The sequence below is a fragment of the Pseudomonas sp. Z8(2022) genome (genome assembly GCF_025837155.1).
Taxonomy (GTDB): Bacteria; Pseudomonadota; Gammaproteobacteria; order Pseudomonadales; family Pseudomonadaceae; genus Aquipseudomonas.
Map to the genome: position 1 here is coordinate 2,420,028 of NZ_CP107549.1, position 56,237 is coordinate 2,476,264.

General features: G+C 62.1%; 56 protein-coding genes (2 of these 56 cut by a window edge). 19 read left to right on the top strand and 37 right to left on the bottom strand.

The genetic code is table 11. The annotated features are described in order from the left end of the window. The 5 genes from OEG79_RS11490 to OEG79_RS11510 form a co-directional block, all read right to left on the bottom strand. Positions 1-3,506, bottom strand: partial view of a PAS domain S-box protein gene (locus OEG79_RS11490; RefSeq protein WP_264145155.1) — the 5' portion only. The gene continues 187 nt to the left of window position 1, outside the view; only the first 3,506 of its 3,693 coding nucleotides appear in the window; it begins with the start codon at positions 3,504-3,506; its stop codon lies off the left edge, out of view. A 134-nt stretch (positions 3,507-3,640) separates the two neighbouring features. Continuing rightward, a complete protein-coding gene (gene htpG / locus OEG79_RS11495) occupies positions 3,641-5,545 on the bottom strand; it encodes a molecular chaperone HtpG (RefSeq protein ID WP_264145156.1) in 1,905 nt (634 codons plus the stop codon). 229 nt (positions 5,546-5,774) lie between these two features. Continuing rightward, positions 5,775-7,022 (bottom strand): MFS transporter, encoded by a 1,248-nt coding sequence (locus tag OEG79_RS11500; protein WP_264145157.1) that lies wholly within the window; start codon positions 7,020-7,022, stop codon positions 5,775-5,777. 61 nt (positions 7,023-7,083) lie between these two features. Next, the gene (locus OEG79_RS11505) at positions 7,084-7,530 is read right to left on the bottom strand and encodes a PaaI family thioesterase (protein WP_264145158.1); all 447 of its coding nucleotides are present in this window, start codon (positions 7,528-7,530) and stop codon (positions 7,084-7,086) included. Continuing rightward, positions 7,527-7,979, bottom strand: a complete 453-nt coding sequence (locus OEG79_RS11510; protein WP_264145159.1) for a PaaI family thioesterase — start codon at positions 7,977-7,979, stop codon at positions 7,527-7,529. The genes OEG79_RS11505 and OEG79_RS11510 overlap by 4 nt, the downstream gene beginning before the upstream one ends. Positions 7,980-8,126: 147 nt before the next feature. Here OEG79_RS11510 and OEG79_RS11515 point away from each other — a divergent pair, with 147 nt between their 5' ends. Next, positions 8,127-8,402 (top strand): hypothetical protein, encoded by a 276-nt coding sequence (locus OEG79_RS11515; RefSeq protein ID WP_264145160.1) that lies wholly within the window; start codon positions 8,127-8,129, stop codon positions 8,400-8,402. 93 nt (positions 8,403-8,495) lie between these two features. Further along, complete coding sequence (locus OEG79_RS11520) at positions 8,496-8,831, top strand: hypothetical protein (protein ID WP_264145161.1); 336 nt, start codon at positions 8,496-8,498, stop codon at positions 8,829-8,831. A 64-nt stretch (positions 8,832-8,895) separates the two neighbouring features. Here the strand turns inward: OEG79_RS11520 and OEG79_RS11525 are convergent, their stop codons facing one another. The 12 genes from OEG79_RS11525 to sdhC all read right to left on the bottom strand — a co-directional run bounded on the left by OEG79_RS11525 (position 8,896) and on the right by sdhC (position 23,203). Continuing rightward, entirely contained in the window at positions 8,896-9,288 is a 393-nt protein-coding gene (locus OEG79_RS11525; protein ID WP_264145162.1) for an MAPEG family protein, read from the bottom strand. After that, positions 9,285-10,019, bottom strand: a complete 735-nt coding sequence (locus tag OEG79_RS11530) for a DUF599 domain-containing protein (RefSeq protein WP_264145163.1) — start codon at positions 10,017-10,019, stop codon at positions 9,285-9,287. The genes OEG79_RS11525 and OEG79_RS11530 overlap by 4 nt, the downstream gene beginning before the upstream one ends. Positions 10,020-10,125: 106 nt before the next feature. Continuing rightward, on the bottom strand, positions 10,126-11,439 hold the full coding sequence (brnQ, locus tag OEG79_RS11535; protein ID WP_264145164.1) for a branched-chain amino acid transport system II carrier protein: 1,314 nt from the start codon (positions 11,437-11,439) through the stop codon (positions 10,126-10,128). Between the two features lie 350 nt (positions 11,440-11,789). Beyond that, positions 11,790-12,677 (bottom strand): succinate--CoA ligase subunit alpha, encoded by an 888-nt coding sequence (gene sucD, locus OEG79_RS11540; protein WP_264145165.1) that lies wholly within the window; start codon positions 12,675-12,677, stop codon positions 11,790-11,792. Next, positions 12,677-13,843 carry an ADP-forming succinate--CoA ligase subunit beta gene (gene sucC / locus OEG79_RS11545; protein WP_264145166.1) on the bottom strand — a complete coding sequence of 389 codons (1,167 nt, stop codon included), beginning with the start codon at positions 13,841-13,843 and terminating at the stop codon, positions 12,677-12,679. The genes sucD and sucC overlap by 1 nt, the downstream gene beginning before the upstream one ends. 249 nt (positions 13,844-14,092) lie before the next feature. Further along, positions 14,093-15,529 carry a dihydrolipoyl dehydrogenase gene (lpdA, locus tag OEG79_RS11550; RefSeq protein ID WP_264145167.1) on the bottom strand — a complete coding sequence of 479 codons (1,437 nt, stop codon included), beginning with the start codon at positions 15,527-15,529 and terminating at the stop codon, positions 14,093-14,095. A gap of 66 nt (positions 15,530-15,595) precedes the next feature. Beyond that, positions 15,596-16,816 carry a 2-oxoglutarate dehydrogenase complex dihydrolipoyllysine-residue succinyltransferase gene (gene odhB, locus OEG79_RS11555; RefSeq protein WP_264145168.1) on the bottom strand — a complete coding sequence of 407 codons (1,221 nt, stop codon included), beginning with the start codon at positions 16,814-16,816 and terminating at the stop codon, positions 15,596-15,598. Positions 16,817-16,880: 64 nt separating this feature from the next. Further along, a complete protein-coding gene (locus OEG79_RS11560) occupies positions 16,881-19,712 on the bottom strand; it encodes a 2-oxoglutarate dehydrogenase E1 component (protein WP_264145169.1) in 2,832 nt (943 codons plus the stop codon). A 247-nt stretch (positions 19,713-19,959) separates the two neighbouring features. Further along, on the bottom strand, positions 19,960-20,667 hold the full coding sequence (locus tag OEG79_RS11565; RefSeq protein WP_013715382.1) for a succinate dehydrogenase iron-sulfur subunit: 708 nt from the start codon (positions 20,665-20,667) through the stop codon (positions 19,960-19,962). Between the two features lie 11 nt (positions 20,668-20,678). After that, a complete protein-coding gene (gene sdhA / locus OEG79_RS11570; RefSeq protein ID WP_264145170.1) occupies positions 20,679-22,451 on the bottom strand; it encodes a succinate dehydrogenase flavoprotein subunit in 1,773 nt (590 codons plus the stop codon). Positions 22,452-22,454: 3 nt separating this feature from the next. After that, on the bottom strand, positions 22,455-22,823 hold the full coding sequence (gene sdhD / locus OEG79_RS11575) for a succinate dehydrogenase, hydrophobic membrane anchor protein (RefSeq protein ID WP_003240851.1): 369 nt from the start codon (positions 22,821-22,823) through the stop codon (positions 22,455-22,457). Continuing rightward, positions 22,817-23,203, bottom strand: a complete 387-nt coding sequence (gene sdhC / locus OEG79_RS11580) for a succinate dehydrogenase, cytochrome b556 subunit (protein WP_264145171.1) — start codon at positions 23,201-23,203, stop codon at positions 22,817-22,819. The genes sdhD and sdhC overlap by 7 nt, the downstream gene beginning before the upstream one ends. A gap of 349 nt (positions 23,204-23,552) precedes the next feature. Here sdhC and gltA point away from each other — a divergent pair, with 349 nt between their 5' ends. Continuing rightward, the gene (gltA, locus tag OEG79_RS11585; protein ID WP_264145172.1) at positions 23,553-24,833 is read left to right on the top strand and encodes a citrate synthase; all 1,281 of its coding nucleotides are present in this window, start codon (positions 23,553-23,555) and stop codon (positions 24,831-24,833) included. Between the two features lie 66 nt (positions 24,834-24,899). Here the strand turns inward: gltA and OEG79_RS11590 are convergent, their stop codons facing one another. The 3 genes from OEG79_RS11590 to OEG79_RS11600 form a co-directional block, all read right to left on the bottom strand. Then, on the bottom strand, positions 24,900-25,499 hold the full coding sequence (locus tag OEG79_RS11590; protein ID WP_264145173.1) for an START domain-containing protein: 600 nt from the start codon (positions 25,497-25,499) through the stop codon (positions 24,900-24,902). Between the two features lie 65 nt (positions 25,500-25,564). Next, entirely contained in the window at positions 25,565-25,816 is a 252-nt protein-coding gene (locus OEG79_RS11595; RefSeq protein WP_264145174.1) for a YkgJ family cysteine cluster protein, read from the bottom strand. Between the two features lie 73 nt (positions 25,817-25,889). Next, a complete protein-coding gene (locus OEG79_RS11600; protein WP_264145175.1) occupies positions 25,890-26,762 on the bottom strand; it encodes an NAD(P)-dependent oxidoreductase in 873 nt (290 codons plus the stop codon). 121 nt (positions 26,763-26,883) lie between these two features. On the opposite strand from OEG79_RS11600, the gene OEG79_RS11605 reads away from it, so the two are divergent. The 3 genes from OEG79_RS11605 (at position 26,884) to rhtA (ending at position 28,716) form a co-directional block, all read left to right on the top strand. Continuing rightward, positions 26,884-27,432, top strand: a complete 549-nt coding sequence (locus OEG79_RS11605; RefSeq protein WP_264145176.1) for an exonuclease domain-containing protein — start codon at positions 26,884-26,886, stop codon at positions 27,430-27,432. A gap of 81 nt (positions 27,433-27,513) precedes the next feature. Next, positions 27,514-27,795 (top strand): pyrimidine/purine nucleoside phosphorylase, encoded by a 282-nt coding sequence (locus tag OEG79_RS11610; RefSeq protein WP_041979485.1) that lies wholly within the window; start codon positions 27,514-27,516, stop codon positions 27,793-27,795. 69 nt (positions 27,796-27,864) lie between these two features. After that, the gene (gene rhtA / locus OEG79_RS11615) at positions 27,865-28,716 is read left to right on the top strand and encodes a threonine/homoserine exporter RhtA (RefSeq protein WP_264145177.1); all 852 of its coding nucleotides are present in this window, start codon (positions 27,865-27,867) and stop codon (positions 28,714-28,716) included. Here rhtA and OEG79_RS11620 read toward each other — a convergent pair. Genes OEG79_RS11620 through OEG79_RS11640 form a run of 5 tightly spaced genes read right to left on the bottom strand, consistent with a single transcriptional unit; the run spans position 28,713 to position 33,018 of the window. After that, positions 28,713-30,470 carry an ABC transporter transmembrane domain-containing protein gene (locus OEG79_RS11620; RefSeq protein ID WP_264145178.1) on the bottom strand — a complete coding sequence of 586 codons (1,758 nt, stop codon included), beginning with the start codon at positions 30,468-30,470 and terminating at the stop codon, positions 28,713-28,715. The genes rhtA and OEG79_RS11620 overlap by 4 nt on opposite strands. Before the next feature lie 7 nt (positions 30,471-30,477). Beyond that, positions 30,478-30,885: a DoxX-like family protein gene (locus OEG79_RS11625; protein ID WP_264145179.1), complete on the bottom strand. Its 408-nt coding sequence runs from the start codon at positions 30,883-30,885 to the stop codon at positions 30,478-30,480. Next, complete coding sequence (locus tag OEG79_RS11630; protein ID WP_264145180.1) at positions 30,878-31,306, bottom strand: thiol-disulfide oxidoreductase DCC family protein; 429 nt, start codon at positions 31,304-31,306, stop codon at positions 30,878-30,880. The genes OEG79_RS11625 and OEG79_RS11630 overlap by 8 nt, the downstream gene beginning before the upstream one ends. Beyond that, entirely contained in the window at positions 31,303-31,893 is a 591-nt protein-coding gene (locus OEG79_RS11635; protein WP_264145181.1) for a DUF1287 domain-containing protein, read from the bottom strand. The genes OEG79_RS11630 and OEG79_RS11635 overlap by 4 nt, the downstream gene beginning before the upstream one ends. Positions 31,894-31,902: 9 nt before the next feature. Next, positions 31,903-33,018 carry an ATP-NAD kinase family protein gene (locus OEG79_RS11640; protein WP_413247504.1) on the bottom strand — a complete coding sequence of 372 codons (1,116 nt, stop codon included), beginning with the start codon at positions 33,016-33,018 and terminating at the stop codon, positions 31,903-31,905. A 145-nt stretch (positions 33,019-33,163) separates the two neighbouring features. Here OEG79_RS11640 and OEG79_RS11645 point away from each other — a divergent pair, with 145 nt between their 5' ends. Further along, the gene (locus OEG79_RS11645) at positions 33,164-33,334 is read left to right on the top strand and encodes a PA1571 family protein (RefSeq protein ID WP_264145182.1); all 171 of its coding nucleotides are present in this window, start codon (positions 33,164-33,166) and stop codon (positions 33,332-33,334) included. A gap of 43 nt (positions 33,335-33,377) precedes the next feature. Here the strand turns inward: OEG79_RS11645 and msrB are convergent, their stop codons facing one another. Beyond that, positions 33,378-33,773, bottom strand: a complete 396-nt coding sequence (gene msrB, locus OEG79_RS11650; protein WP_264145183.1) for a peptide-methionine (R)-S-oxide reductase MsrB — start codon at positions 33,771-33,773, stop codon at positions 33,378-33,380. A 273-nt stretch (positions 33,774-34,046) separates the two neighbouring features. Between msrB and OEG79_RS11655 the strand changes: the two genes are divergently transcribed. From OEG79_RS11655 to htpX, 3 genes are all read left to right on the top strand, one after another. Further along, positions 34,047-35,258: a pyridoxal phosphate-dependent aminotransferase gene (locus OEG79_RS11655; protein ID WP_264145184.1), complete on the top strand. Its 1,212-nt coding sequence runs from the start codon at positions 34,047-34,049 to the stop codon at positions 35,256-35,258. Between the two features lie 6 nt (positions 35,259-35,264). Beyond that, positions 35,265-35,717, top strand: coding sequence for a hypothetical protein (locus tag OEG79_RS11660; RefSeq protein WP_264145185.1), 453 nt, complete (start codon positions 35,265-35,267; stop codon positions 35,715-35,717). 88 nt (positions 35,718-35,805) lie between these two features. Next, positions 35,806-36,678, top strand: a complete 873-nt coding sequence (gene htpX, locus OEG79_RS11665; protein WP_264145186.1) for a protease HtpX — start codon at positions 35,806-35,808, stop codon at positions 36,676-36,678. 58 nt (positions 36,679-36,736) lie between these two features. On the opposite strand, the gene OEG79_RS11670 is transcribed toward htpX, so the two are convergent. Next, a complete protein-coding gene (locus tag OEG79_RS11670) occupies positions 36,737-37,393 on the bottom strand; it encodes a thiopurine S-methyltransferase (protein WP_264145187.1) in 657 nt (218 codons plus the stop codon). Positions 37,394-37,447: 54 nt separating this feature from the next. Here OEG79_RS11670 and OEG79_RS11675 point away from each other — a divergent pair, with 54 nt between their 5' ends. Together OEG79_RS11675 and OEG79_RS11680 are read left to right on the top strand one after the other, a co-directional pair. Further along, the gene (locus OEG79_RS11675) at positions 37,448-38,683 is read left to right on the top strand and encodes a PDC sensor domain-containing protein (protein WP_264145188.1); all 1,236 of its coding nucleotides are present in this window, start codon (positions 37,448-37,450) and stop codon (positions 38,681-38,683) included. 157 nt (positions 38,684-38,840) lie between these two features. Beyond that, positions 38,841-39,608 (top strand): DODA-type extradiol aromatic ring-opening family dioxygenase, encoded by a 768-nt coding sequence (locus OEG79_RS11680; protein ID WP_264145189.1) that lies wholly within the window; start codon positions 38,841-38,843, stop codon positions 39,606-39,608. A 69-nt stretch (positions 39,609-39,677) separates the two neighbouring features. On the opposite strand, the gene OEG79_RS11685 is transcribed toward OEG79_RS11680, so the two are convergent. Further along, the gene (locus OEG79_RS11685) at positions 39,678-40,667 is read right to left on the bottom strand and encodes a YhdH/YhfP family quinone oxidoreductase (RefSeq protein WP_264145190.1); all 990 of its coding nucleotides are present in this window, start codon (positions 40,665-40,667) and stop codon (positions 39,678-39,680) included. A gap of 68 nt (positions 40,668-40,735) precedes the next feature. Then, positions 40,736-41,755, bottom strand: coding sequence for a protease SohB (sohB, locus tag OEG79_RS11690; RefSeq protein WP_264145191.1), 1,020 nt, complete (start codon positions 41,753-41,755; stop codon positions 40,736-40,738). Between the two features lie 199 nt (positions 41,756-41,954). Between sohB and OEG79_RS11695 the strand changes: the two genes are divergently transcribed. The 4 genes from OEG79_RS11695 (at position 41,955) to OEG79_RS11710 (ending at position 45,164) form a co-directional block, all read left to right on the top strand. Beyond that, positions 41,955-42,653, top strand: coding sequence for a histidine phosphatase family protein (locus OEG79_RS11695; protein ID WP_264145192.1), 699 nt, complete (start codon positions 41,955-41,957; stop codon positions 42,651-42,653). Positions 42,654-42,711: 58 nt separating this feature from the next. Further along, complete coding sequence (locus tag OEG79_RS11700) at positions 42,712-43,023, top strand: SCP2 sterol-binding domain-containing protein (RefSeq protein WP_003459932.1); 312 nt, start codon at positions 42,712-42,714, stop codon at positions 43,021-43,023. Between the two features lie 289 nt (positions 43,024-43,312). Further along, a complete protein-coding gene (locus OEG79_RS11705; protein ID WP_264145193.1) occupies positions 43,313-44,380 on the top strand; it encodes a phosphotransferase family protein in 1,068 nt (355 codons plus the stop codon). A 16-nt stretch (positions 44,381-44,396) separates the two neighbouring features. Then, on the top strand, positions 44,397-45,164 hold the full coding sequence (locus OEG79_RS11710) for an SDR family oxidoreductase (protein WP_264145194.1): 768 nt from the start codon (positions 44,397-44,399) through the stop codon (positions 45,162-45,164). 130 nt (positions 45,165-45,294) lie between these two features. Here OEG79_RS11710 and OEG79_RS11715 read toward each other — a convergent pair whose 3' ends face one another. Beyond that, positions 45,295-45,942 (bottom strand): hypothetical protein, encoded by a 648-nt coding sequence (locus tag OEG79_RS11715; protein ID WP_264145195.1) that lies wholly within the window; start codon positions 45,940-45,942, stop codon positions 45,295-45,297. 103 nt (positions 45,943-46,045) lie between these two features. Here OEG79_RS11715 and OEG79_RS11720 point away from each other — a divergent pair, with 103 nt between their 5' ends. Then, positions 46,046-46,825: a TSUP family transporter gene (locus OEG79_RS11720; RefSeq protein ID WP_264145196.1), complete on the top strand. Its 780-nt coding sequence runs from the start codon at positions 46,046-46,048 to the stop codon at positions 46,823-46,825. A gap of 93 nt (positions 46,826-46,918) precedes the next feature. Here OEG79_RS11720 and nudC read toward each other — a convergent pair whose 3' ends face one another. From nudC to OEG79_RS11755, 7 genes are all read right to left on the bottom strand, one after another. Continuing rightward, entirely contained in the window at positions 46,919-47,743 is an 825-nt protein-coding gene (nudC, locus tag OEG79_RS11725; RefSeq protein ID WP_264145197.1) for an NAD(+) diphosphatase, read from the bottom strand. Next, a complete protein-coding gene (locus OEG79_RS11730; RefSeq protein WP_264145198.1) occupies positions 47,743-49,422 on the bottom strand; it encodes a ferrous iron transporter B in 1,680 nt (559 codons plus the stop codon). Before OEG79_RS11730 ends, nudC begins: the two co-directional genes overlap by 1 nt. A gap of 37 nt (positions 49,423-49,459) precedes the next feature. Next, entirely contained in the window at positions 49,460-50,272 is an 813-nt protein-coding gene (locus OEG79_RS11735) for a crotonase/enoyl-CoA hydratase family protein (RefSeq protein WP_264145199.1), read from the bottom strand. 202 nt (positions 50,273-50,474) lie between these two features. Further along, positions 50,475-52,718 (bottom strand): Orn/Lys/Arg decarboxylase N-terminal domain-containing protein, encoded by a 2,244-nt coding sequence (locus tag OEG79_RS11740; protein ID WP_264145200.1) that lies wholly within the window; start codon positions 52,716-52,718, stop codon positions 50,475-50,477. A gap of 121 nt (positions 52,719-52,839) precedes the next feature. Then, positions 52,840-53,541: a DNA polymerase III subunit epsilon gene (gene dnaQ, locus OEG79_RS11745; protein WP_264148714.1), complete on the bottom strand. Its 702-nt coding sequence runs from the start codon at positions 53,539-53,541 to the stop codon at positions 52,840-52,842. A 125-nt stretch (positions 53,542-53,666) separates the two neighbouring features. Then, positions 53,667-54,119 carry a ribonuclease HI gene (gene rnhA / locus OEG79_RS11750; protein ID WP_264145201.1) on the bottom strand — a complete coding sequence of 151 codons (453 nt, stop codon included), beginning with the start codon at positions 54,117-54,119 and terminating at the stop codon, positions 53,667-53,669. Positions 54,120-54,159: 40 nt separating this feature from the next. Then, positions 54,160-54,918 (bottom strand): class I SAM-dependent methyltransferase, encoded by a 759-nt coding sequence (locus tag OEG79_RS11755; protein ID WP_264145202.1) that lies wholly within the window; start codon positions 54,916-54,918, stop codon positions 54,160-54,162. A gap of 72 nt (positions 54,919-54,990) precedes the next feature. Between OEG79_RS11755 and gloB the strand changes: the two genes are divergently transcribed. Both gloB and OEG79_RS11765 read left to right on the top strand, forming a co-directional pair. Further along, positions 54,991-55,764, top strand: a complete 774-nt coding sequence (gene gloB / locus OEG79_RS11760; RefSeq protein WP_264145203.1) for a hydroxyacylglutathione hydrolase — start codon at positions 54,991-54,993, stop codon at positions 55,762-55,764. Positions 55,765-55,923: 159 nt separating this feature from the next. Continuing rightward, positions 55,924-56,237: the 5' end (the start) of a LysM peptidoglycan-binding domain-containing protein gene (locus OEG79_RS11765; protein WP_264145204.1), read on the top strand. The gene runs 1,261 nt beyond the window's last position; only the first 314 of its 1,575 coding nucleotides appear in the window; it begins with the start codon at positions 55,924-55,926; its stop codon lies beyond the right edge, outside the window.

Consider the following 56,237-nt stretch of genomic DNA (forward strand, 5'->3'; position numbering starts at 1 on the left):
GCGGTACGCAGCCGACCGACGTGCTCGTCCAGAAGGCCCGGCTCAACCTTCGCGGATGGCTCTCCGGGCGTATCCCCGGGAACCTGCGGCACACGCTCGGCAACGGTTTTCAAGGCGCGTTCGAGGTCACCGAGCAGTCTACGCAAGCCTTGCTCGTCGCGGGCTTCGAACGCCTGCTCGATGGCCTGGCCGAGACTGCCCAGATGGGTTAATGCGAGATTGCCGGCCGCTCCGTGCAGGCGATGCGCAAGCGCCCGCCCTTCGTCCCACTGGCGGCTTTCCACGAGCCGACTCATGCGCTCGACCAGATCGTTCTGCTCGGTGATGAAAGCACCTATCGCCTGCGCCATGCGCAATGGCCCGCCCCACAAGCGGCTGCCACGAACCCAGTCGAACAGGCTCGTATCGGCGACACGGGAGGCGCTCACCACGGCGCTCGGCACCTCGGTCAAACCGAGCAGACGCGCGATTTCCCACAGCAATGCGTCGAGATCCAGGGGCTTGGAGGCGAAGGCATTCATCCCCGAATCCAGCGCAGCCTGACGGTCCTGATCGAGCACGCTGGCGGTCAGAGCAATGATCGGCACGGGATCACGGGCCTCGCGGGCCTCCAGCTGGCGAATGCGCCGTGATGCCTCCAGGCCATCGACACCCGGCATCTGTACATCCATCAGAATCAGGTCGAAGCGCTTCTCGGCGAAGGCCTGCAGCGCGCCCTCACCATCGGCTACGCAATGCACGCGGTGCCCAAGGCTCTCCAGCATCAGCCGCAGCAACTCGAGGTTCTGCGGTACGTCATCGGCAGCGAGAATGTCCAGCTCGCCGAGCTCCGGCAGCACTGCGCGCTGCTGCGAAGGCAGGCGTTTGCCAGCACGCAGCGGCAGCTCGACGCTGAAACAGCTGCCCTGCCCCTCGGTGCTTTCCACCTTCAGCCGGCCCCCCATCAGCTCGACCAGTTGCCGCGAAATGGTGGTACCCAGGCCGGTGCCACCGAAGCGTCGACTCATCGAGGCATCGGCCTGCGCAAAAGGCTCGAAGATCTTCTCCAGCCGGTCCGCGGCGATGCCGATGCCGGTGTCCCTCACGGCCAGACGCATCGCACCCGACTCGCCGGACACCTGCAGACGCACCTCGCCCTGCTGGGTGAACTTGACCGCGTTGCCCAGCAGGTTGGTCAGCACCTGCTGCAATCGCAACGGGTCGCCACAGAAGAAATCGCCGACCGTGCCCGGGTAGTCCAGATGCAGCTGCAGCCCTTTGCTTTCCGCCGCCAGGCGCTGGGTTGCCACCACCTGCTCGCACAGTTCGCGCAGGGAGAAATCCAGTTGCTCCAGCTCGATGGCGCCCCGGTCGAGCTTGGCCGTGTCGAGAATGTCATTGAGCAGCCCCAGCAGCGAACGCGAAGAATGCTGCACCGTGCTCAAATGGCGACGCTGATCGGGAGACAGCGGCGTTTCCAACAGCAGATCGGTGAAGCCGATGATGGCATTCATCGGCGTACGGATTTCGTGACTCATATTGGCCAGGAAGCTGCTACGCGCGGCAGCGGCTGCTTCGGCTCGATCACGGGCAGCACGCAGATCCTGCTCCATCACCCGGCGGGGAGTCAGGTCAGTGGCCAGCTTGACGACCTTGAACGGCCTGCCGTCGGTATCGAGGATCGGGTTGTAGCTGGCCTGGATCCACACTTCCCGGCCGCCCTTGGCGAGGCGCTGGTACTCGCCCGTATGCAGGAGCCCTGCACGCAGCTCCGTCCAGATCTGGCGATAGGCGTCGCTATCCACCAGTTCGGGCGTGCAGAACAAGGCGTGGTGCCGGCCGATCACTTCTTCCCGCGTATAACCAAACAGCGCCAGCGCGTTGTCGTTGATATCCAGGATATTGCCGTCAAGATCGTATTCGATCAGCGCCATGGCCTTGCTTATCGCCGTGACCTTACCTTCGTACTCGGCGTTGCGCCGCTTGGTTTCGGTCTGATCGATCAGCACGCCGTCGATCCAGCGCGGCACGCCCTGTTCGTCACAAACCGCGCTTCCGCTCTCCCAGACCCAGTGCTCGCGGCCCTCACGGTCGAACAGGCGATACTCGACCGAATAGTTGCGCCCCTGCTCGATGGCCTCAGCGACCTGATCGGCGATTGGCTGGTAGTCGTCCGGGTGATACATGTCGGCAATCGAGCAGCGACCACTGATGAAGTCGTCGGCGCTGTAGCCCGTCAGGGTCTGCACTGCGTCGCTGATGAACAGCATGCTCCAGTTGCGATCCAGCAGGCAGCGGAACGAGACGCCCGGGATATTGCCGATCAGCGAGCGGTACTGCTGTTCACTGCTGCGCAGGGCCTTCTCCATTCGCTGGCGTTCGCTGATGTCGGCGACGAACACCACGAACAGTGGACGACTGCCGGCATGAGTGATGCCAATGCCGATGCGCACCGGTTTCTCTTCGCCATCGCGGGTGACGCAGACCAGTTCCTGCTCACCCGACGGTAGCGTCAGCCGCCCGGTTCTCAGATAGTCGGCCATCAGCGTTTGCATCTGGCCGAGATGACGCGCGGGCACCAGCATGCTCATGTGCCGACCGATCAGTTCCTGCGGGGTCCAGCCGAACAGGCGCGACACCGCGCGATTGGCCGAGCGCAGCGTGCCGGTGTGGTCGACGGTAATGATGGCGTCCAGCGCCGTATCGAAGATCGAACGCAGATGCTGCTCGCTGGCCTTGAGCTGAAGACTCATGCGCCGGTAACGCAACAGTGTGTTGGCGGCCACGACGAAAACCGTCAGCAGAACGGTCAGCAGCGTGATGGTAATGGCGATGTAGCCGCTGTCGGCCATGGCCATTGGCGTTTGCGACTCGGGTACACCAACGAAGCGCGCCGATGCCATACCGGTGTAGTGCATGCCGCTGATCGCCAGCCCCATCACCAGGGCGCTCAGCAACAACGCCCAGCGTGCCGGCAGGCGCCCTTCGAGACCGAAACGCACCCACAGCGCAAGAATGGCTAGAGCGATGGCGACGACGATCGACAGCGCGAACATCCGGGGGTCGTAGCGCAGCATCGGCGCTATCTGCATCGCCGCCATGCCACTGTAATGCATGGTGCCGATTCCGGCACCGACCAGCACACCCCCGACGCACAGCTGCCGCACGCTCGGTTCCCGCCGCGCCAGCAGGTTCAGCGCGACCCAGGAAGCAGCCAGGCTCGGGAGCATGGACAGCAGCGTCATGCCCAGCTCGAAACGCACCGCCGCGCACAACTCGAAGGCGAGCATGCCGAGAAAGTGCATGGCCCAGATACCGCCGCCAAGCGCCAGCGAGCCGGTGAAGATGGTGATCTGCCGGGCAAGCGGCTGCGAACTGTCGCGCGCTTCGCCAGCCAGCTGCAGCGCCATGCCCGCGGCAAACACCGCAATGGCCAGCGACAACAGCACCAGCTTTGGATCGTAGCGACTGAGGACGAGGACACTGGGGTCCGCGCCCATGATGAAGAACAACTCGAAAATCGACATACAGCCTCAGGCCGCGCAGAGGCGTCGGCAAATTGCCAGCATCTGAAACGACGGGACCGCGCTTGTCAATTAAAGCCGATCAATCACACCTATAGAAAAGCCCGCCGAGGCGGGCTTTTCTGCTACCGGACCAATCAGGCGGAGAGTTCCACCAACAGCTTGTTCAGGCGCTGCACATAGGCGGCCGGGTCCTTCAGGCTGTCGCCCGCGGCCAGCGCTGCCTGATCGAACAGGATGTGCGAAAGGTCGGCGAAGCGATCCTCGTCGGCCTCGCCATCCAGTTTCTCGATCAGCGGGTGACCCGGGTTGATCTCGAAGATCGGCTTGGACTCCGGCACCTTCTGCCCGCTGGCCTCGAGGATCTGGCGCATCTGCAGCCCTAGGTCCTGTTCGCCGATGGCCAGAATTGCTGGCGAATCGGTCAGGCGGTGGGAAACACGCACCTCGGCGACCTGCTCACCCAGCGCACCTTTCAGGCGCTCGATCAGTCCCTCCTTGGCCTTGGCGACCTCTTCCTGAGCCTTCTTGTCCTCTTCCGAGTCCAGCTTGCCCAGATCCAGATCGCCGCGGGCGACGTCGACGAACTGCTTGCCGTCGAATTCGGTCAGGTAGCTCATCAGCCATTCGTCGATGCGGTCGGTGAGCAGCAGCACCTCGATACCCTTCTTGCGGAAGACTTCCAGGTGCGGGCTGTTCTTGATCTGCGCGTAGGATTCGCCGGTGAGGTAGTAGATCTTGTCCTGGCCTTCCTTGAGGCGACCGAGGTAATCGGCCAGCGACACGGACTGCTCGTCGCCCTCGCCAGCGGTGGAGGCAAAACGCAGCAGGCTGGCGATCTTCTCCTTGTTGGCGAAATCTTCCGCCGGGCCTTCCTTGAGTACCTGGCCGAAGGCCTTCCAGAAAGTCTTGTAGTCGTCCGGCTTGTCCTTGGCCAGCTTCTCCAGCATGTCCAGCACGCGCTTGGTCAGCGCCGACTTCATGGAGTCGATGACCGGACCGGACTGCAGGATTTCGCGGGAAACGTTCAGCGACAGGTCGTTGGAATCGACCACACCCTTGATGAAGCGCAGGTACAGCGGCAGGAACTGATCGGCCTGATCCATGATGAATACGCGCTGCACATAGAGCTTGAGGCCCTTGGGCGCTTCGCGGTGGTACAGGTCGAACGGTGCACGAGCCGGTACGTACAGCAGCGAGGTGTACTCCAGTTTGCCTTCGACCTTGTTGTGGCTCCAGCTCAGCGGGTTCTCGAAGTCATGCCCGACATGTTTGTAGAACTCCTGATATTCCTCGTCCTTGACCTCGGTGCGCGGACGGGTCCACAGGGCGCTGGCGCGGTTGACGGTTTCCCACTCGACCTCGGCCGGTTTGTCCTTCTCCTCGCCGTAATGCTCCTTGGGCAGTTCGATGGGCAGCGCGATATGGTCGGAGTATTTCTTGACGATGTTGCGCAGGCGCCAGCCATCGGCGAACTCTTCCTCGCCGCTCTTGAGGTGCAGGACGATGCGCGTACCACGCTCGGCCTTGTCGATGGTGGCCACCTCGAACTCGCCCTCGCCCTTGCTCGACCAGTGCACGCCTTCGCTGGCCGGAGTACCGGCACGGCGGCTGAACACGTCGACCTTGTCGGCGACGATGAACGCCGAATAGAAGCCCACACCGAACTGACCGATCAGGTGCGAGTCCTTCTTCTGGTCACCGGAGAGATTCTTCAGGAAGTCCGCGGTACCGGACTTGGCGATGGTGCCCAGATGCGCGATGACTTCCTCGCGGTTCATGCCAATGCCGTTGTCTTCGATCGTGACGGTCTTGGCGTCCTTGTCGAAGGACAGGCGGATCTTCAGGTCGGCACCGCCCTCGAGCAGCTCGGGCTTGGCCAGCGCCTCGAAACGCAGCTTGTCGGCGGCGTCGGAGGCGTTGGAGATCAACTCGCGCAGGAAGATTTCCTTGTTCGAGTACAGCGAATGGATCATCAGGTGCAGCAGTTGCTTCACCTCGGTCTGGAAGCCCAGGGTCTCTTTTTGAGTTTCCACACTCATGGTCGTCTAACTCCACATGCAGGACTATGCCGCGCGAGCGGCGGATGTCCTGCAGATGGGGGCAGTATGATCAATTTCAAGGGCTTAACAGGCTGTTGAAAAACTATCTGCGTTGCCATTGCTGCGTTAAAAACAGGCTCAAAATGCTCATTTACAACTTGTAAACTCCGCTTTCTCGCCTGTTTTTGCCTTGCACTGGCTGCCTCGCCTACGTTTTTTCAACGGCCTCTTAGGGTTCGAGCAGCTCCAGACGGCCGATTTCTTCCGGCCTGAAACTGAAGCTGGCCTGCCCGCCGCCACTTCCCATTTGCTGAGCCAGACGAATGCTGCCGTCGGCATCGATGCCGACGAAACGCCCCTCCACGGTACCGCCACTGGCGCGGCTCAGGCGCATGCTGAGGTTACGGTACTGCTCGGGGTTGCGTTGCAGACGCGCCAGACTGAAGCGCTGCCGGCGGTCGACAGGGCGACTCAGCCGCTCCTCGGCTGCATCCGCCTCACGTTGCGGCGCAGACTGTGCCGTGGTCACGGCAGGCAGTGCCGGGAAATGATCGCCCTCCACGGTCCACCCCTGTTCGGCGCGTTTGTGCAGACGGACCGGCAAATGCTCGCTACGGCCGTCGACCTGTGCATCGATCTGCAGCTCCAGGGTGTCGCCTGCGAAGGTGAACACCGGCAACTCCAGCTCGCGCACCTCGCGCGTGGCGAAGCGCCGCTGCAGGTAGTCCTGCAGGATATGGGCGATGGTGTCACGGGAATCGAAATGTGCATCGACCTCGCCATCGGCGTAGCGCAAACGATCACGGTACAGCTCGACGCGACCACTGAGGCTGGTCTTGAAGCGAGGCGGCAATACCAGATGGAAGTCGCCAACCAGGCGATTCGGTGCCTGCGGCTGCAGGTCCAGATGCAGGGTGTAGCCGCGGCCGAGACGGCGTGCCTCGGGCAAATCCTGCTCGGGCAACAACCAGCTCAGCTCGACCTCGGGCAGGTCGCCGCTATCCTGCGGCAACACGTCGATACGCACCGGGCCATCGACTGGCTGCGGCAGGCGAATGCTCAGTTCACGCTGGGCGAAGAAGTCCAGCCCCTCACGCAGCACCAGTACGCCGTCGATCAGTTCCCCCTGCTGCGGTCGAAACGGCTGGCCATTGAGCTCACCATTGAGGTCGATGGCCAACTCCGCCGGCGCCTGTACTTCCGGTTTGAGCCAGTCCAGACGAGCGATCGCTGCCAGACGCTCGGCATCCTTGCTGGCCAACAGCGTCATGCCCACCACCAGCGGGATGATGCCAAGCCCGACCAGAGCAACCGCACTGCGTGCACGTCTCCAGTGGCTGATGACGTAGAACAAGGTGATCGGCGGCACCAGGCTGCCCCAGCCCCACAACAGACTGGTGGCGAACGCGCGCATCACCAGCCACACCAGACCGGCCAGCATCAGCAACAGGCCACCAATTATCAGCAACGCATCCATCTACAGAATCCTTGTCATTGTTTCGCTGCGCTGCCATGCCGCTCGGCTTTCCGGGCGGAACTCAGGGCTCATCGACCTTGAAATGGGCACGGGCGGTGGCGATGGGCTCGGTCTGGGTGGTTTGCCAGGCGGTGATCGCCACATTGGCCACCCGCCGCCCCTGGCGCCAGACCTGGCATTGCGCGTAGGTGTCACGATAATGGCCGGCGCGCAGGTAATCTATCGAGAAGTCGATGATTTTCGGCAAATGTGGAATGCCCATGAACATCAGCAGATGCAACATGGCGGCGTGCTCCATGAAGCCGGCGATCACTCCGCCGTGCAGCGCTGGCAGCATGGGATTGCCGATGCAATCCTGATTGGCCGGCAGGCGGAAGACCATGTCGTCCCCCAGGCGCAGGCACTCGATACCGAGCAGCTTGGCGTAGGGAATCAAGTTGATCAGCGGGTCGTAATCGTTTTGCTGATGGGCGCGCGCCACCAGTTGTTCCAGATTCAGTGCACTCATGCCCCAATCCCCTTGCCGGCATTCACCTTGCCCATACGCATGAAGGTCCCGACCACGTGAGCGATGGGTTGCTCGGGGTCATCCTGATAGGCGTAACCACGGGTGAAGATCACATGAGGCGTGACCCGATAGCATTCGGCAAAGCCGAACACGTCCTTGCCGGGCTCCGCCGGGTGCATGTAGTCGATGCGCAGGTCCAGCGTCGGACAGATCTCGAAGTCCGGCAGCACACATACGGTGGAGATGCCACAGGTGGTATCCATCAACGCGGTGATCGCGCCACCATGGATCACCCCGCTATCCGGGTTGCCGACGATTTGCTGGCTATAGGGCAGGCGCAGGGTCAGCCCCTCGGCATCGGCCGCCTGCACCTGCATGCCAAGCACCTGGCAATGGCGCAGGGCCGATAGGAAGCGCTGGGCGCGCTCCAGAACTGGGGAAGTGCTCATCTTTGTACCTCTTGATGGCAACGCAAGGGCGCGCATGATAGCGCCAGGCGACAGATGCGGCACGGCCTGCTGCGCATAACGACAATGAACTTATGCGGTTCTGCTCTTTCGAAAAAATGTAATGGCATTTTTTTCAAGGAGAACAATATGCAGAAAACACTCGCTTATGCCGTCATGCTGGCCGCCACGCTGGGCCTTGCCGCCTGTGACAAGCCCTCCGAGAACACCGCCGAAGAAGCCCGCGAGGCACAGTCCGAGGCGCAGGAATCGGCGAACGAAGCAGCCGAGCTGCGCAACGAAGCGGCTCAGGAGCGCGCCGAGGAGAATCGTGAAGAAGCCATTGACCAGATGCCGCCGTCCGAATCCGAGCCGGCCGAGCCGGTGATTTCGCCCGACACCCCGGCCGATGAAACCGATCAGTAACCTCTGCTGAGCCTCAAGCCCGCGCCCTCTGGCGCGGGCTTGGCTTTGGGGGCCCAGGAACTTCGCTTCGCTCGTTCGCTCCAAGTAGCACGGATGACGCCACGCGCCATCATCCGCACCACACATGGAGATGTAACCGTGCAAAAACCATTTACCTATGCCCTGCTGCTCGCGGCCATGCTAGGCCTGGCGGCCTGCGAACAAACCCCTGAAGACAAGCTGGAGTCCGCCAAAGAGTCCGTTTCCGAAGCGGCCGAGTCCATGGGTGAAGCTGCCGAACAAGCCGGTGAAGCCATCGAGCAGAAAACAGATGAAGTGATGGGTACCGAACCCACCACAGGCGAGAAGATCGAAGAAGCGGCAGATGACGCCGCGGACGCAATCGAGGACGCCGGTGACGAGATCAGTGACGCGGCCGAAGGCCGATAACCCCCTTCGCTGAAAATGACAAGGCCCGCTCGATGCGGGCCTTGTCGTTTCCGCGCGCCGCCTGCTACAGCGCGGGGCTCAGCATCAGCAAAAGGCTGCAGGCCAGGCCCACAACCCATACCAGACTGCGCTGCCAGTGCAGATCCCACCAGTAGAACAGCAGATAAAATACGCGACTGACGACGAAGGTGATCGCCAGTGCGTCGATCAGAAAACCGTAGGTCTGCGTGGTGTGCGCCATCAGCACGCCGGCTGCGAACAACGGGAATGCCTCGATGCTGTTCAGGTGAGCGGCCAGGGCACGAGCACCAAACCCGGTCAGGCGTGCCTGCTGCGCCCGGGGATGATGGTTGTCGTAGCGCCCGCCACCCTCTTCGGCCATGGCCTTGGCCAGCGGTGCCTTGGCGATGAAGATCAACAGGGCGCTGATGAACACGCACCAGAATGGAATGCTCATTCACTCTTCTCCTTGGCCACCTCGGCGGCCGGCGTTGGGGTATAGACCATCACTTCCAGCACATCCGAATGAAACTCCCGGCGATACAGCACCAGGACCACACCTGTAGTCACCAGCATGAAGAACCAGGGGTTGATGAACCACGCCAGCGTCGCCATCCCGAAATAGTATGCGCGCAAACCGAAGTTGAACTGGTTGGCTGCCATGGATATCACCCGCGCCGCACGCTCGGAAAAGGCCTTGCGCTCCTGCTCGGTCACGTGCCGTTCACCCACCATCGGCGCAGAACCCACCAGCACTGCGGCGAAGTTGTACTGACGCATGCACCAGCTGAACGTGAAGAAGGCGTAGACGAAGATCATGCCCAGGCACAACAGCTTGATCTCCGACAGGCCTCGGCTGGCCTGCTGCACGAAGGGAATGTCGGCCAACAGCGACAGCGCCCGGTCGGAGGCGCCCAACACGGTGAGGATACCGGCCAGGATGATCAGCGTGCTGGAGGCGAAGAAGGACGCGTTGCGCTCGAGATTGCCAATCACGTTGGCGTCGGCAATACGGTTGTCACGCAGCAACATGCGGCGCATCCAGTCCTCACGATACAGATGCAGGACGCTGGCCAGGCAGGGAGTGCTTCGCGCCTTCACCGAGGCGTAGCGGGTATAGCCGCCCCAGCAAACGACGAACCAGAGTGCGGCCAGAACATGCGGCAGGTACGGATAGCTGTTGAGCATGCCAACTCCTTGTAAGACTGCTGCCGATTATAGCCAGGCCGCCTGTTGTCTTGTCCCACAAAAAAAGGCCGCCTTATGGGCAGCCTTTTTTGGTTTCAAGCACAGGTCAAGCAGTGGCGCTCTGGCGCAGCCCGCGGACGCGATCCAGCAGCACGACCAGTGCCAGGGTAATCGCCACCGGTACCAGCCAGCCCAGGCTCTGACCGGCCAGCGGCAGTTTCCCGAACCAGGCTGGGACCTTGTCGGCCCAGGGGGTAGCGGCAATACCATCGGCAATGCCGAAAACCAGCGTGACGGCCATTACCGGAATGAACACCAGCGACTGGGAATGCCACAGGCGATTGGCCAGGCTCAAAGCGACCAGGACGATCGCCAGCGGATACAGGCCGACCAGCACCGGAATGGAGAAACTGATCAGTTGCGTCAGCCCCTGATTGGCCACCCCGAGGCTGAACAGGCCGAAAACGATCACCACGCCGCGGTAGGACACTGGCAGCAGCTTGCTGAAGAACTCGCCGCAAGCGGTCAGCAGGCCAACGGCGGTAGTGAGGCACGCCAGGGTAATGACCACGGCCAGCAACAGGCTGCCGGTGGTGCCGAAGGTGTGCTGCACATAGGTGGTCAGCACCTGTACGCCATTTTCCGCATCACCGGCAATGCCCTGACTGGTGGCACCGAGGTAGAACAGCGCCAGATACACCAGCGACAGACCAATGGCTGCGATGATGCCGGCGATGATCGAATAATGGGTGACCAGACCGGCATCGCTGATACCGCGATCACGGATGGCACTGGCAATCACAATGCCGAAGACCAGCGCGCCCAGGGTATCCATGGTCAGGTAGCCCTGCAGGAAGCCCTGCACCAGCGGCGCCTCGCGGTAGCTGTCGGCGACCACACCGATCTCCCCGGCCGGAGCGAACAGGGCCGCACCACCCAGCACCAGCAACGCGGCCAGCAATACCGGCGTGATGAACTTGCCGATGCGGTCGACCAATCGTCCCGGATTGAGGGAAAGGAACAACACGGCAGCGAAGTACACCAGGGTATAGATCAGCAGCGGCGTACCTTCGTTGCCGGTAAACGGCGCGATACCCATCTCGAAGGACACCACGGCCGTTCGCGGCGTAGCGAACAACGGACCAATGGCCAGGTAAACCGCTACTGCCAGGATTGCACCAGCGATCCTGCCCAGCGGTGCGGTGAGAAGATCCATGCCTCCGCCGACGCGGGCCAGGGCGACTACGGTCAGCAGCGGCAGACCGACACCGGTCAGGAGAAAACCGACTGCTGCGGGGAGCAGATTATCTCCGGCGGCCAGACCGGCACTGGGAGGGAAGATGATGTTGCCGGCGCCAAGAAACAGCGCAAAAGTCATGAAGCCGAGAGCTAGGAGGTCCGGACCTTTCAAACGAGTCATAAGGGGAAATACCACAAGCAGGAAATCGAAGAATTGCGGGGGTTTCCTTGAGGGATTCGGGAAACGTCGCCCGAGCGTTTGGCTCGAACCACTGCATGCATCGCCAGGCGCTTGTGACGCCACGGACACGGTAAGCCGCGAATACTAACGAAAAGCACCCGGCAGCAGCACAGTTGCCGGACCAGCTGTCGAACTGGCGTAACGGACTGTCGCATCGACAACAGTTGATACGGTGGCCAGTCGCACAATTCTGATCCCGGCCCGCCCTGCCCCACGAAGCCGGCTCGCCCATATGCGTCAGAAACAAAAAGGCCACCGGAAGGTGGCCTTTTTGCGAGGGTCAGAAACGCTTAGGCGTTCTTGACTTCCCAACCGGTCAGCTCGGCCAGGGCCTTGCCGATGTCGGCCAGGGAACGCACGGTTTTCACACCGGCGTCCTGCAGCGCAGCGAACTTCTCGTCTGCAGTGCCCTTGCCACCGGAAATGATGGCGCCAGCGTGGCCCATGCGCTTGCCGGGAGGAGCGGTCACACCAGCGATGTAGGAAACAACAGGCTTGGTGACGTTGGCCTTGATGAAGGCAGCCGCTTCTTCCTCGGCCGAACCGCCGATCTCACCGATCATGACGATCGCTTCGGTCTTCGGATCTTCCTGGAACAGCTTCAGGATATCGATGAAGTTGGAGCCCGGGATGGGGTCACCGCCGATGCCCACGCAGGTGGACTGGCCAAAGCCGGCGTCGGTGGTCTGCTTCACGGCTTCATAGGTCAGGGTGCCGGAACGGGACACGATGCCGACTTTGCCTGGCAGGTGGATGTGACCCGGCATGATGCCGATCTTGCACTCGCCGGGAGTGATCACGCCCGGGCAGTTCGGGCCGATCAGGCGTACGCCCAGCTCGTCGCACTTGACCTTGGCTTCCAGCATATCGATGGTCGGGATGCCTTCGGTGATGCAGACGATCAGCTTGATGCCGCCGTTGGCCGCTTCCAGGATCGAGTCCTTGCAGAACGGAGCCGGAACGTAGATGACCGACGCTTCAGCGCCAGTGGCTGCTACGGCTTCCTTGACGGTGTTGAACACCGGCAGGCCCAGGTGAGTGCTACCACCCTTGCCCGGAGTAACGCCGCCGACCATCTTGGTGCCGTAGGCGATGGCTTGTTCGCTGTGGAAGGTGCCCTGCGAGCCGGTGAAGCCCTGGCAGATGACCTTGGTGTCTTTGTTGATCAGGATGCTCATTACTTACCCTCCGCGGCCTTGACGACCTGCTGGGCAGCGTCGGTCAGGCTGGTTGCCGCGATGATGTTCAGACCGCTGTCAGCCAGGACCTTGGCGCCCAGCTCGGCATTGTTACCTTCGAGACGGACGACCACCGGGATCTTCACGCCGACTTCTTTCACGGCGCCGATGATGCCTTCGGCAATCATGTCGCAACGAACGATACCGCCGAAGATGTTCACCAGAACGGCTTTGACGTTGTCATCGGAGAGGATGATCTTGAACGCTTCGGTCACGCGCTCTTTGGTCGCGCCACCACCTACGTCGAGGAAGTTGGCCGGCTGACCGCCGTGCAGGTTGACGATGTCCATGGTGCCCATGGCCAGGCCAGCACCGTTGACCATGCAGCCGATGTTGCCTTCCAGCGCGACGTAGTTCAGCTCCCACTTCTGCGCATGGGCTTCACGCGGATCGTCCTGGGACGGATCGTGCATGGCGCGCAGCTTGGGCTGACGGTACATGGCGTTGGAGTCGATGTTGATCTTGGCATCCAGGCAGTGCAGGTTGCCGTCAGCCTTGATCACCAGCGGGTTCACTTCCAGCAGAGCCAGGTCGTAGTCCTGGAACAGCTTGGCCAGGCCAACGAAGATGTGGGTGAACTGCTTGATCTGATCGCCTTCCAGACCCAGCTGGAAAGCCAGCTCGCGGCCCTGGTAAGGCTGAGCGCCGACCAGCGGATCGATGGTGGCCTTGAGAATCTTCTCAGGGGTTTCGTGAGCCACTTTCTCGATGTCCACGCCACCTTCGGTGGAAGCCATGAACACGATGCGACGGCTGGAACGGTCCACTACAGCACCCAGGTACAGTTCCTTGGCGATGTCGGTGCAGGATTCGACCAGGATTTTGCTGACCGGCTGACCATTGGCGTCAGTCTGGTAGGTCACCAGACGCTTGCCCAGCCAGTTGGCGGCGAAGGCTTTGGCGTCTTCCTTGCTCTTGACCAGCTTTACGCCACCGGCTTTGCCGCGGCCACCAGCGTGGACCTGAGCCTTGACGACCCACTCGCTGCCGCCGATTTTTTCGCAGGCTTCTGCGGCTTCTTCCGGGGTGTCTACCGCGAAGCCCTTGGATACAGGCAGGCCGTATTCAGCGAACAGCTGCTTACCCTGATACTCGTGAAGATTCATGCTTGTCTACCGTCTTCGTTTAGGTATTGCGCATTCGGCGCTGTACTTGTGATACCGCGCCACCTGTGACTGCCGGAGCAGTCCGCCGGATCTTCCGCCGCGAGTCGAACTCGACGCGGGCCACCCGGCGTGGTTCTGCTTGCAAACACCACCGCAGCGATGGGGCGATTACACGACGCCCCGCCTACCTCGGCGGCTTACAACAAACTTGCATCGCAACAGGCCGGTAAACCGGCCTGTTGATTACGTTTAGCGCTTCTTGCGGTTGGCGATGTGAATCGCGCCACCGTTGACCGCCAGGGCGGCTTCGTGCAGCGCCTCGGACAGGGTCGGGTGGGAGAAGACCATCATGCCCAGGTCTTCGGCACTGGTGCCGAATTCCATGCCGATCGCACCCTGCTGGACCAGTTCGGCCGCGCTTGGGCCGATCACGTGAACGCCCAGTACGCGGTCAGTGTTGGCGTCAGCGATGACCTTGACCAGACCGGTAGTGTCGTTGGCAGCCATGGCTCGGCCGCTCGCGGCGAACGGGAAGGTACCGACGTTGACGGCAACGCCCTCGGCCTTCAGTTGCTGCTCGGTCTTGCCGACCCATGCGATTTCCGGGTGGGTGTAGATCACGGACGGGATCAGGTCGTAGTTCATCTGCGCCTTGTGGCCGGCGATGCGCTCGGCAACCATCACGCCCTCTTCCGAGGCCTTGTGCGCGAGCATGGCACCACGCACCACGTCACCGATGGCGTAAACGCCCGGAACGCTGGTTTCGCACTGGTCGTTGACGAAGATGTAGCCGCGCTCGTCGAGGGTGACGCCGCTGTCGGCAGCCAGCAGATCGGTGGTAACCGGGCGACGGCCCACGGCCACGATCAGCTTGTCGAACACCATCTTCTGCTCGCCATTGGCGTCAGTGAAGGTGACGGTCACTTGCTTCTTCTTGACTTCGGTGCCGGTCACACGAGCGCCCAGGCGGATGTCCAGGCCCTGCTTGGTCAGGGTCTTCTGGGCTTCCTTGGCGATCTGATCGTCGGCAGCAGCGAGGAACTTGTCCATGGCTTCCAGCACGGTGACTTCGGAACCCAGGCGAGCCCATACCGAGCCCAGCTCTAGACCGATCACACCGGCGCCGATCACGCCCAGCTTCTTCGGCACGCTCTGGAATTCCAGGGCACCGGTGGAGTCGACGATGACGTCCTGATCGACCGGGGCCGGCGGGATCTCAACCGGCTTGGAACCGGAAGCGATGATCACGTGAGCAGCTTCGACTACCTGGGTCTTGCCATCGAGACCGGTCACTTCGACCTGCTTGCCAGCCAGCAGCTTGCCGTGGCCTTCCAGCAGGGTCACGCCGTTGGCCTTGAACAGCGAACCGATACCGCCGGTCAGGTTCTTAACGATGGTGGCCTTGCGACCGATCATCGCCGGTACGTCGATGGTCACGCCCTTGGCTTCGATACCGTGAACAGCGAAGCCTTCTTTGGCTTCGTGGTACTTCCAGGAGCTGTCCAGCAGCGCCTTGGAAGGAATGCAGCCGACGTTCAGGCAGGTACCGCCGAGCGCGATCTTGCCGTCCTTGCCCTGGTATTTCTCGATGCAAGCGGTTTTCAGACCGAGTTGCGCTGCTTTGATGGCGGCTACGTAGCCACCAGGGCCGGCACCGATGACTACCACGTCGAATTTCTGGGTCATAACGTATTCCTTCTCGAATAAACCGGACGGCCCTGCGAACAGGGCCGTCGTGGAGGAGACTGGCTTTTAGATTTCCAGCAGCAGGCGAGCCGGGTCTTCAAGCAAGTTCTTGATGGTCACCAGGAAGGTCACGGCTTCCTTACCATCGATCAGGCGGTGGTCGTAAGACAGCGCCAGATACATCATCGGACGGATCACCACCTGGCCATTGATCGCCATCGGACGCTGGATGATGTTGTGCATACCCAGGATGGCAGCCTGCGGCGGGTTGACGATCGGAGTCGACATCATCGAACCGAAAGTACCACCGTTGGTGATGGTGAAGGTGCCGCCGGTCATCTCTTCGATGGACAGCTTGCCGTCACGCGCCTTCTTGCCGAAGGTGGCGATGCCGCTCTCGATTTCAGCCAGGCTCATCAGCTCGGCATTACGCAGTACCGGAACCACCAGGCCACGGTCGCTGGACACGGCAACACCGATGTCGGCGTAGCCATGGTAAACGATGTCGTTGCCGTCGATCGACGCGTTGACCGCCGGGAAGCGCTTCAGGGCTTCGGTAGCGGCCTTGACGAAGAACGACATGAAGCCCAGGCGCACGCCGTTGTGGGACTTCTCGAACAGATCCTTGTACTTCGAGCGCAGGGCCATGACTTCGGTCATGTCCACTTCGTTGAAGGTGGTCAGCATGGCCATGGAAGACTGAGCTTCGACCAGACGCTCGGCGATCTTGGCGCGCAGGCGGGTCATCGGCACACGCTTCTCGGTACGATCGCCGGTGGCGACGACCGGGGCGGCAGCAGCCGGAGCAGCGGCCGGTTTGGCAGCAGCCGGGGCGTTCTTCTTGGCTTCGACGGCAGCGACCACGTCTTCCTTGGTCACACGGCCGCCTTTGCCGGTGCCGGCGATACTGTTCGGGTCGATGCCGTTCTCTTCGGCCAGCTTGCGCGCGGCCGGGGACAGGATGGCGTCGTCGCCGGCGGCAGCAGCCGGAGCGGCGGCCTGGGCAGGTGCAGCGGCCGGAGCGGCAGCCGGCGCAGCGGCAGCAGCCCCACCTTCGGTCAGTTTGCCCAGCAGCTCGTTGGAAAGAACGGTGTCGCCTTCGTTCTTGATGATTTCAGCGAGGACGCCGTCGGCCTCGGCCAGGACTTCGATCACCACCTTGTCGGTTTCGATGTCGACGATCAGCTCATCGCGCTTGACCGCCTCGCCCGGCTTCTTGTGCCAGGTGGCCACGGTGCCGTCGGCAACCGATTCCGGGAAGGTTGGGGCTTTGATCTCGATAGCCATTGTATGCATTTCCTTAAATTCGGTTTACCGGTAGGCGGCACCTGCCACCTACCGGATGAAGGCGTTAAACAGTAAAGGCGTCCTGCAGCAATTTTTCCTGCTGCTCGGCGTGCATCGACGCATAACCACAAGCCGGGGCCGCCGACGCATCGCGACCGGCGTACTCGAGGAACAGGCCCTTCTTGTGCGCGGTGGCGACACGACGCATGTGATGCTGGCTGCAGTACCAGGCGCCCTGGTTCATCGGTTCTTCCTGACACCAGACGATATGCTTCAGGTTCTTGTACGGTGCCAGAGCCTCGGCCAGATCGTCTTCCGGGAACGGATAGAGCTGCTCGATACGCACGATGGCGATATCTTCGCGGCCTTCGGCACGACGCTTCTCCAGCAGATCGTAGTAAACCTTGCCGCTGCACAGGATCAGGCGCTCGACCTTCTTCGGATCCAGCGAGTCGATCTCGCCGATCACGGTCTGGAAGGAACCTTCGGCCAGATCTTCCAGGGTCGAGATAGCCAGCTTGTGACGCAGCAGCGACTTCGGAGTCAGCACCACCAGCGGCTTGCGCAGCGGACGGATCACCTGGCGACGCAGCATGTGGTAGACCTGCGCCGGGGTGGTCGGTACGCACACCTGCATGTTGTGCTCGGCGCACAGTTGCAGATAACGCTCCAGACGCGCCGAGCTGTGCTCAGGCCCCTGCCCTTCATAGCCATGCGGCAGCAGAACGGTCAGACCGCAGAGACGGCCCCACTTGGTCTCGCCGCTGGAAATGAACTGGTCGAATACCACCTGGGCACCGTTGGCGAAGTCGCCGAACTGGGCTTCCCAGATCACCAGCGCGTTCGGCGTGGTGGTGGCGTAGCCATATTCGAACGCCAGTACCGCTTCCTCGGAGAGGTAGGAGTCGTACAGTTCGAACTTCGGCTGACCTTCGTACAGGTTCTTCAGCGGAACGTAGGTCGAGGCGTCCTTCTGGTTGTGCAGCACCGCATGACGGTGCGAGAAGGTGCCGCGGCCGATGTCCTGGCCAGTCATGCGGATCGGATGACCTTCGACCAGCAGGGTCGCGTAGGCCATGGTTTCGGCGAAGCCCCAGTTGATTGGCAAGCCACCCGCGCCCATCTTCTGACGGTCTTCGAGGATCTTCGCCACCTGACGCTGAACCAGGAAGCCCTCGGGAATTTCCAGCAGCTTGGCGGACAGTTCCTGCAGGGTCTTGAGATCGAAACGGGTGTCGTGACGCGCGGTCCAGGCATGGCCCAGATACGGACGCCAGTCGACGAACAGTTCCTTGTTCGGTTCCTTGACCAGGCTCTTGACCACGTGCTGACCGTTGTCCAGCGCCGTACGGTAGCCATCGATCTTGGCCTGTACGTCATCACTGGTCAGTGTACCGGCTGCGACCAGAGCCTCGGCGTAGAGCTCACGGGTAGTACGCTGCTTGGCGATCTGCTGATACATCAGCGGCTGAGTGCCATTCGGCTCGTCGGCCTCGTTGTGACCACGGCGGCGGTAGCAGACCAGGTCGATGACCACGTCGCGCTTGTACTGCATGCGGTAGTCGACAGCCAGCTGAGTGACGAACAGCACTGCTTCCGGGTCATCACCGTTCACGTGGAAGATCGGCGCCTGAATCATCTTGGCGACGTCGGTGGCGTACTCGGTGGAGCGCGCATCTTCCGGACGGCTGGTGGTGAAGCCAACCTGGTTGTTGATCACGATGTGGATGGTACCGCCAGTCTTGTAGCCGCGGGTCTGCGACATCTGGAAGGTTTCCATGACCACACCCTGACCGGCGAATGCCGCATCACCGTGGATGGAGATCGGCAGCACCTTGTCACCGGTGGCGTCGTTGCGGCGATCCTGACGGGCACGCACCGAACCCTCGACCACCGGAGAAACGATTTCCAGGTGCGAGGGGTTGAACGCCAGCGCCAGGTGCACTTCGCCACCAGCAGTCATGACGTTGGAGGAGAAGCCCTGGTGGTACTTGACGTCCCCCGAGGACAGGCCTTCTGCCTTCTTGCCTTCGAACTCGTCGAACAGGTCGCGCGGGTTCTTGCCGAAGGTGTTGACCAGCACGTTCAGACGGCCACGGTGGGCCATGCCGATAACGATTTCCTTGGTGCCGTAGGAGCCCGAACGCTGAATGATTTCGTCAAGCAGCGGGATCAGGCTTTCGCCACCTTCCAGGCCGAAACGCTTGGTGCCCGGGTATTTGGTACCCAGGTATTTTTCCAGACCCTCGGCAGCGGTGACGCGCTCGAGCACGTGCGCCTGCACTTCGGCGGAAAACTGCGGACGACCACGCACGCTTTCCAGACGCTGGGCGAACCAGTTGCGCTGGCCGGAGTCGACGATATGGGTGAATTCGGCACCGATGGTGCGACAATATGTCTGCTGCAACGCATCGCGGATTTCACGTAGCGTTGCCTCCTCTTTGCCGATGTACAGCTCACCAGTGCGGAAAGTGGTATCCAGATCCGCATCGGTCAGGCCGTAGTGATTGATCGACAGGTCAGACGGCGCAGTGCGCACCCACAGACCCAACGGGTCGAGCTGGGCGGCCTGATGGCCACGCATGCGGTAAGCCTGGATCAAGCGCAGTACTTCCACCTGCTTCTTTTCGTGCTCGCTGCTGACGGCCCCGGCGGAAACCGGCTGGGCACGACGGGAATTCTTGGCGAGCAGGACGAAATGATCGCGAATGGTCGAGTGCGATACGTCCGTTGCAGCGCTGCCGTCGGTCGGCAACTTCTGGAAGTAAGTGCGCCATTCTTCTGGCACAGCGTTGGGATCGTGCAGGTAGAGCTCATAGAGCTCTTCCACGTAGGCAGCGTTGCCACCGGATAGGTGGGCACTGTCCCACATGCGCTGCATCACGCTTTCTTGCATGCTTGGTCACCCTCGGTAAGGGGACACCACCGGCGTGAATACCGCATGGTTCCAATCAAAGTCATGTTGCTGCGACTCGGATGAAGCCAATTGGGTTCCCGCAGATAGTCCGGGTACCAGCCCGGATGCCCCTGCTGGTCGTCATATTTTTCGAGTATGAGCCGCGGCTTTGTGAGCTGCGGCTCTGGCTTTACTGCGAGACCGACCAGGTCGGCCCGCAGGTGTTACAGGTACAGCAACTTGCGAATCAGGTACCGCTCTGCAGCAGCATGTTACGTACGTGACCGATGGCCTTGGTCGGGTTCAGACCTTTCGGGCAAACGTTCACGCAGTTCATGATGCCGCGGCAACGGAACACGCTGAACGGATCGTCCAGCGACGCCAGACGCTCGGCGGTCTTGGTGTCACGGCTGTCGGCCAGGAAGCGATAGGCCTGCAGCAGCGCAGCGGGACCGAGGAACTTGTCCGGATTCCACCAGAACGACGGGCAGCTGGTCGAGCAGCACGCGCACAGGATGCACTCGTACAGGCCGTCGAGCTTCTCGCGCTCTTCCGGCGACTGCAGACGCTCGATGGCCGGAGCCGGAGTATCGTTCTGCAGGAACGGCTGCACCTTCTCGTACTGCTTGTAGAAGATGCTCATATCGACGACCAGGTCACGAATGACCGGCAAACCCGGCAGCGGACGAATCACCAGCTTGCCACCCTTGAGGCCGGCAGCGGAAATCGGCGTGATGCACGCCAGACCGTTCTTGCCATTGATATTCATACCGTCGGAGCCGCAAACGCCCTCACGGCAGGAACGACGATAGGAGAAACCTTCGTCCTGCTCCTTGATCAGCGCCAGCACGTCAAGAACCATGATGTCCTTGCCGCCGGTGTCGACCTGGAAGTCCTGCATGAACGGAGCAGCGTCCTTCTCCGGGTTGTAGCGATAAACACTGACTTGCAACATCTCAGTCACCCTTAATAAGTCCGAACCTTGGGTTCAAATGCCGGAACGGTCTTCGGCGCGAAGTTCACGTCACGCTTGGCTACGCGCTTCTCACCCGGGAAGTACAGGGAGTGGCACAGCCAGTTCTGATCGTCGCGCTCTTCGAAGTCTTCGCGAGCATGCGCACCACGGGACTCTTTGCGAGCCTCGGCTGCGATAGCGGTCGCTTCGGCAACTTCGAGCAGGTTTTGCAGTTCCAGCGCCTCGATACGGGCGGTGTTGAAGGCCTGACTCTTGTCCGCGATCTTGACCTTGGCGATACGCTCGCGGAGATCGGCCAGCTGGGTGATACCTTTCTGCATGTATTCGCCGGTACGGAATACACCGAAGTAGTTCTGCATGCACTGTTGCAGCTCGCGCTTGAGCGGGGCCACGTCTTCGCCAGTGCTGCGCTCGTTGACGCCAGCCAGACGCGACAGGGACTGCTCGATGTCGGTTTCGCTGGCCCCACGCACTTCCACGCCTTCTTTCAGCGCTTTTTCCAGGTGCAGACCAGCGGCGCGACCGAACACAACCAGGTCGAGCAGCGAGTTGCCGCCCAGACGGTTGGCACCATGCACAGATACGCAGGCCACTTCACCGACAGCGAACAGACCTTCGATGATCTTGTCGTTGCCGTTGGCGTCCTGGGTGATGGCCTGACCGTGAATGTTGGTGGCAACGCCACCCATCATGTAGTGGCAGGTCGGGATAACCGGGATCGGCGCAACGACCGGGTCGACATGTGCGAAGGTCTTCGACAGTTCGCAGATGCCCGGCAGACGGCTGTGCAGCACTTCCTCGCCCAGGTGGTCGAGCTTGAGCAGTACGTGATCCTTGTTCGGACCAACACCGTTACCGGCGATAACCTCTTTGACCATCGAGCGGGCAACCACGTCGCGACCAGCCAGGTCTTTGGCGTTGGGCGCGTAACGCTCCATGAAGCGCTCGCCATGGGCGTTGATCAGGTAACCACCCTCACCGCGGCAGCCTTCGGTAACCAGTACACCAGCGCCGGCAATACCGGTCGGGTGGAACTGCCACATTTCGATGTCCTGCACCGGCACGCCGGCACGCAGGGCCATGCCCACGCCGTCACCGGTGTTGATCAGGGCGTTGGTCGTGGAGGCATAGATACGGCCGGCACCACCAGTGGCCAGAACAACGGCCTTGGAGCGGATGTAGACGGTTTCGCCGGTTTCGATGCAGATGGCGATGACGCCAACGATGGCACCGTCCTGGTTCTTCACCAGATCAACCGCGTACCACTCGTTGAGGAACGAGGTACCGGCCTTCAGGTTGGCCTGATACAGGGTGTGCAGCAGCGCGTGACCGGTACGGTCGGCGGCGGCACAGGTACGGGCAGCCTGAGTCGGATTGTCCGGACCCTTGGACTGACCACCGAACGGACGCTGATAGATGCGGCCCTGTTCGGTACGGGAGAACGGCAGCCCCATGTGTTCGAGTTCGAACACGGCTTCCGGACCAACGGAGCACATGTACTCGATAGCGTCCTGGTCACCGATGTAGTCGGAACCCTTGACGGTATCGTACATATGCCAGCGCCAGTCATCGTTCGGGTCGGCCGAAGCGATGGCGCAGGTGATGCCACCCTGAGCGGAAACGGTGTGCGAACGAGTCGGGAACACCTTGGTGACCACGGCAGTCTTGTGACCACCCTGAGCCAGTTGCAGCGCAGCACGCATGCCGGCGCCGCCGCCACCTACGATGATGGCGTCATAGGAAAGAGTACGGATGCTAGCCATGAATCAGAAACCCCACAGAATCTGCACGCCCCAGACGAACATCGCGAACATCGCAATGCCACACACGGCCTGGAACAGGAAACGCACGCCAGTCGCCCACTTGCCCAGCGCCATCGGCGTCAGGTAGTCGGTGGAAATGGTCCACATGCCAACCCAGGCGTGCACACTCAGCGCAACCAGAGCCAGCAGGCTGAAAATGCGCATTGCGGTATTCGAGAACAGACCATGCCACTCGGCGTAGCCCATGCCCGGATTGCAGATCACATAGCCCAGCAGAAACAGCGTGTAAGCCGCGAGAACAACCGCAGAAACGCGTTGCGCCATCCAGTCATAGAGGCCCGAACGCGAGAAATTCGTGACATTGGTTACCATATCCACACCCCCAGCAGCACGATCACGATCACCGCAACGGCGATGACGATCTTCGAGCCCAGCTTGCCGCCTTCCAGCGTCTCGCCGATGCCCATGTCCATGATCAAGTGGCGCACGCCGGCCACCAGGTGATACAGCAGAGCGGACAGAAGACCCCAGATCACGAACTTGGCCAGCGGACTGGTCAGGCATTCTTTCACCTGGGCGAAGCCCTCTTCGGAGGTCAGCGACTTGTCGAGGCCGAACAGCAGAATGGCGATACCGACAAAGAGGATGACACCGGAGATACGGTGAAGAATGGATGTATAAGCGGTGACTGGGAGCTTGATAGTCCTAAGGTCTAGGTTTACAGGTCGTTGGCTATTCACGGCTTTTATCACACTGAGAGCCCCTAACTATCAGGGCAAAGTTGTTGGGAAGTGCACTGGTCAGGTACCCATCACCCAAGGAGTGACGACCGCCATAATATGGCCGCAAAGCCCCTGACGGTCGGGCGCAGAGTATAGACAGTTAGCAGACTAATGACAATGCAATGCCCTACCCCAAAAAGCGCATTGCAGCCTTTAAACAAATGGCGTAAATAGCGGCCTTTTTTCGTTGAAAATCCCGTGCAAACCCTTCTACTGCCTGGGTTCTCGCAAATTGACTTTCGAATTTATCCCACTATAGTGGTGCGGGCCCTGCGTGGGGGGCTGTCTGATGATTTCAAGCATAACTAGGAGGCCACATATGGCTGACAAAAAAGCGCAGTTGATCATCGAGGGCAATGCCCCCGTCGAACTGCCCGTTCTGACCGGCACTGTTGGTCCCGAAGTAATAGATGTGCGGAGCCTGACCGCCACGGGTCGGTTCACCTTTGATCCTGGTTTCATGTCGACCGCCTCCTGCGAGTCGAAGATCACCTACATCGACGGCGACAAGGGAGTCCTGCTGCACCGCGGCTACCCCATCGAGCAACTCGCCGAGAAATCCGACTACCTGGAAACCTGCTACCTGCTGCTTAACGGCGAACTGCCGACCCAGGAAGAAAAGGCCAAGTTTGTCAGCACCATCAAGAACCACACCATGGTTCACGAGCAGCTGAAGACCTTCTTCAACGGCTTCCGCCGCGATGCCCACCCGATGGCCATCATGTGCGGCGTGGTCGGCGCCCTCTCCGCCTTCTACCACGACTCGCTGGACATCAATAACCCGCGCCATCGCGAAATTTCCGCCATGCGCCTGATCGCGAAGATGCCGACCATCGCCGCGATGACCTACAAGTACTCCATGGGCCAGCCCATGATGTACCCGCGCAACGACCTGAACTACGCGGAAAACTTCCTGCACATGATGTTCAACACCCCGGCCGAGATCAAACCGATCAGCCCGGTGCTGGCCAAGGCGATGGACAAGATCTTCATCCTCCACGCCGACCATGAGCAGAACGCCTCCACGTCCACCGTACGTCTGGCCGGCTCTTCCGGTGCCAACCCGTTCGCCTGTATCGCCGCCGGCATCGCCGCGCTGTGGGGTCCGGCTCATGGCGGTGCCAACGAAGCGGTGCTGACCATGCTCGACGAAATCGGCAGCGTGGAGAACATCGACAAGTTCGTGGCCAAGGCCAAGGACAAGAACGATCCGTTCAAGCTGATGGGCTTCGGCCATCGCGTGTACAAGAACTTCGACCCGCGCGCCAAGGTCATGAAACAGACCTGCGACGAAGTACTGGCCGAGCTGGGCATCAACGACCCGCAGCTGGAACTGGCGATGAAGCTGGAAGAGATCGCGCGCAACGATCCTTACTTCAAGGAGCGCAACCTCTACCCGAACGTGGACTTCTACTCGGGCATCATCCTCAAGGCCATCGGCATTCCGACCTCGATGTTCACCGTGATATTCGCCCTGGCCCGCACCGTCGGCTGGATCTCGCACTGGAAGGAAATGCTCTCCGGCCCGTACAAGATCGGCCGTCCGCGTCAGCTGTACACCGGTTACGAGCAGCGCGATCTGCCCAGCAACCGCGGCTGATCGCACCGCCAAACAAAAAGGCTGCCTATCCGGCAGCCTTTTTTATTTGCGTAAAAGTTTTCCGCGTCAGCGCCCTTCCACCTTTGCCCGCAAGCCCTGCAGGGTCTGCAACGGCGCATCGACGACGAAACTGTTGGCCAGCCAGGAGGGCACGCTGCCACCCGGCTCGGTATGCACCTCGTAGGTCACTTCCACCCTGCCGCCATCCAGCGGCTTCAGGCGCCACTGACCCTCGACGCGCTGCACGCGCACGAAGCCCTTTTCTTCCGGCAGACGCTCCGGCACGGCCTTGAGCAGGCGCGTGATACCGCCATCGGCATCGGTTCGCCTGGTCACCTGAATCACCGAGTCGCGCGCCTTCACCGGCCAGGGCATTTCGAATCGGGTGTACAGCTCGCTCACATCGCCCCTGGTTTCCAGCAGGCGCTGCTGCTGACAACTGAATATCCAGGAGCAGGAACCCTCGACATCCTCCTGCGCAGCCTGCACCGCAGCCAGATCGCCATTGATCGTCACCACGCCGCGATAGGCCTTGTACTTCGACCCTGGCACGTCAGCCAGATACACCCTGACGCCCTCTTCTTCTCGCTCCAGCTGCCATTGCCTTTCGGCAGCCTGAGCAGCGGTCGCACATATCAGCATGGCCAGAACGGAATAACGCATCATCTTCGAGCAACTCCCGGTGAGACTGTTAGCGTTCGACCCGCACGACCTGCAAGCGGTTCAGATCGTCAGGCGGTCGCCTGCTCCAGCCAGCCCAACATACGGATGGCACTCTCACGATCACTGCCGCACAGCTGCTCTTCCGCCTTGAACCCGGCGCACACAGGAGGCCTCTCCGGTCGCCCGAAAATGGCGCAGAGATAATCGGCATTGAGATGAATACAGCGCACTCCCGCGGGCTTGCCGTTGGGCATGCCGGGAATTGGCGAGCTGATGGAAGGCGCGATGCAGCAGGCACCGCAACCGGCACGACACTCCATGAAACGACCTCGACTGGAAGCGAACGGCGGCGATCCTAATGAGGTGCGCGCCGCTCGTCGAGGTCTTTGGCGATCAGCGGTTACGCTGCAGGCGCGCCAGCAGGCTGGAGGTATCCCAGCGACCACCGCCCATGGCCTGGACGTCAGCGTAGAACTGATCGACCAGCGCCGTCACCGGCAGTTGCGCTCCATTGCGGCGCGCCTCTTCAAGCAGGATCGACAGGTCCTTGCGCATCCAGTCGACCGCAAAGCCGAAGTCGAACTCACCGGCCAGCATGGTCTTGTAGCGATTTTCCATCTGCCACGACTGCGCGGCGCCCTTGCTGATCACGTCGACCACGGCATGACCATCGAGGCCCGCACACTGGGCGAAATTCAGCGCCTCGGCCAGCCCCTGCACCAGTCCGGCGATGCAGATCTGGTTGACCATCTTGCTCAACTGACCGCTGCCGACCGGCCCCATCAGACGCATCATTCGCGCGTAGCACTGGATCACCGGCTCGGCCGTCGCATAGGTCTCGGCCTCGCCACCAACCATGACGGTCAGCACGCCATTGACCGCTCCCGCCTGGCCACCAGACACCGGCGCATCGAGAAAGCCCAGGCCACGCTCGGCGGCGACAGCCGCCAGCTCGCGCGCCACGTCGGCGGATGCGGTGGTGTGATCGACCAGGATGGCACCCGGCGCCATGCCGGCGAAGGCCCCCTGCTCGCCCAGAATCACGCTACGCAGGTCGTCGTCATTGCCGACGCAACACATCACCAGCTCGGCACCTGCTGCGGCCTCGCGCGGGGTCGGAGCGCTACTGCCTGCGTATTCACCCATCCACTGCTCGGCCTTACCCGGCGAACGGTTATAGACCGTGACCTGATGACCTTTACGGGCAAGATGCCCGGCCATCGGATACCCCATAACGCCCAAGCCGATAAATGCGACCTTTGCCATAACAACCTCCTCCGGACATAGGCCGCAGAGCCTAACACGAGGTTTGCCCTGACCGAAAAGGCCTTCCATACTGCCTGCCAATCGGCCCTGAGCAAGGCCTTGCGAACGATTAGGAGCACCAATGGGACATTGGTTGGTCATCGACCTGGAAGCCACGACTGACGAAGGTGGCTGGCCGATGCAGGAAATGGAAATCATCGAGATCGGCGCCAGCCTGGTCGGCGCAGATGGCCATGAGCGCGATCACTTTCAGCGCATCGTCAAACCGCAGCGACGTCCGTGCCTGACCGACTTCTGCCGCGAACTCACCCACATCACCCAGGCCGATGTCGACAGTGCAGCCTCGCTGCCCCAGGTCTGGGGGCAGTTCGAGCGCTGGCTATCGCAGCACGCACCGCGTCTGGCCGGCTGGAGCAGCTGGGGTGACTACGACCGACGTCAGCTGGAACAGGAATGGCGCCAGCATCAACTGAGCAGCCTGCTCGCCAAAGTGCCCCACCTGAATCTGAAACAGGCTTTCGCCAAGGCTCGCCAACTACAGCGCCCGGTCGGCCTGCACTGCGCGCTGCAACTGGCAGGCATGCAGTTTCAGGGGCAACAGCACCGTGCGCTCGAAGACGCGCGCAACACCGCGCGCCTGCTGCCACTGGTACTTCCTCTCAAAGACTGATGACGAAAAAAAGGCGCTTGGGCATACTGGCGCCCCTTTTATTACCACCGTTTTGTCCCAACCCATTCCGAGGAATCGCAGATGTTCAAGGTCAACGAGTACTTCGACGGCACCGTCAAATCCATCGGCTTCGCCATGGCCGAAGGTCCTGCCACCATCGGCGTGATGGCCCCGGGCGAATACGAGTTCGGCACCAGCCAGCTGGAAGTCATGCATGTCGTCGCCGGCGCCCTGACCGTCAAGCTGCCTGGCAGCGACAGCTGGAACACCTTCGAAGCCGGCAGCCAGTTCACCGTCGAAGCCAACAGCAAGTTCCAGCTGAAGGTGGCCGTGGATACCGCCTACCTCTGCGAATACCGCTAAGCCGCACAGCGTTCAAAGAACCGGCCCTCAGCGGCCGGTTTTTCTTTTTCCCCAGTCAGGACCCACGCCATGCCACGCTCTGCTCTTCTCGTCCCCATTGCTTTGCTCGTGGTGGCCATGGTCTCGATTCAGAGCGGCGCATCGCTGGCCAAGAACCTGTTTCCTCTGGTTGGCGCCGAAGGCACGACGACGCTGCGCCTGGTGCTCGGGGCGATCATCCTGTCGCTGGTGATGCAGCCGTGGCGCGCCAGGCTGGACCTGCGCAAATGCCATGCCCTGCTGGCCTACGGTCTGGCGCTCGGCGGCATGAACCTGCTGTTCTACATGTCGCTGCAGAGCATCCCGCTGGGCATCGCCGTGGCGCTGGAGTTCACCGGCCCTTTGGCACTGGCGCTGTTCTCCTCGCGTCGTCTGCTGGATTTCGTCTGGGTGATCCTGGCCATCACCGGCCTGTGGATGCTGCTGCCAACCGGCGCCACGCAAAGCGCCATCGACCCGCTCGGTGCGGCTCTGGCACTCGGCGCCGGCATCTGCTGGGCGCTGTACATCATCTTTGGGCAAAAGGCAGGCGCCCAGCATGGCCGCCACACCGTCGCCCTGGGCACCTGGGTCGCCGCGCTGCTGGTATTGCCCATCGGCGTCTGGCATGCCGGCAGCGAGCTGCTGAGCCTTGACCTGCTGCCTATCGCCCTGGGCGTCGCGGTGCTGTCTTCCGCCCTGCCCTACAGCCTGGAGATGGTGGCACTGACGCGCCTGCCAGCGCGCACCTTCAGCGTGCTGATGAGCCTGGAGCCGGCGATCGCAGCGCTCTGCGGCCTGGCCTTTCTCGGCGAGAAGCTGTTCTGGGGCCAGTGGCTGGCGGTAGGCGCGATCATCATTGCCTCGGCGGGCGCCGCCGCCACCATCAAGCCCAAGAGCTAGCGACCGAACTGCAGCTCGGCCAGGCGCGCATACAGCGGACTGCTTTCGATCAGCTCGGCATGACTGCCAATGGCAGCCAGGCGCCCCTGCTCGATCACTGCGATGCGGTCCGCCTGCTTCACCGTAGCCAGACGATGTGCGATCACCAGCGTGGTACGCCCGGCCATCAGCGACGGCAGCGCCTGCTGGATCAGGTGCTCACTCTCGGCATCCAGAGCACTGGTGGCCTCATCGAGCAGCAGGATCGGCGCATCGGCCAGCAACGCGCGGGCAATCGCCAGGCGCTGACGCTGCCCACCGGAAAGCCCCAGCCCGGCTTCACCCAGGTGGGTCTGGTAGCCCTGCGGCAGGCGCTGGATGAATTCATGGGCGTGCGCCGCCCGTGCAGCGGCTTCCACCTCGGCCTGGCTGGCCTCAAGGCGACCATAGCGAATATTGTCCTCGACCGAACCGAAGAACAGCGCCGGGTTTTGCGAAACCAGGGCGAAGCAGGCGCGCAGCTCACGCGGGTCCAGCTGATCGATCGGCACGCCGTCGATGAGGATGCGCCCTGACTGGGGATCGAAGAAACGCAGCAGCAGATCGAACAGCGTCGACTTTCCGGCTCCGGACGGCCCGACCAGCGCCAGCGTTTCACCCGCCGCCACCTGCAGATCGATGCCATCTATGGCGTAACTTTCCGAACGCGACGGATAGGCAAAACGCACGCCCTGCAACTCGATACGGCCCTGGACCGGTTGCGCCAGATGCTGCGGCTGCTCAGGCGCGACGATGGCATTGCCGGCACTCAACAGCTCACCGATACGTTCGGCGGCGCCCGCTGCGCGCTGCAGCTCACCGATCACCTCGCTCAGGGTGCCGAAGGAAGAGCCGACGATCAGGCTGTAGAAGACGAAGGCTGCCAGATCGCCGCCGGAAATCCGTCCGGCGATCACATCCATGCCGCCGACCCAGAGCATCACCCCCACTGCTCCAAGCACCAGCACGATCACCACGGTGATCAGCCAGGAACGCTGGGCAATGCGCTTGCGCGCCACATCGAACGCTGCCTCGGCGGACTCGCCGAAACGTCGCTTGTCCTCGTTCTGGTGGTTGTAGGCCTGTACCGTCTTGATCTGCCCCAGCACCTCGCCGACATAGCTGCCGACATCGGCCACGCAATCCTGACTCTGCCGCGACAGCGCACGGACGCGACGGCCGAACAGCAGAATCGGCGCCACCACCAGCGGCAGGGCCAGCAGGACGATACCGCTGAGTTTCGGGTTGGTGATCACCAGCAGCACACTGCCACCAATCAGCATGATCAGGTTGCGCAGCGCCATCGACAGCGACGAACCGATCACCGACTGCAACAGCGTGGTGTCGGTGGTCAGCCGCGACTGGATTTCCGAGCTGCGATTGCTTTCGTAGAAGCCGGGATGCAGCTCGATCAGGTGATCGAACACACGCCGCCGGATGTCGGCCACCACCCGCTCGCCGATCCACGACACCAGGTAGAAACGCGTATAGGTGCCGAACGCCAGCGCCAGCACCAGCACGAAGAACAGCAGCAGCGATTGACGCAACGCGGCCGGCGACTGCGTGGCCAGGCCCTGATCCACCAGCAGCTTGATGCCCTGCCCCATGGACAGGGTGATCGCCGCCGTGAACAGCAAGGCCAGCAGCGCACCCAGCACCCGACCGCGATAAGGCGCGATGAAACGCCAGGCCAGGCGCAGCGCGCCGCGCTGGCGAGAAGACAGCATCGAGATCATACGAGCCTCAGGAGTCGCTGGCGGTGGGCGCCTCGGCCAGCCAGGCCACGGCACATAGTCCCAGCGCAGCCAGGTTGGTGGAAAGTGGATTGAACGCCTGGATCAACAGATGGGGACTGAGCAGCGCCACATCAAGCAACAGCACCAGCAATGCACCACCGGCAACCAGCAGGGGCCAGCGCCGCCGACGCACACTCAACAGCAGGATGCCCAGGAGAATTTCGGCGAAACCACCAACAGCTGCGATTAGCTGCGGCGCGAACAAAGGGTGATTCGGCAAGCCGTGGGCCTGGATCATCGCCACCTCATCCGGACTCAACCAGACAAGCTTCGGCGCCAGGCCATGCCAGATGAATACAGCCGCCAGTGCCAGCCGAGCGAGCCAGGCAATCCGCACCAGGCGCCGTTCAGTCATGCAGAAAGCGCCCGGCATGATCGGCCGTGGGCAGCATGCACACGGCGTGACGACCAAACAGGCGATAGCGATTCAGCGCGATGCGGTCGTAGCACCAGTCGCGCAGCGGTCTCGGCACCAGGCGCAACACCCTCAATGCACGCCAGGGCAGCGGCAACCGGGCAAGAATGCGCAGCCAGGCATCGGTGCGTACATGCAGGCCGGCATCATCGACCAGCGCCATGCTATCGAAGCGGTCGGTGGGCAGGCCGTACCAGGCCAGCAACGCCTGCCCCCGGGCAGACTGCACGGATGCCAGACGAAACTGCCGCGCATCATCGTGACGAATGAGAAACTTCGCCCAGCCGTTGCACAGCTTGCAGACGCCATCGAACAGTACGATGCGCTCGCCAGCGGCGCGACCAGGCGCTAGTTCCGTCATTGGCTGACACTCGCCTGCCGGGCCGCAGGCCGATAGTGGCCAGTGATGCGGTAGGCGAACAGAATGTCCTCCTCCTGCGTGCCACGGCCGATGTTGTGCAGGATCAGCGGTGCTCCATCATGAGTCTGGCGATCACTGACGATGCCGATATGGGTCAGGCCGCGTCCCAGATCCCAGGTAACGATGTCGCCGGCCCGATAGGAATCGGCGTCCTGGCTGACCGGCAGCGACCAGCCCTGGCGCTTGAACCAGGTCATCAGGTTGGGCACACGGCGGTGATCGATGTTGCTGTCCGGCCGGCTCAGGCCCCAGTTCTTCGGGTAGACGGCGAAGTTGCCGCGCATGTCGCGATGCACCGCTTCCTGCAGATCCAGCCCCTGCTGGCGCAACGCACGGATCACCACATCGGTGCACACGCCGGTGGCCATCGGCACGTCGCCGCCGGGGTAACTCAGCTGGCGGTAGGCCGGGTCGTAACCCAGGGTCACGCCGACCTGTTTGCGCGCATCCAGCACCAGCCTGTCAGCCTCGATGGCCTGCGCGGCAAGCGCCAGCAACCAGGCGAGCAGTAGAACCAGTATGCGCATTTCGATCTCCTATCGACTCAGGGGGTAGAGCAACTCTTCCTTGTAACCCGCCCAGACCCGCACGGTATCGGGGAAGGCATCGTCCAGCGTCACATCACCACTGTCGACCAGCAGCGGCCGACCTTCCAGTGTCGCCAGCTTGCGCTTGGTGGCGACCACACGCAGACGTTCCAGACCGAGGGCACGCAGCACGCGCGGGCTGACCTGCTGATTGCCGCGACCGATGATATGCCCCTGGCCACCGATGGCGGTCACCAGCAAGTATGCTGGATGCCCGTCAACCAGCGCGAACAGCTGGGCTTCGTTGACGTCGCGGGCAATCACCTGGCCATCTTCGATCACATCGACGCCGAGCAAGGTGGTTTCCAGCCCGAGGTTCTGCGCCAGGCCGTGCAGCGTCGAACCGGGGCCGAACACATAACGAGCGCCCGGCTCCCACTCGCTCTCCAGCCAGGCAGCCAGATCGGCCAGCACCAGCTCTTCGGACTCCACGCCACCCTGTTTGACCGCCTGCACATAACCGCCTTCCTGCGGCACGCACAGCTCGCCGTACCAGCGCGCAGTGACGCGCCCTTCACGAAGCGCAGCCTCGTCGATATCGCGCACTTCGCCATTGGCCAGACGCACCAGACCGCCTTCGACCAGCCGCGCGGTCAGCTCACCCGCCGCACGCGGGCTGATGGCGTAGACCCCGGACTGGATCTTGACCCCGGCCGGAATACCCAGCACTGGCTGCGAGACGTTCACCACCGCGCAGACGTCGCGCGCAGTACCGTCCCCGCCGGCAAACAGAATCAAGGCCACGCCGGCTTCCTGCAGCTGCTGCACGGCACGCCGGGTATCTTCGGCGGTGGTCGCACCTGCACTCAGCTCCCCCAGCAAACGATGATCGAAGCCCATCTGCGCCAACAGATCGCCCCCCATGGCGCCGGGATAAGTGATGAACTCGATGCGCTCGCGGAGGGTCAACAACTGTTCAAGTGCGGTGCGTGTACGTTGCGCCGCCTTTGGCTCGACCCCCAGAGCCAGCGCCTGCTCGGCCATGCCGTCGCTGCCCTTGAATGCTGCCGGGCCACCCAGCCCTGCCAGTGGATTGATGATCAGACCAATACGAAAACGCGCCATGCATCCCTCGTTACACGCGGACTGGCACACAGCCAGCCATACAACTTCACCAAGTGCCTTGTGACGGCGTTACGCCGCCGCAGTGTCACCAGGCCTTCTTGTGACAACCCCAGACTGACGAGCATTACCGATGAGGAGACAGGTCATGAGCTTGCAAGACAATGCTCATCATCCCGCCCCCCAGCAGCCGCAGGAGCCGGTGGTCGGTTTTATCATTGATGGCGAGGGCCGCGAAGTGCCCATCACCGAAGACATGATTCAGCAGACCTGCACCACCCTGGAAGAAAGCCGCCAGCCTGCCCATCAGCAGGGCTGAGCCGCAAGCGCCAGGCACACGGTGCCTGTGGCAGGCTAAGCATTCAATCGCGCGGCACCAGTTTCAGCGCCAGCGAGTTGATGCAGTAGCGCAGCCCGGTCGGGCGCGGGCCATCCGGAAATACGTGCCCGAGATGGGCATCGCACTTGGCGCATTTGACCTCGATGCGATGCATGCCGTGGCTAAAGTCATCAACGCTGGCGATCACCTCGTCATTGATCGGCTGGAAATAGCTGGGCCAGCCGCTGCCGGAATCGTACTTGGCGTCCGAATCGAACAGGGCTTCCCCGCAGCAGGCGCAATGGTAGACACCTGGGGTCTTGCTGTCGTGATAGGCGCCGGTGAACGGCCGCTCCGTGCCACCCAAACGACAGACGTGAAACTGCTCGTCGGTCAGTTCTTCACGCCAGCTTTCCAGGGGTTTGTCGACTTTATTCACGAACAGGCTCCTCCGCGGTAATGGGGCGATAGTGACGCACAGGTAGCCACAGCACTTGCGCCAGCAGCGTCACAGGCAAGAGGCGCGGCTGCCAGCTCAATGTGCGTCAGGTGGCAGGCCAGAAAAAAGCAGGGCTTATACCTTTGCCACGCTCAGGTCGCCACGTATGATTCGACCCCAGTCTGTCACCCACGTTACGGGCTGCCAAGATTCTCCGCCGGGAGAATTTTGCAGCGTGCTTCAGTGGGTTTTCCTTAGCTCGGGATTCCTTACATGCAGGTCAGCAAATCGAACAAGCTCGCCAACGTCTGCTACGACATTCGCGGGCCGGTGCTCAAGCACGCCAAGCGTCTGGAAGAGGAAGGCCACCGCATCCTCAAGCTGAACATCGGCAACCCGGCGCCGTTCGGTTTCGAAGCGCCGGAAGAGATTCTCCAGGACGTGATCCGCAACCTGCCCACCGCCCAGGGCTACAGCGACTCCAAGGGTCTGTTCAGCGCACGCAAGGCGGTGATGCAGTACTACCAGCAGAAGCAGGTCGAAGGCGTCACCATCGAGGACATCTACCTCGGCAACGGCGTATCCGAGCTGATCGTCATGGCCATGCAGGCACTGCTCAACAACGGTGACGAGGTACTCATCCCGGCCCCCGACTATCCACTGTGGACAGCTGCCGTGGCCTTGTCCGGCGGCAAGCCGGTGCACTACCTGTGCGACGAGCAGGCCGGCTGGTTCCCGGACATCGCCGACATGCGCGCCAAGATCACGCCCAACACCAAGGCGCTGGTGCTGATCAACCCGAACAACCCGACCGGCGCGGTGTATTCGAAGGAAGTCCTGCAGGACATCGTCGAACTGGCTCGCCAGCACAACCTGGTGGTCTTCTCCGACGAGATCTACGACAAGATCCTCTACGACGACGCCGTGCATATCAGCACCGCCTCGCTGGCACCCGACGTGCTGTGCCTGACCTTCAACGGCCTGTCCAAGAGCTACCGCGTGGCCGGCTTCCGCTCCGGCTGGGTGGCGATTTCCGGGCCCAAGCACAAGGCACAGAGCTACATCGAAGGCCTGGACATCCTCGCCAACATGCGCCTGTGCGCCAACGTGCCAAGCCAGCACGCGATCCAGACCGCACTCGGTGGCTACCAGAGCATCAACGACCTGGTGCTGCCGGGCGGTCGCCTGCTGGAACAGCGCAACCGCGCCTGGGAACTGCTCAATGACATCCCGGGCGTCAGCTGCGTCAAGCCAATGGGGGCGTTGTACGCCTTCCCCAGAATCGACCCGAAGGTCTGCCCGATCCACAACGACGAGAAGTTCGTCCTCGACCTGCTGCTTTCCGAAAAGCTGCTGATCGTCCAGGGCACCGCCTTCAACTGGCCGTGGCCGGATCACTTCCGTGTGGTCACCCTGCCCCGCGTCGATGACCTGGAGCAGGCCATCGGCCGTATCGGCAACTTCCTCAAGACCTACCGCCAGTAGGCCCCTATGGATCTGCAGATCGACGATTTCTACAAGGACGCGGCCAGTGGCCTGCTGATGCTCTATCAGGCCTTCCCGCGCAAGATGGCGCTGTACGTGGAAGACCTGATCGGCCGCGAGGAACCGGACGAATTCGGCCTGCCCAGCAAGCGCCACCAGGCCTGCCTGGGCGCACTGCTGTGGCTGGCCGAGGAAGGTTATCTGCGTTTCGAGTCGACCATCGCCTACGACGCCCTGGACCAGGCCGTGCTCAGTGAAAAGGGCTTCATGCGCCTGTCCCGCGGGGTGCCGCACGTGCTCCCCGAGGGCGAACCGCTGCCTCCCAGTGTGCGCCGCGTGCACGCTACCCTGGCCTTTCAGCTGCGCGAGGCCCTGGCCCGCCAGCACGGGGAGCGCCTTGCCCGACTGACCCGTCTGCTGTTCGAAAGCCAGACGGCACAACCAAGCGACATAGTTTGAAATAGTCGATGGTTGAAAGCCCCGGGGGGGCGCCCTTATATAGCCGGCATTACTCGTACGTCTTTCCCGTGAGGAGTCCGTTCACACCATGATGCGCATTATGTTGTTCCTGGCCACCAACCTGGCGGTGCTGATCATCGCCAGCATCACCCTCAAACTGCTGGGGGTCGACCGCTTCACCGGCCAGAACCATGGCAGCCTGCTGATCTTTTGCGCCGTGTTCGGTTTCGCCGGTTCGCTGGTGTCGCTCTTCCTGTCCAAGTGGATGGCGAAGATGAGCACCGGTACCCAGATCATCACCCAGCCGCGTACCCGCCATGAGCAGTGGCTGCTGCAGACCGTTGAAGAACTGTCACGCGATGCCGGCATCAAGATGCCGGAAGTGGGCATCTTCCCGGCCTACGAGTCCAACGCCTTCGCCACCGGCTGGAACAAGAACGACGCGCTGGTCGCCGTCAGTCAGGGCCTGCTCGAGCGATTCTCCCCGGATGAAGTGCGCGCCGTGCTGGCTCACGAAATCGGTCACGTGGCCAACGGCGACATGGTCACCCTGGCCCTGATCCAGGGCGTGGTGAACACCTTCGTGATGTTCTTCGCGCGGATCTTCGGCAACTTCGTCGACAAGGCAATCCTGAAGAACGAGGAAGGCCACGGCATCGGCTATTTCCTGGCGACCATCTTCGCCGAACTGGTGCTGGGCATCCTGGCCAGCATCATCGTCATGTGGTTCTCGCGCAAACGTGAGTTCAAGGCCGACGAAGCAGGTGCCCGCCTGGCCGGCACCGGTGCGATGATCGCCGCGCTGCAGCGCCTGCGTGCCGAACAGGGCGTACCGGTGCACATGCCTGACAGCCTCACCGCCTTCGGCATCAACGGCGGCCTGAAGAACGGTCTGGCCGGCCTGCTGATGACCCACCCGCCGCTGGAAGACCGTATCGAGGCGCTGCGTCGCCTGGGCTGATTCTTCGCTACACACGAAAAAGGCGACCCTGGGTCGCCTTTTTCATTGGGCGCTGCCGTTAGCGACGCGTCAGGTGGAAAACGTGCTCCTCCACCTTGGCAAGGCCGCTGTCGCTAAAGCGCGGATTGCCGGTCAGCACGTCCTTTTCCTCGACCATGTGCAACATCCAGCCGGAAGCGAAATGCCGTTCCAGCTCGGCGTTCTCGACCGAAAAGGGCGGGCCATCCATCCGCTGCTGGTCATAGACCAGAGTCACCAGCAACCCTTGACAGGCAGCCGGCAGAACAGCCTGCATATGCGCGACATAACGCTCGCGCATTTCCGGTGGCAGGGCGATCAGAGCGGCACGGTCATAGAAGGCCTGGCAGTCGGCCACATCGTCACGGCTCAATGCAAAAAAGTCGCCGCAGAGAATCCGCAGCCTGTCCGCCTCATAGACCTTGAACGCCCCCTGCTGGGAAATCTGCGGCTGCACATCACGTTCGGTAAAGAAATCCTGCACCGCGCGCTCCGCCAGCTCGACACCGATCACCCTGTGCCCCTGTTGCGCCAGCCAGGCCAGATCGAGGCTCTTGCCACATAGCGGCACCAGCACAGCGGCATCGTTCATCAGCCCGAGCGCGGACCAGTGCCGGCGCAGGTAACCGTTGACCTTCTCCTGATGAAAACCGATTTGGCTGCGCGCCCAGCGCTCCTGCCAGAATGTCGCGTGCATACCCACTCCCCTCGCCTAAACTGAAATCAACAATACTGCGCGCCAGATAACCCCATGCCAGCACGCCATCTGCTTCTTTGCCTGCCCTTGGTCGTCGGCATGCTGGCCCAGGAGGCCAGCGGCGAAGACAACCCGATCGTACGTCTCGATACCAGCCTCGAAGCCCCTTACCAGGTGGTGGTCGATGGCGAACTCAGCGGCAGATCGGTCACTGTACTCCAATGCATCTTCAGCCGACTGCAGCAGCCATACCAGATCCAGCTCACCTCACTCAGCAGAGCCCGACAGAACGTCAGCCGACGCATTGCCGATGGTTTCTTCAGCTCCGCACCAGACCCCCAGGTCGACGGCTATGCGCAGCTTTCCGCGCCTCTGCTGATGGAGAAATGGTACTGGTACGCCCTGGATCCGCATATCCTCAACAAACCCATATGGGAACGCGAACTGCGCATCGGCAGCGTTCTGGGCAGCAACAGCTTGACCTGGCTGGAAGCACGCGGCATCACGGTGGCGCAAAAGGTACCGCGCCTGGAACAACTGATCGAACTGCTCCAGCGCGAACGCATCGATCTGTTCCTCGCCGACGACAACGTCATGCGCAGCGCCCTTCATGACCAGGCCACGCAGCCGCCGCTGCAACAACGCTTCGTACGCTATTCGCCATTGGGGGTGTATTTCTCTCATGGTTTCCTGCAGCAACACCCCGACTTCTTGAGCGCCTTCAATCGTCAGGTGGAGCACTGCGCTCCCAACGGCAGCATGCTCACCGACGCGGAGGCCCATTATCTGCGCCAGTTGACCACCCAGCACCTGAAACGCTGGGCCTACCATGACGAACTGCTCGGGGCCCTGCGTCATGCCGCGCCGCGCAATACCAGTATCGAGCGCATCCACGAGCTGGACCGCCAATGGCAGCGCGAACGCCTGCTCGAGGAAAAGCCGCTGATCCGGCGTCTGCTGCAGGCTCCACCCTCTCAGTTGCTGGCCAATATCGCCCGCCAGCACCAGCCGCTGTTCAATGAGATATTCCTCAGTGACCCATCTGGCCAACTGGTCGCGATCAGCGAGATCACCAGTGACTACTGGCAGGCCGACGAAGATGACTTTCAGCAAGCCCATAGCCTGGCGCCCGGGCAGGTCCATATCGGCAGCATCGAATACGACGGATCGACCCAGAGCTTTCAGAGCAAGGTTTCAGCGCCCATTCATGACCCGGAGGACGGGCGTTTTCTCGGAGTGCTCAGCCTGGGCATCAATATCGAGGCCGCCTTTGGCGACAGCCTGCACTAAAGCGGGTTAATGGCTGGTATCTGCTTCGCCTGACCGCTGCTCGGCGACTGTTCGTGCAGCACCTAACATCTAACCAGTCGATTGATATTGCTGAAAAACCTCATTATTCATTTCCGGCCGCCTCGGAGAGAATGTATACAAATCTCTGGAGGTGCAAATGCTGCCCAGTCTGTTCATTTCCCATGGTTCCCCCATGCTGGCACTGGAACCCGGTGCCAGCGGCCCTGCGTTGGCCAGACTGGCTGCCGAACTGCCGACACCCAAGGCCATCGTGCTGGTATCGGCGCACTGGGAAAGCGAAAGTCTCCGCTTGAGCGCAGCGGAACATCCACAAACCTGGCATGACTTCGGTGGTTTCCCGGCACCGCTGTATGCCGTGCAATACCCTGCTCCCGGCGCTCCGCAGCTGGCTGGAGAGATCGCCCGGCAGTTGAGCGCTGCCGGCCTGCCAACCGAACTCGATGCGCAACGCCCCTTCGACCACGGCGCCTGGGTGCCGTTATCGCTGATGTATCCGCACGCCGACATTCCCGTGTTGCAGCTGTCGCTGCCAAGCCATGACGGCCCCGAACTGCAGACCCGGGTAGGCCGGGCACTGAGCAGCCTGCGCGAGCAGGGCATCTTGCTGATCGGCTCCGGCAGCATCACTCACAACCTGGGTGAACTGAGCTGGCGCGCAGGTCCGGATCTCGTCCTTCCCTGGGCCAGAGAGTTTCGCGACTGGATGGTGGAAAAGCTGGAGGCGGACGACCAGGAGGCGCTGCACCAGTATCGTCGCCTGGCGCCGAGCGCCGTGCGCAACCACCCGAGCGAAGAGCATCTGCTACCACTGTTCTTCGCGCGTGGCGCTGGTGGTGCCTTTTCCGTGGTGCACAGTGGTTTCACCTACGGCGCACTGGGCATGGATATCTATCGTTTCGACTAGCCGCGCGCGGATGAGATAGACATCGCTGAAAAGAACGAGGCCCATCATCGACGGGCCTCTTTCACTGTCTCAATCCAGCCGTACCAGGATACGACCGACCATTCCGCCGGCCAGTATGCGGTCGATGGCCTCGGGCAGCTCCGCCAACCCGACTTCCCGGCACAGTGCCGAAAGATCGAGCTTCCACTGCAGCGACAGCTTGTCCCACATCGATGCCTTGACCACCAGCGGCAGCTCCACCGAATCCACGCCCAGCAGGTTCACCCCACGCAGGATGAATGGCAGCACACTGGCCTGGAAGCCTACACCAGCGGTCAACCCGCAACAGGCCACGCTGCCCCCACGACGCAGCGACTTGACCACGTTGAACAGGATGTCACCACCCACCGTATCCACCGCAGCCCCCCAGCGCTCCTTGAGCATCGGCCGCTCGCAGCCCTGTTGCAGCTCTTCGCGGCCGACGATCTCGTCAGCACCCAGGCCACGCAGGAACTCGGCCTGTTCGGCCTTGCCGGTCGCGGCAGCAACGCTATAGCCAAGCTGCTTGAGCAGAACGACCGCGATGCTGCCGACGCCGCCCGTAGCGCCAGTGACCAGCACGGTGCCCGCCTCCGGGGTGACGGCCGCCTGCTCCAGCTTGTCCACGCACAATGCGGCAGTCAGGCCGGCAGTACCGAGGATCATCGACTCGCGCAACGACAGGCCTTGCGGGCGCTTGATCGCCCAGGCGGCCGGCACTCGGATGTACTGGCCGAAACCGCCGGCGGTGTTCATGCCCAGGTCGTAACCGGTGACGATGACCTCATCACCCGCAGCGAATTCAGCCGCGGTGGACGCCTCGACCACACCCGCCGCATCGATGCCGGGAGTATGCGGATAAGTCCGGGTCACCCCACGATTGCCACTGGCAGACAACGCATCCTTGTAGTTCAGCGAGGAATAGCGCACGCGAATCAGCAGCTCGCCCGGCGGCAATTGCTCGACGCTGCGCTGGACCACTTCACGCTGGAAGCCGCCATCGGCACTTTCGCTGACCAGCAAGGCCTTGAACTCGGTCATCATCCTCTCCTCTTGTCGTGGTTGGCTGCGCGACGCTCGGGACTGCACAGCCCATCCTGAACGAAGCGTTACCAGAAGCGCTGCTGGTTGAGGCGGCTCAACCAGGTCAGCACGAAACGATCCAGGGCCATGCTCGCAGCCAGGCCGACCCGCTCCTGCAGGCTCTTCTTCTGCGCGAAATGCAGATGGAACAGGTCTGCTTCGGCAGCCCGCTCTGCCAGGTACTGGTCGCTGGTCTTGAGTTCGTCTACCAGCAGGCGCTCCTGCGCCGCCATGCCCAGCCAGACCTCGCCGGTGGCAATGGCGTCAATGTCCAGCTGTGGGCGATAGCGGGCGACGAAGCCCTTGAACAGCTCGTGGGTGGTTTCCAGGTCTTCCTGGAATTTCTCCCGGCCCTTTTCGGTGTTCTCGCCGAACACGGTCAGGGTGCGCTTGTATTCACCGGCCGTGAGCACCTCGAAATCGATGTCATGCTTCTTGAGCAGGCGGTGCACGTTGGGCAGCTGCGCCACCACGCCGATGGAGCCGAGAATGGCGAATGGCGCGCTGAGAATCTTCTGGCCGATGCAGGCCATCATGTAGCCGCCGCTGGCAGCCACCTTGTCCACACACACGGTCAAGGGGATACCGGCGTCGCGGATGCGCACCAGCTGAGAGGACGCCAGGCCGTAGCTGTGCACCATGCCACCGCCACTCTCCAGGCGCAGCACCACTTCGTCCTCGGCCTTGGCCATGGACAGCAGCGCCGTCACTTCATGGCGCAGGTTGTCGGTGGCGGAAGCCTTGATGTCGCCATCGAAATCCAGCACGAATACGCGCGGTTTGCCCGGTGGCGCTTTCTTGTCCTGCTTGGCAGCCTTGGCCTCTGCCTTGCGCGTGGCCTTGAGCTGATCCTTGGACAGCACGCTCTGCTGCAGGCGCTCGCGCAGATCCTTGTAGAAATCGTTGAGCTTCTGCACCTGCAACTGGCCACTTGCGCGCCGCCCCCTGCCACGGGTGGCAGCGATGGCTACCAGTACCACGACAATGGCGACCACCAAGGTCAGGGTTTTCGCCAGAAAGCTGGCGTACTCGCTAAGAAACTCCACGGTTCCCCCTTTGGGCAATACAGCGGCGCCTGGGCGCACAAAGGCTCAAGCATACCGGCGCAGCGCCTTGCCGGCCAAGCGCAGCAACGCTGCAAAACGGCATACAAACAATTCAAACAAGCGTATGTTTTTTCGTTGACAGCCCCGAAGCTTCCCCATAACCTCGCGAAACATTCAACGTGCCGAGATTGATACGGACGTGGGCAGCATCTACCTGATTCGACATGGCCAGGCCTCATTCGGTGCAGACGACTACGACGTCCTGTCTCCCGTCGGCGTTCGCCAGGCCGAAGTGCTGGGTGAACACCTCGAACAACTCGGCATTGCCTTTGATCGCTGCATCAGTGGCAGCCTGCGGCGCCAGCAGCACACCGCCAACGCGGCGCTGCAACGCATGAGCAGCGCGCCGGCGCTGGATATCGACGAAGCCTTCAACGAATTTGACGCCGATGCAGTGATCCGCAGCCTGCTGCCGGATCTGCTGCCGGAAGAGCCCGAAGCACTGCACATCCTGCGCAATGGTGCGCAGAACCGGAGCGAGTTTCAGCGTCTGTTCGCCAAGCTGATCCGCCGCTGGATTTCCGGCGAGCATGACAAGCCCGGCGTACAAAGCTGGCAGGCCTATGTCGAACAGGTCGAAAACGGCCTGCGGCGCATAGTCGAACAGGCAGGCAGCAAACAGAACATTGCCGTGTTTACCTCCGGCGGCACCATTACCGCCCTGCTCCGCCTGATTACCGGTGTACCGGCGGAAAAGGCCTTTGAACTGAACTGGCAAATCGTCAACACCTCGCTCAGCCACCTGAAGTTTCGCGGCAGCGAGGTAAGTCTGGCTTCCTTCAACAGCCATGTGCATCTACAGCTGCTGAAGGCGCCGGAGCTCATTACCTACCGATGAGCTCCAGCCCACTGCGGCCGCGAGGCTGCGCGAAAAAACCGAGAAAAAGGATAAGACCATGAGTGTTGCTGACATCGCCCAAACCATGCAATCCAAGTTCAACGCCAGCGCCGCTGCCGGCCTGGACCTGGTGTTCCAGTTCAACATCGAAGATGGCGAGAACTACGCGCTGATCGTCAAGGACGGCACCTGCGCCCTCGAGCAAGGCGACAACCCGAACGCCAACGTGACCCTGATCATGGACAGCGAAACCCTCAAGGGCATCGTCAGCGGCGAAACCGACGGCATGCAGGCCTTCATGGCAGGCAAGCTGCGCGCAGAAGGCGACATGATGCTGGCGATGAAGCTGGGCGAACTGTTCCCGGTCTGATCGGCGAACTGATCGCAAGACACAAAAAGCCGGAGTCCTCGCACTCCGGTTTTTTATTGCCTGCCCTGCCTGGCAGCAACCCGTCGCCGTGCGATGCTGGAAGTTTTCTTGCGTGACTGTCTGTACCCACTTGCAGGCGAACGACACCTTGCCAAAGGTGACTGATCAGGCAGTTTGATCGAGGGGCAACACGCCCGCCTATAACGGCGCGTATTGCTTGTGACAGCCAGGATGCAGCATTAGATTAGCCAATTATCTAGGGCACCCATTATAAGTAGAAGGGATAGACATGGCGCTCACTGACCAATCCACCCGCATTCGCACGGGCGAAGAGCTCGACGTCGGTATCATCGATGCCTACCTCAAGGCGAACATCCCGGGCCTGAGCGGCGAAGCGAAGATCAGCCAGTTTCCCGGTGGCGCGTCCAACCTGACCTACCTGATCGAATACCCGCAGCAGGAATTCGTACTGCGCCGCCCCCCGTTCGGCCACAAGGCCAAATCCGCGCACGACATGGGCCGCGAATACCGCATTCTCAACCAGCTCAATGCCGGCTTCCCCTACTGCCCCAAGGCCTATGTGCATTGCACCGATGAGTCGGTGATCGGCGCCGAGTTCTACGTCATGGAGCGGGTCAAGGGCATCATCCTGCGCTCGGACATGCCTGCCGAGCTGAACTTCAGTGCCGAGCAGACCAATGCCCTGTGCAAGAGCTTCATCGACAAGCTGGTGGAGCTGCACAACGTCGACTACAACGCCTGCGGCCTGGGCGACCTGGGCAAGCCCGAGGGCTATGTCGAGCGTCAGATCAGGGGCTGGAGCGACCGCTACGAGAAGGCCCTGACCCCGGACGCACCGACCTGGGAACCGGTCAAGGCCTGGCTCAATGACAAGATGCCGGCCGACCACCACAAGCCGGGCATCGTGCACAACGATTACCGCTTCGACAACGTGATCCTAGACCCGAACAATCCGATGCAGATCATCGGCGTGCTCGACTGGGAGATGACCACCATCGGTGATCCGCTGATGGATCTGGGCAACACACTGGCCTACTGGATCGAAGCTGGCGACCCGGCGCCGGTGCAACTGATACGCCGCCAGCCGAGCAATGCGCCTGGCATGCTCAGCCGTCAGCAGTTCGTCGACTATTACGCCGAAAAGGCCGGCATCGAGATCAACAGCTTCGACTTCTACTACACCTACGGCCTGTTTCGTCTAGCCGGCATCGTCCAGCAGATCTACTACCGCTTCTACCATGGCCAGACCCAGGACAAGCGCTTCGCCCAGTTCATTCACATGAACAAACTGCTGGAGCAGATGTGCCTGCAGGTCATCGGCAAGTCCACTCTCTAACCCCGGGGTAATCACAATGTCCAAGACCCAACTGTTCGACCTCGACGGCAAGATCGCCTTCGTCTCCGGCGCCAGCCGCGGCATCGGCGAAGCCATCGCCAGACTGCTGGCGCAGCAAGGCGCCCATGTAATCGTTTCCAGCCGCAAGATCGAAGGCTGCCAGGCCGTGGCTGACGCCATCACCGCCGAGGGCGGCAAGGCCACCGCCATCGCCTGCCATATCGGCGAGATGGAACAGATCGGCAATGTCTTCGCGCAGATCCGAGAGCAGTTCGGCCGCCTCGACATCCTGGTCAACAACGCTGCCACCAACCCGCAGTTCTGCAACGTGCTGGACACCGACCTGAGCGCTTTCCAGAAGACCGTGGACGTGAACATCCGCGGTTACTACTTCATGTCCATCGAAGGCGGCAAGCTGATGAAGGAAAACGGCGGCGGCTCGATCATCAACGTCGCCTCGATCAATGGCGTCTCTCCCGGCGAGTTCCAGGGCATCTACTCGGTGACCAAGGCCGCGGTGATCAGCATGACCAAGGTATTCGCCAAGGAATGCGCACAGTTCGGCATCCGCTGCAACGCCCTGCTGCCGGGTCTGACCGACACCAAGTTCGCCTCGGCGCTGACCAAGAACGACGCGATCCTCAAGCACGCCCTGCAGCGCATTCCGCTCAAGCGCGTGGCCGACCCGAGCGAGATGGCCGGTGCCGTGCTGTACCTGGCCAGCGAAGCGTCCAGCTACACCACCGGCGTCGCGCTGAACGTGGACGGTGGCTTCCTCTCCTGAGGCGAAACGCCGGAAACGACAAAAGGCACCTTGTAGGTGCCTTTTTTGTTTTTGCAGGGCGGGTCGCACGGCCCAGCCAACCTTGAAGGCGCCCCTCTCCCACAAATGAGAGAGGTCAGCGGATTAGCCGCTACCAATCCTTCAGCGCGGCTTCGGCTGCCGGATTCATCGGCTCGGCCAGCAAGCCCGTCGGCGTCAGGCTGACGCTGTACACCGCATCGGCAGCAATCGGCAGATAGGTAACGCGCAGCGCCTGCGGATCGAACAGCGCCAGATCGCGCTGACTCAGACGCAGCCAGCGCCACAGGTCGACGCCGTATGGGCTTTCAGCCAGCTGCACGCGGCCATGTTGCGCCAGGGCCTGCTGCTCGATGGCAAGAAACCGTCCGGAAAGACGCTCGAGGCGGTATCCAGGTTCAAGACCGATCAGTTCAGCCAGGCCCTTCCAGCGAATCAGACGCCCATCGAGCTGCCACATGTCGCCCTCGAGCGTGACCGTACGCTCGCGTTTACCCTCAAGCAGCGTTACCTGATAACGCTGCGGACCATCGGCCTTGAAACTCAGCGTCACCACCGGCTTGCCCGCTTGTAGCGGCTCGTAGGCATACAGGTCGTAAGCCACCAGGCCGACCAGCCCGGCCAGGGCAAGAAATGCCAGGCCGCAGGTGCCGCGCAACCAACCGAGGAACCAGCCCGTATTGAGCAGAATGCGCAATGCCACCAGCAGCGCCAATACGGCCAGCAGCGCCACGGCCCAGGCCAACCCGTCGTATTGCATCGATTGCGTTCCTTCTCTGACGAAATCCCGGCATTATGCGCAGCTCTCCCCACGAGGAACAGCCGCCAGGCTGCGTACTCGCCCACAAGTCGACACTTTAGATATGCCTTTCGCTCTCGAGCTCGCCATCGATCCCGGCACTTTAGCCATTCTTGCTCTGGTCGCCTTCGCCGCCGGCTTCATCGATGCCATTGCCGGAGGTGGTGGTCTGCTGACCATTCCGGCCCTGCTCACTGCCGGCCTGCCGCCGCACCTGGTGCTGGGCACCAACAAGCTGTGCGCCACCTTCGGCTCGGGCACTGCCGCCCTCACCTTCTACCGGCGCAAACTGTTCAACCCCAGGCAATGGCGTAACGCGCTGCTGGCGACCCTGTTCGGCGCCCTGCTCGGCGCTGTCATCGCGCACTGGATGCCCGCCGCCTGGCTCAACCAGATGCTGCCGGTGATCGTCTTCGCCTGCGGACTGTATCTGCTGCTCGGGCGAACGCCCGATGCCCCCGGCGAACAGAACCTGCCAATCGCCCGCGGCCGGCAATGGCCCCAGGGACTTGGCCTCGGCTTCTACGATGGCGTGGCCGGCCCTGGCACCGGGGCATTCTGGACGGTCAGCAGCCTGCTGATGTATCCACTCGATCTGGTGCGCGCCAGTGGTGTGGCGCGCACCATGAACTTCGTCAGCAACGCGGCGGCGCTGGTGGTTTTCATCGCCTTCGGCCAGGTCGCCTGGGTGCTCGGTCTGAGCATGGGCGCAGCCCTGATGATCGGCGCCTTCCTCGGCGCGCGCACGGCAATCAGGGGCGGTTCGAAATTCATTCGCCCGGTATTCATCATGGTGGTACTGGCACTGACCGCGCGCCTGGTCTGGCAGCACTGGTTTGGCTGAATCCGGCGGGCCGTCCAGGGTGGTGTAGGAGCGGTTTCAGCCGCGAAATGGTTGGTGAGGTTCGCAGCTGAAGCCGCTCCTACATAAGGCGATCTACACCGGCAGCGTCAGCTCGGGAAGGCCCAGGCGCCTGGCAACGTAGAGATCGATCAGATGGCGGGCGATGGAACGCGGCGCCGGCAGCGGCGGCAGGTCATCCATACGGAACCAGCGCGCGTCCTCGATTTCGTCCTCCTGCATGACGATATCGCCACCGGCATATTCCGCATGGAAACCGAGCATCAGCGAATGCGGGAACGGCCATCCCTGACTGCCGATGTACTGCAGGTTCTTCACCTCTAGACCGACTTCCTCGCGCACCTCGCGCGCCACGCAATGCTCCACCGACTCGCCCGGCTCGACGAAGCCGGCCAGGGTGCTGTACATCCCGGGAACGAAGCGTGGCGACCGAGCCAGGAGGATCTCGTCGCCACGGCTGACCAGCACGATCATGCTTGGTGAAATGCGCGGATAGTGCTGCGATTCGCAACTGTCGCAGCGCATCGCCCGCTCCCCGGGAAGCTGGCGAGTGGGTGCGCCACAGCTGCCGCAGAAGCGATGTTCAGCGTACCAGGTACCGATCTGCGCGGCATAAGCGAGCATGCGGAAGGTTTCCGCCTCACCCTGCAACATGAAATGGCGCAGACTCTGCCAGGTGCAGCCTTCCAGGGAGGCAGATGGCTTGAGCTGCAGGAGGTATACGGCGTCTTCGCCGAAATGGCCGATGCCCTGCTCGCCGATGATCGGCAGATCCTGGCGCTTGATCCAGTCACGCGGGAACAGCACGCCATTGCTGTCGGCAAGAAAATGCTGCTGACTGTAGAGCACCGCCCAGCCACCAGGCTGGGCCGGGTCGAGGAAGCCGTTGCGCCAGGCCATCAGGCCTCCACCGGCATACCCAGCGCCTTGACGCTCTCTTCAGCCAGATCGAGCACACTGGGGCGCGTTTCCGGACGCATCACGGCACCGGCTTCCAGGTAGTACTCCAGACTGCTGAGGGCATCGGCCAGGGTTTCCAGCATCTGTTCCGACGGCATCTGCCCGGCATCGAGCATGCGCGTCTGAATATAGTCGGAGCATGCGCCGACCAGCATTGCCGCGCGACGTTGTTCGAGGAACCACAGACCACCGCGTACCGCCTGCAGACTGAAAGGCACGTTGGACAGGTGCATCTTGTCGCCGCCCGACTCCAGATAAGCGGTGATCGCGCGCTTGGCCAGGGCCAGGCCAGCCTGCGCCTCGTCGACCACGACGATACGGGCCTCGTTGAGCTGATGGCTGGCGAAGGAGTCGGCCTCTTTACCGGGCTCGACGACTGCCGGTCGGGAGTCGCGGCCTTCGCCACGCTCCAGGCTGGCGACCATGCCCTCGACGTAGAGCACCGCATCGGCCAGCTTGTGCAATTGCTCGGGCTGCGGCGGTGTGTCCTCGCTCCAGGCAGCGACCTGCGGCAACTGTGCACTCAGCGAATTGCCGGCGGAGTTAAGACCGACCATGCCGAGGGTCTTGGCCAGCTTGCCTATCAACGCGTGCAGGGTACCCAGGGTTTCAGCCTGCAAGGTGCCACGTTCGAGCAGATCGAGCATGTCCTTGACGCTAGCCAGTTCTTCGCGAATCGCCGTGGACAGCGAACGCATTACCGCCTGACCGGGGCCGGCCAGGCGCTGGTATTCCTGTTCCAGCAGATGGTCGGTGAACGGCAGCGGCGTGAGACCGAAGACCTCGCGCATGGCGGTAGCAAGCGGCCCGTGACTGTCGGCCAGCGCGACCAGGTACAGCAGCTCCTTGAGCAGGCTGCGTGGCGCCTCGTATTGCGGATTGGCGAGCATCAGCTTGAGCTCACGGTCGACCCGCGAGAACAGCTGCTTGCGCGACTTGCGCGTCAACAACTGACCATCGCATTGCGCCTCGATGGCAGCCGCGCCGATCCAGCACATGCGGCCGCGCGCCTCGTTGGCGAAGAGGCTATCCAGACGCGCCATGGCGCGGGTCATCAGCTTGAGGCTGGCCTGCGGATTCTGCTCACGGATGAAGCCGAGCAAACCTACCTGATACATATGGCGCAGACGCTTGCCTTCGGCCAGCTTGGCGGCGCCATCGAGCGGCAGGGTCGCACTGTGCGGCCGCGCATGATCGAGGCGCACACTGAAGAAGAAACTTTCCGGCAGGGGCTGCTGCACACCGGCCTGACGCAGATCGTTGATCGCCGGCAGCAGCAACTCGGGTATTTCCTGGCGATGGGCGTCGACGCTTTCCAGATAACGCCGCAGCACATGCAGCGCATTGCTCAGCGCCGCCAACTGTACATCACGCTCCTCACCGGCACCGGCGGGGATATCGGTGGCCTGGTCGAGCACTTCCTGCGCCAGCAACTCGGCACCGGCCAGCTCGATCAGATTGAGCGTACCGCGCACCTGATGCAGAGCTTCCACCGCCTGCTGCAACAGACTGCCGTTATGCCGCTCGGCGATGAAGTGCTCCAGGCTCTGCTCGGCCTCCTCCATGGTGACGAACAGCTCGTCGCGCACCAGGTTCAGCGATGTGGCTCCACTTACCATGCTCTAGGCCTCGCAACATACATCAGCGAATACGACATCAGTCGGCGAACTCCGGCTTCTGCTTGGTCATATGCGCCGCCATGGCCAGGCGCAGATCTTCGGATTGCAACATGGCGGCGTTCCAGGTGGCGATGTATTCCAAGCCATCGTCGACCCGGTGATCGCGCATGTAGCGAATCATTTCCTTGGTACCGCGCACGGCAATCGGCGACTTGGCGGCGATCTGCGCGGCAATTTCCATGACGCCGGCCAACAGGGCCTCCGGATCGTCGTAGGTACGATTGACCAGGCCGATACGAGCCGCTTCGTGACCGTCGATACTGCGCCCGGTGTAGGCCAGCTCGCGCATCATGCCGTCACCGATGATGTGCGGCAGACGCTGCAGGGTACCCACGTCAGCGGCCATACCCATGTCGATTTCCTTGATCGAAAACTGCGCATCCACCGTGGCATAACGCATGTCGCAAGCGCTGATCAGGTCGATGGCGCCGCCGATGCAATAGCCCTGAATGGCGGCCAGCACGGGTTTGCGGCAGTTGTCGACAGCGTTGAAGGAGGCTTGCAGTTCGAGGATCTTGCGACGCAGCGCGGTGGCATTGCGACCGACGTCCTTGCCCAGCTGGGCGCCGACCGAAGCCAGCAGCGTAAGGTCAATACCCGAGGAGAAGTGTTTGCCTGCACCGGAGAGCACCACCACGCGTACGGCATCGGTGTCGTCGATCCACTGGAAGATCTCGATGATCTCGCGCCAGAAGTCGGCATTCATCGCGTTGATCTTGTCCGGGCGATTGATCTGCACGTGGGCGATCTTGTCCGCCAGCTCGACGCGGAAGGCTTGGTAGTCGGACATGGCAGGCATCCTCAGCCGTGGGTCGGCAGCTCAGTAATTATTCTGTGATTAATAACCGCGCAACTATAACAAGCACACCATAAAAGTCGATGCTTGCCACTGTGACGCAGGGCACGCCCCGGCGCGTTAGTAACTGCTTTGAATGTCAGAGATAAGAGATTGATCTGTCGAGGTTCTTGAGCCTCGACAGATTTGCCACGCTTTATTCGACCAGGCAGTCCACGCAGTACTCGCCTGCGTCGGTCTGCAAGCCGTGCACGTCGATATCGAAGCCCGGGAATGCCTGATCGAAGGTTCTGGCAAATGCCAGGTAGTCGAGAATCGAACGCGTCGTGGCGGTGAAGCGCTCACCCGGCATGATCAACGGGATACCCGGCGGATAAGGCACCAGCATCACGGCAGCGATACGTCCCTGCAACTGATCGATGGGTACTGCCTCCACCTCGCCGCGCACCAGGCGGTCATAGGCATCGGCCGGCTTGATCGCCACTTCGGGCAGCGCCGTGTACATGCTCTTCAACGCCTTCGCCGTGGCATTGTCTCGATAGCAGCCATGCAACGCATCGCACAGATCGCGCAGGCCCATGCCCTGATAGCGTCCGCCGCCGGCATGGGCGATGGTAGGCAGCACATCGATCAGTGGCAGGTTGGCGTCGTAGCTGCGCTTGAACTCCAGCAACTCGGTCAGCAACGTGCTCCATTTGCCCTTGGTGATGCCCATGGAGAACAGCACCAGGAAGGAGTACAGACCGGTCTTCTCCACCACCAGACCACGCTCCCAGAGGAACTTGCTGACTACAGCGGCGGGAATACCCTGTTCCTCCAGCCTGCCGGCCGCGTTCAGGCCCGGCATCACCAGCGTGACCTTGATCGGGTCGAGCAGCACGTAATCGCTGGCCACGTCGCCAAAACCATGCCAGTCGGCATCCGGTTGCAACACCCAGTCGCCGGTCGACAGGTTGTCGGCACCGTCGGCCTCCCCCGGCTGCCAGATACTGAACCACCAGTCTTCGACATTCAGGTTGCGGCGCACATTGGCCAGGGCGCGGCGGAAGCTCAGCGCCTCGTCAAAGGTTTCCTGGATCAGCGAGCGTCCGGCCGGGCCTTCCATCATCGCCGACGCCACATCCAGCGAGGCGATGATGCCGTACTGCGGTGACGTGGAGATATGCATCATGAAGGCTTCGTTGAAGCGGTCTCGGTCCAGTTGGCGCTGACCACCGTCCTGCACGTGGATCATCGACGCCTGACTGAAGGCGGCCAGCAGCTTGTGCGTGGAGTGGGTGGTGAACACCAGCGGCGAATGTGCGTCGCATTGGGTGCCCATGCCGTAGCGACCGGCATAGAACTCGTGGAACGCCGCGTAGGCGTACCAGGCTTCATCGAAATGCAGCACCTCCACCGAGTCGCCGAGCGCCTGCTTGACCATCTCGGCGTTGTAGCAGAGGCCGTCGTAGGTAGAGTTGGTCACCACCGCCAGCTTGACCTTCGGCGCGCGGCCACGGGCCAGCGGACTGGCGTCGATCTTGGCCTGGATCGACTCGCGACTGAACTCGGAAAGCGGAATCGGCCCGATGATGCCCAGCTCGTTGCGTTCCGGACACAGATACAGCGGGATCGCGCCGGTCATGATGATCGAGTGCAGGATCGACTTGTGGCAGTTGCGATCCACCAGCACCAGATCATCGCGGCCGACCATGGAATGCCAGACGATCTTGTTCGCTGTGGAGGTGCCATTGATCACGAAAAAGGTGTGATCGGCGCCAAAATTTCGCGCAGCGCGTGCCTCGGCCTCGGCCAAAGGGCCGGTGTGATCGAGCAGCGACCCCAGCTCCGGCACCGACACGGACAAATCGGAACGCAGCGTGTTTTCGCCAAAGAACTGGTGAAACGCCTGCCCAACCGGGCTCTTGCGGTAGGCCACGCCACCGCCGTGCCCCGGCGTATGCCAGGAATAATTCGACTGCGCGGTGTGCTGCACCAGCGCCTTGAAGAAAGGCGGCAGCAGACCGTCGAGGTAGTTGTGCGCAGCACGCGCCACCTGGCGGGCCAGAAAGGATACGGTGTCTTCGTAGAGATAGAGGATGCCGCGCAGGTGGTTGAGATCGGCCATGGCCTCGGCCGGCGCGTTCTCGATGGTGACCTGCTCGCCCAGCGCGAAGATCGGCAACTGCGGCGCCCGCACCCGCGCCACGCGAATCAGCTCGACCATGTCCTGCAACAGGCGGCTGTTCTCCCCGGCGCCTTCTGCGGCGACCAGGATACAGGCCAGGCCATGGTGGGTGGAAGCGACGATACGCCCCTCGGCGGCGCTGGCCGTAGGCAGGATGCTGAATCCGTCCTGGGTCAGTTCCTGAGCGATGGCACGCACGCGATCACCGGCGACAGTGTCTGCCTTGATGTCGCGGTGCACGATGAGGACGGGAAACTTTAGGTCTTTGTACATTGTGGCGTCCTGAAGGATGGCAGGCCGGACCTGCCCATCACCTCAGGTTAGAGGCTCGCCCTGATCGGCGGAACCCCCCATGCGTCACGCTATAAGAAAAGGTCGCAATTGCGCTGTTTGGTTATTCCGGCGCCTTTTCCAGCTGCGCCCACAGCGATGGACCACCAGCGGCCTTCTCGATCACCGCCAGGCGCGCCAGATGCGCCGCAAGCTCTTCCTCACTGGCGCGAATGACGCGGGTGCGCGGGCGCGAAGGGTCGAGGCGACGAATCGGTGCAGCCTGCTGACGCCCGCTGCCATCGCTGTCAGCCCCATCGCCGGCCAGCGACAGATGGGTCTGACCACCGGTCATCGCCAGATAGACGTCGGCAAGAATCTCCGAGTCGAGCAAGGCGCCGTGCAGTTCGCGGTTGGAGTTGTCGACACCGTAACGCTTGCACAGCGCATCGAGACTGTTGCGCTGCCCCGGATGGCGTTCACGCGCCATCAGCAGGGTATCGAGCACCGAGCAGTAATCGCTGACATCGGCACGTTCGGTCTGCCCCAGCAGAGCGAACTCGTTGTTGATGAAACCAACGTCGAACGCCGCGTTGTGGATGATCAGTTGGGCGCCCTTGATGAACTCGTAGAACTCATCGGCGATTTCCCGGAAACGTGGTTTGTCGGCCACGTATTCGTTGGTGATGCCGTGAACCGCGATCGCGCCTTCGTCGATCTCGCGATCGGGATTGAGATAGACGTGGAAGTGACGCCCCGTCAGGCGACGCCCCAGCAACTCGACACAACCGATCTCGATGATGCGGTGCCCGTCGGTGACCGGCATACCGGTGGTTTCGGTATCCAGCACCACGTAGCGGTTGACGGTGTTCTCGGTTGTCACGCCCTGCCTCTCTTCTATCCGGGTTGTCGCGGGTTCAAGCGCGGCATATTAACTCAGCCGACACATTGCTAGCTCGCCGAACGCACTTCGTCGACGCCTCGATTGGCCAACTGGTCCGCTCGCTCGTTGCCCGGATGCCCGGTATGACCGCGCACCCACTGCCAGCTCACCTGGTGGCGATTCACTTCCTCGTCCAGCTTTTGCCAGAGGTCGGCATTCTTCACCGGCTCTTTCGAGGCGGTCTTCCAGCCGCGCTTCTTCCAGTTCGGCAGCCACTCCTGGATACCCTTCATCACATACTGCGAATCGGTCACCAGCTTGACCGAACAGGGGCGGGTCAGCGCGATCAGGCCGGCAATCGCTGCCATCAGTTCCATGCGGTTGTTGGTGGTGCTGGGGTCACCGCCCCATAGCTCCTTTTCCACACCCTTGTAGACCAGCAACGCCCCCCAGCCACCCGGGCCAGGATTGCCCTTGCAGGCGCCATCGGTGTAGATCACCACTTCATCGGTTTCGGACATTCATAAGCTCTGTACAGAATTGACGGGCCAGGGCCTGGCTTCAACTGTCGACATCACGCCGACTGATCTTGGCCACCGGCAGCGGCAACAGCTTGCCCATTGGCTCGCGGCGCGTTTGCCGCAACGGGCGCAGGCCGACCACCAGTTTGCGCGCCACCAGCAGGTAGAAGCCGGCACCCGGCAACTGCCAGGCATCGCCCCAGCTCTCCATTCGCCGCAGGCGCATTTGCCAGGCCAGCGAAGCGAGCGGCGGACGATAGCACCCGAAGCGGCGCTTCTCCAACGCAAAGCCCAGCAGGCTCAGCCAGTCACCGACGCGGCTCGGTGCGATACAGCGCGCCCTGGCCAAACCGTCGCGCGCGAACAGACGTCGCACGCCCCAGGTGCTCCAGGGGTGGATACCCAGGATCAGCAGATGCCCGCCAGGCCTGACGCTGCGGGCTGCCTCTCGCAGCAAACCGTGAGGCGACAGGCTGAAGTCCAGGCCATGCTGCAGCACCACCACATCGGCAGCGTGCTCCCCCAAGGGCCAGGCCTGCTCATCGCAGACGATCTGCACCCCTGGCATCGGCGCGCCAAGGCGTACGTTGTGCTGGATCTGCCCGGCCTTGGGCGGCCCTTCTGCGCCGGGTCCGAAACTCACCAGATAGCCGCCGAAGAAACGCGCCAATTCCTCTTCCAGCAAGCGCCGCTCTTCCTCGAGCATCAGCTGCCCGAGCGGGCCGGCAAGCCAGTCGCGTGCCTCGCCAACTAGTTTGAGCCACTCCGAGTCGGCCTGGGCGAATGCCTGGTCAGTCATCGCTGCCTCCGCATGACAGGTTCTGCATGTCGTGTCTAAGATGCACCTTTATCACCAGCTTAGCGACCCGCAATGATTCAGATCGACGCGCTGCCCGCCTTCAACGACAACTATATCTGGCTGCTGCAAGAGCCGAGCAGCAAACGCTGCGCCGTGGTCGACCCGGGCGATGCGGCCCCGGTGCTGGCCTGGCTGGAGGCTCATCCCGGCTGGCAGCTCGGCGACATCCTGATCACCCATCATCACTTCGATCATGTCGGCGGCGTCGAGCAGCTCAAGAGCGCCACCGGCGCACGTGTCGCCGGCCCGGCGGCAGAGAAGATTCCGGCCCGCGACCTCGATCTGCACGACAACGATGAGATCGATGTGCTTGGCCTGCGGTTCAAGGTCATGGCCGTACCGGGCCACACCCTCGGCCATATCGCTTACTACCATGCACCGCAGAACCTGCTGTTCTGCGGTGACACCCTGTTCGCAGGCGGCTGCGGCCGACTGTTCGAGGGTACGCCCCAGCAGATGCATCGTTCCCTGAGCCGCCTGGCTGCCCTGCCCGCCAGCACGCAGGTGTACTGCACCCACGAATACACCCTGAGCAACCTGCGTTTCGCCCATGCCGTGGAACCTGACAACGTGCGCCTGAACGAACGCCTGGCCGAAGTGACCCGCTGGCGCGACGAAGGCCGCATCAGCCTGCCATCGAACATCGAACTGGAGCTGGCCACCAATCCCTTTCTGCGCACGGGTGAGGCTTCGGTGGTTGCTGCGGCAAAAGGACGCGAAGGCAAGCTATCGGACGAACCGAGCGCCGTGTTCGCCTGCCTGCGAGCCTGGAAGGACAACTTCTGAAGCCTTGGAACAAAGCCCATCAGGGCTGTTCCTGAACACCACGCGCGACACACCCGCGCGATATGGATGCAGGTCACAAAAGGCTGGTGAAAACTTGACCACCCCCGGTTCGGTTCCTAGAATCGCCCGACCTTTTCGCCGGGACAGCCACCTCACCCAATGCCTCTATCACCACGCAAGCCATTGAAAATCAAGGCATTTGCGCGAAGCGCCCGGGCGCTCGCGGTGATGTGTTGCATAACCCTGGCCGGCTGTCAGAGCCTGCCCGGCGAGGCCCCGGACAGCTCCGCCGACACTTCCCGAGCCGTGGGCCTGGAGCGCGAGCCAGAGTGGCTCAACAGCCAGATCAAGCCGCGTGAATACAACGATATCTGGGAGCGCGTGCGCGACGGTTTCAAGCTGCAGGACGAGATTGGCATCAACCCGCGCATCGAACGCCTGCGCCTGTGGTACGCCAGCAACCCGAAACACGT

Coding starts and splice junctions, on each gene's coding strand:
- htpG (WP_264145156.1), bottom strand. CDS start 5,545: ATGAGTGTGGAAACTCAAAAAGAGACCCTGGGCTTCCAGACCGAGGTG.
- OEG79_RS11500 (WP_264145157.1), bottom strand. CDS start 7,022: ATGGATGCGTTGCTGATAATTGGTGGCCTGTTGCTGATGCTGGCCGGT.
- OEG79_RS11505 (WP_264145158.1), bottom strand. CDS start 7,530: ATGAGTGCACTGAATCTGGAACAACTGGTGGCGCGCGCCCATCAGCAA.
- OEG79_RS11510 (WP_264145159.1), bottom strand. CDS start 7,979: ATGAGCACTTCCCCAGTTCTGGAGCGCGCCCAGCGCTTCCTATCGGCC.
- OEG79_RS11515 (WP_264145160.1), top strand. CDS start 8,127: ATGCAGAAAACACTCGCTTATGCCGTCATGCTGGCCGCCACGCTGGGC.
- OEG79_RS11520 (WP_264145161.1), top strand. CDS start 8,496: ATGACGCCACGCGCCATCATCCGCACCACACATGGAGATGTAACCGTG.
- OEG79_RS11525 (WP_264145162.1), bottom strand. CDS start 9,288: ATGAGCATTCCATTCTGGTGCGTGTTCATCAGCGCCCTGTTGATCTTC.
- OEG79_RS11530 (WP_264145163.1), bottom strand. CDS start 10,019: ATGCTCAACAGCTATCCGTACCTGCCGCATGTTCTGGCCGCACTCTGG.
- brnQ (WP_264145164.1), bottom strand. CDS start 11,439: ATGACTCGTTTGAAAGGTCCGGACCTCCTAGCTCTCGGCTTCATGACT.
- sucD (WP_264145165.1), bottom strand. CDS start 12,677: ATGAGCATCCTGATCAACAAAGACACCAAGGTCATCTGCCAGGGCTTC.
- sucC (WP_264145166.1), bottom strand. CDS start 13,843: ATGAATCTTCACGAGTATCAGGGTAAGCAGCTGTTCGCTGAATACGGC.
- lpdA (WP_264145167.1), bottom strand. CDS start 15,529: ATGACCCAGAAATTCGACGTGGTAGTCATCGGTGCCGGCCCTGGTGGC.
- odhB (WP_264145168.1), bottom strand. CDS start 16,816: ATGGCTATCGAGATCAAAGCCCCAACCTTCCCGGAATCGGTTGCCGAC.
- OEG79_RS11560 (WP_264145169.1), bottom strand. CDS start 19,712: ATGCAAGAAAGCGTGATGCAGCGCATGTGGGACAGTGCCCACCTATCC.
- OEG79_RS11565 (WP_013715382.1), bottom strand. CDS start 20,667: ATGTTGCAAGTCAGTGTTTATCGCTACAACCCGGAGAAGGACGCTGCT.
- sdhA (WP_264145170.1), bottom strand. CDS start 22,451: ATGGCTAGCATCCGTACTCTTTCCTATGACGCCATCATCGTAGGTGGC.
- sdhD (WP_003240851.1), bottom strand. CDS start 22,823: ATGGTAACCAATGTCACGAATTTCTCGCGTTCGGGCCTCTATGACTGG.
- gltA (WP_264145172.1), top strand. CDS start 23,553: ATGGCTGACAAAAAAGCGCAGTTGATCATCGAGGGCAATGCCCCCGTC.
- OEG79_RS11590 (WP_264145173.1), bottom strand. CDS start 25,499: ATGATGCGTTATTCCGTTCTGGCCATGCTGATATGTGCGACCGCTGCT.
- OEG79_RS11595 (WP_264145174.1), bottom strand. CDS start 25,816: ATGGAGTGTCGTGCCGGTTGCGGTGCCTGCTGCATCGCGCCTTCCATC.
- OEG79_RS11600 (WP_264145175.1), bottom strand. CDS start 26,762: ATGGCAAAGGTCGCATTTATCGGCTTGGGCGTTATGGGGTATCCGATG.
- OEG79_RS11605 (WP_264145176.1), top strand. CDS start 26,884: ATGGGACATTGGTTGGTCATCGACCTGGAAGCCACGACTGACGAAGGT.
- OEG79_RS11610 (WP_041979485.1), top strand. CDS start 27,514: ATGTTCAAGGTCAACGAGTACTTCGACGGCACCGTCAAATCCATCGGC.
- rhtA (WP_264145177.1), top strand. CDS start 27,865: ATGCCACGCTCTGCTCTTCTCGTCCCCATTGCTTTGCTCGTGGTGGCC.
- OEG79_RS11620 (WP_264145178.1), bottom strand. CDS start 30,470: ATGATCTCGATGCTGTCTTCTCGCCAGCGCGGCGCGCTGCGCCTGGCC.
- OEG79_RS11625 (WP_264145179.1), bottom strand. CDS start 30,885: ATGACTGAACGGCGCCTGGTGCGGATTGCCTGGCTCGCTCGGCTGGCA.
- OEG79_RS11630 (WP_264145180.1), bottom strand. CDS start 31,306: ATGACGGAACTAGCGCCTGGTCGCGCCGCTGGCGAGCGCATCGTACTG.
- OEG79_RS11635 (WP_264145181.1), bottom strand. CDS start 31,893: ATGCGCATACTGGTTCTACTGCTCGCCTGGTTGCTGGCGCTTGCCGCG.
- OEG79_RS11640 (WP_413247504.1), bottom strand. CDS start 33,018: ATGGCGCGTTTTCGTATTGGTCTGATCATCAATCCACTGGCAGGGCTG.
- OEG79_RS11645 (WP_264145182.1), top strand. CDS start 33,164: ATGAGCTTGCAAGACAATGCTCATCATCCCGCCCCCCAGCAGCCGCAG.
- OEG79_RS11655 (WP_264145184.1), top strand. CDS start 34,047: ATGCAGGTCAGCAAATCGAACAAGCTCGCCAACGTCTGCTACGACATT.
- OEG79_RS11660 (WP_264145185.1), top strand. CDS start 35,265: ATGGATCTGCAGATCGACGATTTCTACAAGGACGCGGCCAGTGGCCTG.
- htpX (WP_264145186.1), top strand. CDS start 35,806: ATGATGCGCATTATGTTGTTCCTGGCCACCAACCTGGCGGTGCTGATC.
- OEG79_RS11670 (WP_264145187.1), bottom strand. CDS start 37,393: ATGCACGCGACATTCTGGCAGGAGCGCTGGGCGCGCAGCCAAATCGGT.
- OEG79_RS11675 (WP_264145188.1), top strand. CDS start 37,448: ATGCCAGCACGCCATCTGCTTCTTTGCCTGCCCTTGGTCGTCGGCATG.
- OEG79_RS11680 (WP_264145189.1), top strand. CDS start 38,841: ATGCTGCCCAGTCTGTTCATTTCCCATGGTTCCCCCATGCTGGCACTG.
- OEG79_RS11685 (WP_264145190.1), bottom strand. CDS start 40,667: ATGACCGAGTTCAAGGCCTTGCTGGTCAGCGAAAGTGCCGATGGCGGC.
- OEG79_RS11700 (WP_003459932.1), top strand. CDS start 42,712: ATGAGTGTTGCTGACATCGCCCAAACCATGCAATCCAAGTTCAACGCC.
- OEG79_RS11705 (WP_264145193.1), top strand. CDS start 43,313: ATGGCGCTCACTGACCAATCCACCCGCATTCGCACGGGCGAAGAGCTC.
- OEG79_RS11710 (WP_264145194.1), top strand. CDS start 44,397: ATGTCCAAGACCCAACTGTTCGACCTCGACGGCAAGATCGCCTTCGTC.
- OEG79_RS11715 (WP_264145195.1), bottom strand. CDS start 45,942: ATGCAATACGACGGGTTGGCCTGGGCCGTGGCGCTGCTGGCCGTATTG.
- OEG79_RS11720 (WP_264145196.1), top strand. CDS start 46,046: ATGCCTTTCGCTCTCGAGCTCGCCATCGATCCCGGCACTTTAGCCATT.
- nudC (WP_264145197.1), bottom strand. CDS start 47,743: ATGGCCTGGCGCAACGGCTTCCTCGACCCGGCCCAGCCTGGTGGCTGG.
- OEG79_RS11730 (WP_264145198.1), bottom strand. CDS start 49,422: ATGGTAAGTGGAGCCACATCGCTGAACCTGGTGCGCGACGAGCTGTTC.
- OEG79_RS11735 (WP_264145199.1), bottom strand. CDS start 50,272: ATGTCCGACTACCAAGCCTTCCGCGTCGAGCTGGCGGACAAGATCGCC.
- OEG79_RS11740 (WP_264145200.1), bottom strand. CDS start 52,718: ATGTACAAAGACCTAAAGTTTCCCGTCCTCATCGTGCACCGCGACATC.
- dnaQ (WP_264148714.1), bottom strand. CDS start 53,541: ATGCCGGTCACCGACGGGCACCGCATCATCGAGATCGGTTGTGTCGAG.
- rnhA (WP_264145201.1), bottom strand. CDS start 54,119: ATGTCCGAAACCGATGAAGTGGTGATCTACACCGATGGCGCCTGCAAG.
- OEG79_RS11755 (WP_264145202.1), bottom strand. CDS start 54,918: ATGACTGACCAGGCATTCGCCCAGGCCGACTCGGAGTGGCTCAAACTA.
- gloB (WP_264145203.1), top strand. CDS start 54,991: ATGATTCAGATCGACGCGCTGCCCGCCTTCAACGACAACTATATCTGG.